The organism is Devosia sp. Root685 (assembly GCF_001427875.1).
In the GTDB taxonomy this organism is placed as follows: domain Bacteria; phylum Pseudomonadota; class Alphaproteobacteria; order Rhizobiales; family Devosiaceae; genus Devosia.
In genome coordinates, this window is sequence record NZ_LMHK01000002.1 from 454678 (window position 1) to 512348 (window position 57671).

At 59.9% G+C, this 57671-nt stretch carries 52 protein-coding genes, 7 pseudogenes and 1 other annotated feature (2 of these 60 only partly in view); of the genes and pseudogenes, 33 read left to right on the top strand and 26 right to left on the bottom strand.

The window, feature by feature from the left end:
- The 11 genes from ASD83_RS10790 to ASD83_RS10840 all read left to right on the top strand — a co-directional run.
- Positions 1 to 357: the end of an ABC transporter substrate-binding protein gene (locus ASD83_RS10790; protein ID WP_056310739.1), read on the top strand. The gene continues 1146 nt to the left of window position 1, outside the view; 357 of the gene's 1503 nt are visible here — the last part of the coding sequence; the start codon falls outside the window, past its left edge; it ends in the stop codon at positions 355 to 357.
- 82 nt (positions 358 to 439) lie between these two features.
- Positions 440 to 1354, top strand: a complete 915-nt coding sequence (locus tag ASD83_RS10795; RefSeq protein ID WP_056310741.1) for an ABC transporter permease — start codon at positions 440 to 442, stop codon at positions 1352 to 1354.
- A gap of 9 nt (positions 1355 to 1363) precedes the next feature.
- Positions 1364 to 2284, top strand: coding sequence for an ABC transporter permease (locus ASD83_RS10800; RefSeq protein ID WP_056312311.1), 921 nt, complete (start codon positions 1364 to 1366; stop codon positions 2282 to 2284).
- A complete protein-coding gene (locus tag ASD83_RS10805; RefSeq protein ID WP_056310743.1) occupies positions 2277 to 3890 on the top strand; it encodes an ABC transporter ATP-binding protein in 1614 nt (537 codons plus the stop codon). Before ASD83_RS10800 ends, ASD83_RS10805 begins: the two co-directional genes overlap by 8 nt.
- A complete protein-coding gene (locus ASD83_RS10810) occupies positions 3883 to 4926 on the top strand; it encodes a four-carbon acid sugar kinase family protein (RefSeq protein ID WP_056312312.1) in 1044 nt (347 codons plus the stop codon). Before ASD83_RS10805 ends, ASD83_RS10810 begins: the two co-directional genes overlap by 8 nt.
- Positions 4916 to 5614, top strand: a complete 699-nt coding sequence (locus ASD83_RS10815; protein WP_056310745.1) for a FadR/GntR family transcriptional regulator — start codon at positions 4916 to 4918, stop codon at positions 5612 to 5614. Before ASD83_RS10810 ends, ASD83_RS10815 begins: the two co-directional genes overlap by 11 nt.
- A 146-nt stretch (positions 5615 to 5760) precedes the next feature.
- Entirely contained in the window at positions 5761 to 8094 is a 2334-nt protein-coding gene (locus tag ASD83_RS10820; protein ID WP_082561114.1) for a TonB-dependent receptor, read from the top strand.
- Positions 8095 to 8145: 51 nt separating this feature from the next.
- Complete coding sequence (locus tag ASD83_RS10825; RefSeq protein ID WP_162249153.1) at positions 8146 to 9921, top strand: ABC transporter ATP-binding protein/permease; 1776 nt, start codon at positions 8146 to 8148, stop codon at positions 9919 to 9921.
- A complete protein-coding gene (locus ASD83_RS10830; RefSeq protein ID WP_056310751.1) occupies positions 9918 to 10604 on the top strand; it encodes a hypothetical protein in 687 nt (228 codons plus the stop codon). The genes ASD83_RS10825 and ASD83_RS10830 overlap by 4 nt, the downstream gene beginning before the upstream one ends.
- Positions 10601 to 11470 (top strand): ChaN family lipoprotein, encoded by an 870-nt coding sequence (locus ASD83_RS10835; RefSeq protein WP_056310754.1) that lies wholly within the window; start codon positions 10601 to 10603, stop codon positions 11468 to 11470. Before ASD83_RS10830 ends, ASD83_RS10835 begins: the two co-directional genes overlap by 4 nt.
- Positions 11463 to 11999: an invasion associated locus B family protein gene (locus ASD83_RS10840; RefSeq protein WP_056310756.1), complete on the top strand. Its 537-nt coding sequence runs from the start codon at positions 11463 to 11465 to the stop codon at positions 11997 to 11999. Before ASD83_RS10835 ends, ASD83_RS10840 begins: the two co-directional genes overlap by 8 nt.
- A 16-nt stretch (positions 12000 to 12015) precedes the next feature.
- Positions 12016 to 12137 (bottom strand) — a sequence feature (AL1L pseudoknot).
- Here the strand turns inward: ASD83_RS10840 and ASD83_RS10845 are convergent.
- Positions 12069 to 12419 (bottom strand): annotated as a pseudogene (locus ASD83_RS10845) (transposase); the annotation flags it as partial. It overlaps the preceding feature by 69 nt.
- Before the next feature lie 86 nt (positions 12420 to 12505).
- A pseudogene (locus ASD83_RS20650) lies at positions 12506 to 12646 on the bottom strand (transposase domain-containing protein); the annotation flags it as partial.
- Positions 12647 to 12957: 311 nt separating this feature from the next.
- Between ASD83_RS20650 and ASD83_RS10850 the strand changes: the two are divergent.
- The 4 genes and pseudogenes from ASD83_RS10850 to ASD83_RS20945 form a co-directional block, all read left to right on the top strand.
- A complete protein-coding gene (locus ASD83_RS10850; RefSeq protein WP_056310758.1) occupies positions 12958 to 13695 on the top strand; it encodes a hypothetical protein in 738 nt (245 codons plus the stop codon).
- A 300-nt stretch (positions 13696 to 13995) separates the two neighbouring features.
- Positions 13996 to 14250, top strand: coding sequence for a type II toxin-antitoxin system Phd/YefM family antitoxin (locus ASD83_RS20655; RefSeq protein WP_082561116.1), 255 nt, complete (start codon positions 13996 to 13998; stop codon positions 14248 to 14250).
- Positions 14250 to 14675, top strand: coding sequence for a type II toxin-antitoxin system VapC family toxin (locus ASD83_RS10855; protein WP_056310760.1), 426 nt, complete (start codon positions 14250 to 14252; stop codon positions 14673 to 14675). The genes ASD83_RS20655 and ASD83_RS10855 overlap by 1 nt, the downstream gene beginning before the upstream one ends.
- 175 nt (positions 14676 to 14850) lie before the next feature.
- Positions 14851 to 15042 (top strand): annotated as a pseudogene (locus ASD83_RS20945) (VapC toxin family PIN domain ribonuclease); the annotation flags it as partial.
- Positions 15043 to 15064: 22 nt separating this feature from the next.
- Here ASD83_RS20945 and tnpC read toward each other — a convergent pair.
- The 7 genes and pseudogenes from tnpC to ASD83_RS10890 form a co-directional block, all read right to left on the bottom strand.
- Positions 15065 to 15951: pseudogene (tnpC, locus tag ASD83_RS21540) on the bottom strand (IS66 family transposase); the annotation flags it as partial.
- Between the two features lie 674 nt (positions 15952 to 16625).
- Positions 16626 to 17438, bottom strand: coding sequence for a hypothetical protein (locus ASD83_RS10865; protein ID WP_056310764.1), 813 nt, complete (start codon positions 17436 to 17438; stop codon positions 16626 to 16628).
- 3 nt (positions 17439 to 17441) lie between these two features.
- Complete coding sequence (locus ASD83_RS10870; protein WP_056310766.1) at positions 17442 to 17777, bottom strand: hypothetical protein; 336 nt, start codon at positions 17775 to 17777, stop codon at positions 17442 to 17444.
- A 773-nt stretch (positions 17778 to 18550) separates the two neighbouring features.
- A complete protein-coding gene (locus ASD83_RS10875; protein WP_056310768.1) occupies positions 18551 to 18934 on the bottom strand; it encodes a type II toxin-antitoxin system VapC family toxin in 384 nt (127 codons plus the stop codon).
- Positions 18931 to 19188 (bottom strand): type II toxin-antitoxin system Phd/YefM family antitoxin, encoded by a 258-nt coding sequence (locus ASD83_RS10880; protein ID WP_056312314.1) that lies wholly within the window; start codon positions 19186 to 19188, stop codon positions 18931 to 18933. Before ASD83_RS10880 ends, ASD83_RS10875 begins: the two co-directional genes overlap by 4 nt.
- A gap of 241 nt (positions 19189 to 19429) precedes the next feature.
- On the bottom strand, positions 19430 to 19876 hold the full coding sequence (locus ASD83_RS10885) for a hypothetical protein (protein ID WP_156385920.1): 447 nt from the start codon (positions 19874 to 19876) through the stop codon (positions 19430 to 19432).
- Between the two features lie 66 nt (positions 19877 to 19942).
- Positions 19943 to 20245 carry a helix-turn-helix transcriptional regulator gene (locus ASD83_RS10890; protein WP_320409103.1) on the bottom strand — a complete coding sequence of 101 codons (303 nt, stop codon included), beginning with the start codon at positions 20243 to 20245 and terminating at the stop codon, positions 19943 to 19945.
- Between the two features lie 90 nt (positions 20246 to 20335).
- Between ASD83_RS10890 and ASD83_RS10895 the strand changes: the two genes are divergently transcribed.
- Positions 20336 to 21112, top strand: a complete 777-nt coding sequence (locus ASD83_RS10895) for a hypothetical protein (RefSeq protein ID WP_056310772.1) — start codon at positions 20336 to 20338, stop codon at positions 21110 to 21112.
- A gap of 1905 nt (positions 21113 to 23017) precedes the next feature.
- Here the strand turns inward: ASD83_RS10895 and ASD83_RS10905 are convergent.
- A pseudogene (locus ASD83_RS10905) lies at positions 23018 to 23831 on the bottom strand (ATP-binding cassette domain-containing protein).
- Positions 23753 to 24373, bottom strand: a pseudogene (locus tag ASD83_RS10910) (ABC transporter permease); the annotation flags it as partial. The pseudogenes ASD83_RS10910 and ASD83_RS10905, both read right to left, overlap by 79 nt.
- 41 nt (positions 24374 to 24414) lie before the next feature.
- On the opposite strand from ASD83_RS10910, the pseudogene ASD83_RS21295 reads away from it, so the two are divergent.
- From ASD83_RS21295 to ASD83_RS10925, 3 genes and pseudogenes are all read left to right on the top strand, one after another.
- A pseudogene (locus ASD83_RS21295) lies at positions 24415 to 24480 on the top strand (hypothetical protein); the annotation flags it as partial.
- Between the two features lie 99 nt (positions 24481 to 24579).
- Positions 24580 to 24981 (top strand): ROK family protein, encoded by a 402-nt coding sequence (locus ASD83_RS10920; protein ID WP_056310778.1) that lies wholly within the window; start codon positions 24580 to 24582, stop codon positions 24979 to 24981.
- Positions 24982 to 25203: 222 nt separating this feature from the next.
- Entirely contained in the window at positions 25204 to 26418 is a 1215-nt protein-coding gene (locus tag ASD83_RS10925; protein WP_056310780.1) for a hypothetical protein, read from the top strand.
- Between the two features lie 854 nt (positions 26419 to 27272).
- Here ASD83_RS10925 and ASD83_RS10930 read toward each other — a convergent pair.
- The 12 genes from ASD83_RS10930 to ASD83_RS10990 form a co-directional block, all read right to left on the bottom strand.
- Complete coding sequence (locus tag ASD83_RS10930; protein ID WP_056310782.1) at positions 27273 to 29159, bottom strand: hypothetical protein; 1887 nt, start codon at positions 29157 to 29159, stop codon at positions 27273 to 27275.
- Positions 29160 to 29161: 2 nt separating this feature from the next.
- Positions 29162 to 29902, bottom strand: coding sequence for a class I SAM-dependent methyltransferase (locus tag ASD83_RS10935; RefSeq protein WP_056310784.1), 741 nt, complete (start codon positions 29900 to 29902; stop codon positions 29162 to 29164).
- Positions 29886 to 30359 (bottom strand): GNAT family N-acetyltransferase, encoded by a 474-nt coding sequence (locus ASD83_RS10940; protein ID WP_056310785.1) that lies wholly within the window; start codon positions 30357 to 30359, stop codon positions 29886 to 29888. Before ASD83_RS10940 ends, ASD83_RS10935 begins: the two co-directional genes overlap by 17 nt.
- Positions 30356 to 31318 carry a hypothetical protein gene (locus ASD83_RS10945; protein WP_056310787.1) on the bottom strand — a complete coding sequence of 321 codons (963 nt, stop codon included), beginning with the start codon at positions 31316 to 31318 and terminating at the stop codon, positions 30356 to 30358. Before ASD83_RS10945 ends, ASD83_RS10940 begins: the two co-directional genes overlap by 4 nt.
- A complete protein-coding gene (locus ASD83_RS10950) occupies positions 31315 to 32277 on the bottom strand; it encodes a hypothetical protein (RefSeq protein ID WP_056310789.1) in 963 nt (320 codons plus the stop codon). Before ASD83_RS10950 ends, ASD83_RS10945 begins: the two co-directional genes overlap by 4 nt.
- A gap of 426 nt (positions 32278 to 32703) precedes the next feature.
- Positions 32704 to 33402, bottom strand: coding sequence for a WbqC family protein (locus tag ASD83_RS10960; RefSeq protein WP_056310793.1), 699 nt, complete (start codon positions 33400 to 33402; stop codon positions 32704 to 32706).
- A complete protein-coding gene (locus tag ASD83_RS10965) occupies positions 33399 to 34559 on the bottom strand; it encodes a DegT/DnrJ/EryC1/StrS family aminotransferase (RefSeq protein ID WP_413813496.1) in 1161 nt (386 codons plus the stop codon). Before ASD83_RS10965 ends, ASD83_RS10960 begins: the two co-directional genes overlap by 4 nt.
- Positions 34520 to 36361, bottom strand: a complete 1842-nt coding sequence (locus ASD83_RS10970) for a hypothetical protein (RefSeq protein WP_056310797.1) — start codon at positions 36359 to 36361, stop codon at positions 34520 to 34522. Before ASD83_RS10970 ends, ASD83_RS10965 begins: the two co-directional genes overlap by 40 nt.
- 4 nt (positions 36362 to 36365) lie before the next feature.
- On the bottom strand, positions 36366 to 37433 hold the full coding sequence (rfbB, locus tag ASD83_RS10975) for a dTDP-glucose 4,6-dehydratase (RefSeq protein WP_056312319.1): 1068 nt from the start codon (positions 37431 to 37433) through the stop codon (positions 36366 to 36368).
- Between the two features lie 30 nt (positions 37434 to 37463).
- Positions 37464 to 38348: a glucose-1-phosphate thymidylyltransferase RfbA gene (gene rfbA, locus ASD83_RS10980; RefSeq protein WP_056312321.1), complete on the bottom strand. Its 885-nt coding sequence runs from the start codon at positions 38346 to 38348 to the stop codon at positions 37464 to 37466.
- An 8-nt stretch (positions 38349 to 38356) separates the two neighbouring features.
- A complete protein-coding gene (locus tag ASD83_RS10985) occupies positions 38357 to 38776 on the bottom strand; it encodes a GtrA family protein (RefSeq protein ID WP_156385921.1) in 420 nt (139 codons plus the stop codon).
- Between the two features lie 11 nt (positions 38777 to 38787).
- Positions 38788 to 39744, bottom strand: a complete 957-nt coding sequence (locus ASD83_RS10990) for a glycosyltransferase family 2 protein (protein ID WP_082561120.1) — start codon at positions 39742 to 39744, stop codon at positions 38788 to 38790.
- 394 nt (positions 39745 to 40138) lie between these two features.
- On the opposite strand from ASD83_RS10990, the gene ASD83_RS10995 reads away from it, so the two are divergent.
- The 7 genes from ASD83_RS10995 (at position 40139) to ASD83_RS21465 (ending at position 49077) form a co-directional block, all read left to right on the top strand.
- On the top strand, positions 40139 to 42007 hold the full coding sequence (locus ASD83_RS10995) for a polysaccharide biosynthesis protein (protein ID WP_056310802.1): 1869 nt from the start codon (positions 40139 to 40141) through the stop codon (positions 42005 to 42007).
- Between the two features lie 91 nt (positions 42008 to 42098).
- Complete coding sequence (locus tag ASD83_RS21300) at positions 42099 to 43313, top strand: hybrid nucleoside-diphosphate sugar epimerase/sugar transferase (protein WP_244489144.1); 1215 nt, start codon at positions 42099 to 42101, stop codon at positions 43311 to 43313.
- 57 nt (positions 43314 to 43370) lie between these two features.
- A complete protein-coding gene (locus ASD83_RS11005; protein ID WP_056310804.1) occupies positions 43371 to 44678 on the top strand; it encodes a nucleotide sugar dehydrogenase in 1308 nt (435 codons plus the stop codon).
- 6 nt (positions 44679 to 44684) lie between these two features.
- Complete coding sequence (locus ASD83_RS11010) at positions 44685 to 45749, top strand: Gfo/Idh/MocA family protein (protein WP_056310806.1); 1065 nt, start codon at positions 44685 to 44687, stop codon at positions 45747 to 45749.
- An 8-nt stretch (positions 45750 to 45757) separates the two neighbouring features.
- On the top strand, positions 45758 to 46858 hold the full coding sequence (locus ASD83_RS11015) for a DegT/DnrJ/EryC1/StrS family aminotransferase (RefSeq protein WP_056310808.1): 1101 nt from the start codon (positions 45758 to 45760) through the stop codon (positions 46856 to 46858).
- A 27-nt stretch (positions 46859 to 46885) separates the two neighbouring features.
- Positions 46886 to 48256 (top strand): lipopolysaccharide biosynthesis protein, encoded by a 1371-nt coding sequence (locus tag ASD83_RS11020; RefSeq protein ID WP_082561121.1) that lies wholly within the window; start codon positions 46886 to 46888, stop codon positions 48254 to 48256.
- A gap of 86 nt (positions 48257 to 48342) precedes the next feature.
- A complete protein-coding gene (locus ASD83_RS21465; protein ID WP_156385922.1) occupies positions 48343 to 49077 on the top strand; it encodes an acyltransferase family protein in 735 nt (244 codons plus the stop codon).
- Positions 49078 to 49120: 43 nt separating this feature from the next.
- On the opposite strand, the gene ASD83_RS11025 is transcribed toward ASD83_RS21465, so the two are convergent.
- Together ASD83_RS11025 and wecB are read right to left on the bottom strand one after the other, a co-directional pair.
- Positions 49121 to 50449 (bottom strand): glycosyltransferase, encoded by a 1329-nt coding sequence (locus ASD83_RS11025; protein WP_056310812.1) that lies wholly within the window; start codon positions 50447 to 50449, stop codon positions 49121 to 49123.
- Complete coding sequence (gene wecB, locus ASD83_RS11030) at positions 50446 to 51663, bottom strand: non-hydrolyzing UDP-N-acetylglucosamine 2-epimerase (RefSeq protein ID WP_244489145.1); 1218 nt, start codon at positions 51661 to 51663, stop codon at positions 50446 to 50448. Before wecB ends, ASD83_RS11025 begins: the two co-directional genes overlap by 4 nt.
- On the opposite strand from wecB, the gene ASD83_RS11035 reads away from it, so the two are divergent.
- Complete coding sequence (locus tag ASD83_RS11035) at positions 51662 to 52957, top strand: hypothetical protein (RefSeq protein ID WP_156385923.1); 1296 nt, start codon at positions 51662 to 51664, stop codon at positions 52955 to 52957. The genes wecB and ASD83_RS11035 overlap by 2 nt on opposite strands.
- A 1-nt stretch (position 52958) precedes the next feature.
- On the opposite strand, the gene ASD83_RS11040 is transcribed toward ASD83_RS11035, so the two are convergent.
- Complete coding sequence (locus tag ASD83_RS11040; RefSeq protein WP_082561122.1) at positions 52959 to 53468, bottom strand: acyltransferase; 510 nt, start codon at positions 53466 to 53468, stop codon at positions 52959 to 52961.
- 41 nt (positions 53469 to 53509) lie between these two features.
- Here ASD83_RS11040 and ASD83_RS20955 point away from each other — a divergent pair, with 41 nt between their 5' ends.
- From ASD83_RS20955 to wbjC, 6 genes are all read left to right on the top strand, one after another.
- Complete coding sequence (locus ASD83_RS20955) at positions 53510 to 53680, top strand: hypothetical protein (protein WP_156385924.1); 171 nt, start codon at positions 53510 to 53512, stop codon at positions 53678 to 53680.
- Entirely contained in the window at positions 53673 to 54827 is a 1155-nt protein-coding gene (locus ASD83_RS11045) for an N-acetyl sugar amidotransferase (protein ID WP_056312326.1), read from the top strand. The genes ASD83_RS20955 and ASD83_RS11045 overlap by 8 nt, the downstream gene beginning before the upstream one ends.
- Positions 54824 to 55438, top strand: a complete 615-nt coding sequence (gene hisH / locus ASD83_RS11050; protein WP_056310816.1) for an imidazole glycerol phosphate synthase subunit HisH — start codon at positions 54824 to 54826, stop codon at positions 55436 to 55438. Before ASD83_RS11045 ends, hisH begins: the two co-directional genes overlap by 4 nt.
- Positions 55439 to 55440: 2 nt before the next feature.
- On the top strand, positions 55441 to 56220 hold the full coding sequence (locus ASD83_RS11055; protein ID WP_056310818.1) for an AglZ/HisF2 family acetamidino modification protein: 780 nt from the start codon (positions 55441 to 55443) through the stop codon (positions 56218 to 56220).
- A gap of 70 nt (positions 56221 to 56290) precedes the next feature.
- Positions 56291 to 57325, top strand: a complete 1035-nt coding sequence (locus ASD83_RS11060) for a polysaccharide biosynthesis protein (RefSeq protein WP_056310820.1) — start codon at positions 56291 to 56293, stop codon at positions 57323 to 57325.
- On the top strand, positions 57325 to 57671 hold the 5' end (the start) of the coding sequence (gene wbjC / locus ASD83_RS11065) for a UDP-2-acetamido-2,6-beta-L-arabino-hexul-4-ose reductase (RefSeq protein ID WP_056310822.1). It continues 763 nt past the right edge of the window; only the first 347 of its 1110 coding nucleotides appear in the window; the start codon lies at positions 57325 to 57327; its stop codon lies off the right edge, out of view. Before ASD83_RS11060 ends, wbjC begins: the two co-directional genes overlap by 1 nt.

Genomic DNA, 57671 nt, shown 5'->3' on the forward strand with positions numbered 1-57671 from the left:
CAGTACTATTCCAAGCCCTACCCGGAGAGCACTGGCACGCGTCTGGTTCTCGCCCAGCATGACAATAGCCGCGGCGACCCGGTGTTCTCGATGTTCTTCAAATATGCGAGCGAAGGCACTCAGTCCGGCGTCAACGATCCCAAGGTCGATGACCTAATCGCCCGCGCTTCGGCTGCAACCGGCGACGAACGCGCCGCCCTCTGGTCCGAACTCTTCGCCTATGTTCACGATGAGATCGTGGCCGACGTCCTGCTGTTCCACATGGTTGGCCTCAGCCGCGTCAGCGAACGTCTCGACTTTACCCCGACCATCGCGACCAATCAGCAACTGCAGCTGAGCGAAATCGGCTTCAAGTAAGACCCGTCCCAGGGTTCACATCTGGAAGTGCCGGGGTTTCTCCGGCACTTCGTCACTTTCCAAGCATTTTCGGGTGACCGGCATGACCAAAATGATCGGACAGCGAGCGATCGCCAGCCTTCTCTCCCTTCTGGGGTTGATGATCCTGGTGTTCTTTCTCTCGCGCTTGACCGGCGACCCGGCAGTTCTTTTCCTGCCCATCGACGCCACCGAGGCAATGAAGCAGCAGTTCCGGACGCTGCACGGGCTCGATCTGCCGCTTATCGAGCAGTTCGCCCGCTATGTCTGGGACCTGTTGCATCTCGATTTCGGCGAGAGCCTGCGCAAGGCGCGGCCGGCTATCGATGTCGTGCTCGAAGCCTATGCCTGGACGCTGCCGCTGGCGCTGATCACCATGGGCCTCGTTGTTACCTCGGCCATTATTCTTGGCTCGCTTGCCGCGTTCAAGGTTGGCGGGTTCTTTGATCGATTGGTCTCGATCATCTCCTTGATCGGGGCTTCAGCCCCCGATTTCTGGATCGCCATTGTCGCGATCGTCGTCTTCTCGATTGGCCTTGGTTGGGTGCCCACCTCGGGCGTCGGCACGCCGCTGCACTGGGTCCTGCCCATCGCCGTGCTCTTTATCCGGCCGTTCGGCCTTGTCGTGCAGGTGGTGCGCGGATCGATGATCTCGGCGCTTGGCGCGCCCTATGTGAAGACCGCGCGCGCCAAAGGGGTGAAGAACCTGCCGCTGATTTTCGTGCACACGCTGCGTAACGGCATGCTGCCGGTGATCACCGTCATCGGCGATCAGGCCGCGGCCTTGCTCAATGGCGCCGTCATCGTCGAGACCATTTTTGGTTTCCCCGGCGTCGGCAAGCTGATGATCGACTCCATCCTGCAGCGCGATTTCAACGTGGTGCTGGCCGCCATCATGGTCACCGCCGTGGCCATTTTCATCATGAACATCCTGATCGACGTGGCCTATGGCCTGCTCGATCCGCGAATTCGTAACTAGGAGGCGATGATGGCAGACCTGTCGCTCGCCAAATCCGCTGCGCCCAATGTGCGCGGCCCCTCGCTACTCTCCATGCTGTGGCGGGACAAACTGGCCTTTACCTCGGCGGTCGTGCTGCTGATCATCGTCCTTTTTGCGCTGCTTGGGCCGACCTTGCTCGGCGAACTCGCGGGCGATCAAAACCTGCGCGGCCGCAATTTCCCGCCTTTCAGCTTTGATCGCGGCTGGGCTTTTGTCCTCGGCGGCGACTCGCTCGGCCGCCCCATGCTGGCGCGCCTCGTCGTCGCGGCGCATTCGACCATGATGATCGCTGCCGGCACGGTGCTCTCCGCCTTGGTGGTTGGGGCCGGGCTTGGCCTCGTCGCCGGCTATATGGGCAAGAACACCTCGCAGGTGATCATGCGGCTTGCCGACGTCATCATGTCCTTCCCCTCGCTGCTGATCGCCGTGGTCGTGCTTTATGTGCTCGGGCCATCCATCCCCAACATGATTCTCGTCCTCGCCATCACCCGCATTCCGATTTATCTGCGCACCACCCGCGCCGAAGTGCTCGAAGTGCGTGAGCGCATGTTCGTGCAGGCGGCGACGGTCATGGGCGCAAGCCATGCACGCATCATCCTAAGGCACATCCTCCCCGTGGTGGCGCCGACGCTGGTGACCATTGCGACGCTCGATTTCGCCTTCGTCATGCTGGCGGAAAGCTCGCTCTCCTTCCTCGGCATCGGCGTGCAGCCGCCCGATATCACCTGGGGCCTGATGGTGGCGCAGGGCCGGCCCTATCTCAACACCGCCTGGTGGCTGGCCTTCTGGCCGGGTCTGATGATCGTCATCACCGCCCTGTCGCTGAACCTCTTGTCCAACTGGATGCGTATTGCGCTCGATCCGGCCCAGCGCTGGCGCCTGGAAGCAAGGAAGACCAAGAATGTCTGAGCCCCTGCTGACTGTTCGCAATCTTTCGGTCGATTTTCACACTGCCCGCGGCACGGTCAACGCGGTCAAAAACGTCAGCTGGTCAGTCGGGCGCGGCGAGACCCTCGCCATTCTCGGTGAAAGCGGCTCGGGCAAGTCTGTCTCGGCCAATGCGGTGATGAACCTGCTCGATATTCCGCCGGCCGAGATCGTCTCGGGCGAAATTTTCTACGAGGGCGAAGACCTGCTTAAGGTCTCCTACGAAAAGCACCGGGCGCTGAACGGCAAGAAGATCGCCATGATCTTCCAGGACCCGCTGGGCCATCTCAACCCGGTCTATACCGTCGGCTGGCAGATCATCGAGATGATGACTGCGCATGGCCGCCCCGCCGACATGGCGCGAGCCCGCGCGATGGAACTGATCATCCGCGTCGGCATCCCCGAGCCTGAACAGGCGATGCATAAATATCCGCATCAGTTTTCCGGCGGCCAGCGGCAGCGCCTGATGATCGCCATGGCGCTGATGCTGAAGCCCGATATTCTAATCGCCGACGAGCCGACCACCGCGCTCGACGTGACCATTCAGGCCGAAGTGCTGGCGCTGCTCAAGGAATTGCAGGCCGAGACAGGCATGGCGCTGGTGCTGATCACCCACGACCTCGGCGTCGTCGCAGAAATCGCCGACCGCGTCGTCGTGATGAACAAAGGCGAGATCGTCGAGGAGGGGTCGGTCCGCGACGTCTACCACAACGCCAAGCACCCCTATACCCGCAAGCTGATCGACGCCGCGCCCGGCAAGGGCGAGATCAGGCTGCTCGATCAGGCTGCGCCACTGCTGCTCGAAGCCAAAAAGCTCTGCAAGACCTACGGCAATTTTGCCGCGCTGCAGGACGTGTCGCTGACGCTGGCGCGCGGGCAAAGCCTCGCCGTCGTTGGGGAAAGCGGCTCCGGCAAATCGACCCTGGCGCGCACCCTGCTCTGCCTCGAAGAGGCCGATAGCGGCGAGGCGCTCTGGAAAGGACGCGACCTGATCAGCATGGGGCGCAGCGAACTGCTTGGCGTGCGCCGGCAAATCCAGATGGTGTTTCAGGACCCGACCCAATCGCTCAATCCGCGCATGTCGGTCTATCAGCTGATTGCCGAGGGCTGGGACATTCACAAGCTCATGCCCGATCGCAGCAAGCGCCGGGCACGGGTGATCGAATTGCTTGAACAGGTCGGCCTTGATGCCGAACATGTCGATCGCTACCCGCACCAGTTTTCGGGCGGCCAGCGCCAGCGCATCGCCATTGCCCGCGCTCTGGCGCTCGAGCCCGAACTGATCATTTGCGACGAAGCGGTTTCCGCGCTCGACGTGTCCATTCAGGCACAGGTGATCGCTCTCCTCGACGACCTGCGGCAGCGGCTTGGGATTTCGTTCCTCTTCATCGCGCACGATCTCGGCGTGGTGCGCGATTTCGCCGATACCGTCATCGTGATGAAATCGGGAGAGATCGTCGAGCGTGGACCGACGGCGCAGATCTTTGACGCGCCGCAGCATCCCTATACGCAGCGGCTACTGGCCGCCAATCTCGACCCCGATCCCGATGTACAAGCGCAAAGGCGGGCAGCGCTCATCCATGCTTGAACGGGCGATCATAGCCGACGACCTGACCGGCGCATTGGACGCAGCGGCGCCCTTTGCCATGCGCGGCATTTCGACTGTCGTGGCGCTCAACCCCGCAGCCCTGCCCCAGGCCATCGCAACCGGCGCCCGCGTCATCGGCGTTTCGACGGACAGTCGGGAAATTTCGCCTAAGGCAGCCACAGAAGCTGTCCGCACAGCATTGGCCGCTCTGCCGGCCGGAACAGCGCTGTTCAAAAAAGTAGACTCCCGGCTCAAGGGTAATATCGAAGCCGAGCTGGAGGCCATCCCGCACCAGAAAAGCCTCGTCGTTCCGGCCATTCCGGCCTTTGGGCGCTGGATGAAGAATGGCCAGATCGGCGGCTTTGGCGTTGCCGAGCCTATCGATATTGCACGACGGCTTGGCCGGCATGCCGCAACCGCCATCGTGCCCGACATCGCCGATCAGGCCGATATCGAAGCTGTGCTGCAACAGGCATTCGACCTGCCGATCGGGGCGCGCGGCCTTGCCGAGGCGATGGCCAGGGCCATGGCACCCAATGCGCCTGAAGCCGACATCTCCTTCCCCGAAGGTCGCGCCTATTGCGTTATCGGCTCGACCGACCCGATCACGCTGACCCAGCTCGACCGGCTGCGCGCGGGCGATGCCGGCATCTGCTACGTCCCCGCGCCCAATGGGCAAGGCGCAATACCGGCTCGCCCAGCAAAACTGACCATCGTCCAGGCCATTCCCGGCCCATCCCCCGCCGACGGCAAAACCGTCGCTACCGCTCTTGGCAGGACCCTCGAAAACCTTTCCCCGCCGCCCGGCTCGCTTCTGGTGCTATCGGGCGGCGCCACGGCGCAGGTCATTCTCGAGCAACTTGGCATGGCCATGCTCGAACTTCTGGGGGAAGCCCTGCCGGGTCTGCCCATCGCGCGCGCCGGAGGCTTGACTGTCGTCACCAAATCGGGCGGTTTTGGCGATCCAGATACCTTGTCCACCCTATTCGCCCCATATCTCAGCGCCGGGAGCCTCGAGCAAAGCCATGTCGGATAGTCTCACGGGGCGGCGCAACCTTGCTGATACGGTTTTCGACCGCATCCAGCGCTCCATCAAATCCGGCGCTTATGCCGTCGACGAACGCCTGCCGACCGAGCACGCGCTCGCCGCCGAATTTCAGGTTTCCCGCCCGGTCGTTCGCGATGCGCTACAGCGCCTGCGCGACCAGGGCATGATCTATTCGCGCCGCGGCGCGGGCAGTTTCGTGCGCGAGCAGGGCATTCGCGAGCCGCTCGGCTTTGGCCAGATGGAAAACCTGTCCGATCTTCAGCACTGCTACGATTTCCGCCTGACCATCGAGCCCGAAGCCGCTGCCATGGCCGCGCAACGCCGTTCGCCCGAAGCCCTGCAGAAGATCAAGACGGCCCTCAACCTCTTGCGCGACGCCACCAATCGCCAGGCGCACCGCGCCGATGCCGATTTCATGTTCCACCTCAGCATCGCCCAGGCTTCGGCCAATCCCTATTTCGTCACCGCCATGCAGGCCCTCGAAGAGCACATCGCCGTCGGCATGCGTCTTCACGGACTATCCCTGCGGCGGACCAATGACGGTCTCGGACACGTGCTGACCGAGCACACAGCCGTCTTCGAAGCCATCAGCTCGGGCGATGCCGCGACTGCGCGAAAACTGATGCTGGACCACCTCGCCGGATCCCGCGACCGCCTGTTCGCTCCCAAGCCGTAGCGGCACGCCCGCGGCTAACCTGCGTTCAGACTCGTTAATTATAGTTGACTCATATTGTCATCTTAATTAGCTATGCCACCGCGTAGCCAGCAGCCAGTCATCACCAGCCAAGCCAGCCCCGCCTTTCCTTTTCCTGGGGGCTTTTGATGAACCGACCACTTTGGCCGGCTGGGCGCGTTCGCGTTCGGCCGACACCGTCCGCTTGCGCCATTCTCTTGGCAACGTCCCTCTTCACAAGTTCGGCGGCCCTGAGCCAGGCCACGGCTCAGACGACGGCTCCCGGACTGTCTTCCACGCAGATCACCTTGCTGGAACGTCTCGTTATTTCGGCAACGCGGCAAGCCAAACGCTTGCTTGAAGTGCCCCAGACCATCACCGTTGTTACCCAGGAAGACATCGAAAAACGCGTTGTCCGTGATATGCAGGACCTCGTGCGCTACGAGCCGGGTGTGTCCGTTGATCGCACGACCTCGATCACCAACCCTTGGGGCCAGCTCAACAGCTTCTCGATCCGCGGCATGGGCGGCAATCGCGTCCTCATGATGGTCGATGGCTCACGCATTCAGGAACGCATCACCGACGGCAGCCGTGATTTCATCGACACATGGAACCTGCAGGCAGTCGAACTCGTGCGCGGCCCCAATTCCGTGCTCTGGGGCGCCGACGCCCTCGGCGGCACGGTCGCCATGCGCACCCGCGATCCGGCTGATCTGCTCGACGGCCAGGACAAGAACTGGGCGCTCGAAGTGCGTACCGCCTTTGACAGTTTTGACAATTCCTGGCGCAAGCAGGTTACCGGCGCCTATGATTTCGGTGCCGTGCAAGTTCTCGGTAGCTTCGGGCATATTTCCTCGGAAGAAGCGAAGCTCACCAAGGGCGATCCCAATGGGGGGATTTGGAACAGTTGCACCCGCCCGGCCTACATTCGTTGCAACGAACTCTTCCCGGCCGATACCAGCGCTTACAACGCCCTCGTCAAGGTTGTGGCAACGCCAAATGACGATCACAAGATCACGCTGACCGGCGAATTTTTTGATCGCAACACGCTCATTCAGCAGATCTGGGATTCGAGCTCCACGCAGGGAGCGCCGACCGCCACGACCTACAACAGTACCGGCTATCCGCGCACGCTCGATATGGAACGATATCGCCTTGCCATCGAGCACGATTGGCAAGTGGGGGCCTCATGGCTCGACAGTGTGAAGTGGAACCTGAGCTATTCGCCACAGCGCCGGATAACAGAGAGCACGTCCTATCGCACTTACTCAAACCGTACCCAGACCGTCTATCAGTTGCGCGACTATGGCGAGAACTTCCTTGAAGCCGATCTGCAACTGGTCTCGTCCTTTACCGCTGGTCCGACGTTCCACACCCTGACCTATGGGTTCGACGGCGACTACACACAGACCAATTATGAAGGCCGCAACGAGACCTGGAGCTCGCTGACCAACGGCACCACCATTGCCCTGAATCAGGGTTTTTCGTTCCCCAAGACGCAGACGGTTCGCGCCGACTTCTATATCCAGGACGAGATCAAGCTGCTTGATGATCGCCTGACCATCACGCCGGGCCTGCGCTGGGCCAACTATCGCATCACCCCGGACGGCACCTATGCCGGCCTTGCCGGTTACACGCCACAGCCGGTCAGCAGCTCGGAGCTGATCAAGAAGCTGTCGCTGCAATACCAGCTCAATGAAGCCTTCTCGATCTACGCAGCTTATGGCGAAGGCTTCAAGATGCCCAACGCGCAGCAGCTGTTCCAGTCGAGCTCGGGTATCGGCAATTTCGGCTTTGTAAACCTGGTTCCCAATCAGAATCTGCAGCCGGAATCGGTTAGGAACTACGAAGTCGGCCTTCGCGGTGAGTTCGAACAGGGCTGGTTCTCGGTGTCCGGCTTCTACTCGAAGTATTCGAATTTCATCCGTGGCCTGCAAATTGCTCCCGGGGCAGTTCTGCTGCCCTCCGGCGACTGGTCGATGTACTGGTCCGATAACGTGGAAGCAGTCGATCTCTACGGCATCGAAGTCGGCGCCGAGTATGAGCTCTACGAGAACATCTTCGCTTCGGCCAACCTGACCTGGCAGCGGGGCACGCAGCAGGTCAGCTCCGGCACAGCGACCACGCCGTTCGATGGTGCCGTCCCGCTCACCGCCGTTCTCGGCCTCCGATACGAGATGCCGGAACATGGGCTCGAATTTGAACTGCTGACCACGCTGGCAGCGGGCCCGACCGAACGCGCATCGGCAAATGCCTTCAAGCCCGATGGCTACGCCCTCCTTGATGGCTACGTCACCTGGAAGCCGACCGAGAATGTGGAAGTCAACTTTGGCGTCCAGAACATCTTCGACACCCGCTACTTCCCGAACACGTTGACTGGTTACGCAAACACCGCAGCGGCCAATGTCGCTGCCCAGAACCCGCTCGAAGGCCAGGTCGGCCCCGGCCGGACCTTCAAGCTCGGCACCACAGTCCGGTTCTAAGGCACGCATACGGGACGCCCATGGGCGTCCCACTTCCTCTCGGAGCAGATGATGTCACAGGTTCTTGCCCAGTTTTGGCGCCTCATGAAGCTTTGCCTTGCCGGGCCTGGCGGAAAATGGAGCATCGCGCTTTTCGCCGTCATCGTCGCGCTCGATCTCGGCGGGGTCTATGCCACCATTCTCATTGTCAGCTGGACCGGCGCCTTCTATGGCGCCCTCGAAGCCATGGATGGCGCAGAAGCGGTTCGGCAGGTCGGCATTTTCGGATTGATCGTCGCTGCCAATTCCGCACGGCACCTCACGGGCCAATTGCTGCGCAAACGCCTCGAAATGCTCTGGCGCGGCCGCCTCACCTCCGGTGCGCTCGACATCTGGCTTTCCAACAAGGCCTATTGGCATATGGCCAATGCCACCTTTCCGCATTGGGGCGACGTAACCGGTGGGCCGCGGGGCTATGCCATCGACAATCCCGACCAGCGCATTGCCGACGACTGCCGGATTTTCATCACGTCGCTGCTGGGCGAAGCTCTCGACATGATCAGCCGTATCGTCGGGCTTTTTTCCTACCTTGCGCTCCTCTGGAGCCTCACCAATTTCCCGCTCTCGCTCGCCCCGATCGGGATCGATATCGAAATCCCCAATTACATGATCTGGGCCGCCTTCATCTATGTGGCGCTGGCGAGCCTGCTCACCCATGCCCTTGGCCATCCGCTGAAGGGCCTTCTGGTTGAGCAACAGCGCCGGGAGGCCAATTTCCGTTTTGCGCTGGCACGGCTGCGCGGCAGCTATGACGAGATCGCCATGAGTGCCGGCGAACGCGCCGAACGCCGCATTTTCGACAGCCGTTTCGCCGCTGTGGTCAGCAACTGGAAAAAGCTCGTCAATCGCGAGCTGATCCTGGGCTGCTTCACCTATCCCTTCAATCACTCGGTGCTGCGCATCCCGCTTTTCGTCGCCCTGCCCGGCTATCTCGCCGGCCATGTCGCCTTTGGCGGCCTGATGCAGTTGAGCACCGCCTTTTCCAGCGTGGTCACCAGCCTCTCGTGGTTCATCTTCTCCTATCGTGACCTCGCCGATCTCGTGGCCGCTTCATCGCGTCTCGACAATTTCCTTGAGGCCGCCAAGGCGGCGGGCGCCACCGGCCGCGACATCGTGCACGACACCGCCCCCGGCCCGGTCCTGTCTCTCAGCGGGGTCCGCGTCACCACGCCCGAGGGCCGTCGCCTGCTCGACGTACCGGAAATGGAAATCCGGCAGGGCGAGGCCGTCTGGCTCCGGGGCGCCTCGGGTCTGGGAAAAACGACCGTCATGAAGGCGCTGGCTGGGCTCTGGCCGCATGGCGTAGGCACCATTTCCTCGCCCGATGCCAGCATGACCTTCCTGCCGCAACGACCCTACTTCCCCATCGGCACGGTGCGTGATGCGCTTGCCTATCCGCGCGCGGTTGGCGATTTTTCGGTGGACGCGCTCGACGCCGCGCTCGAAAAGGTCGGCCTCAGCCACATTGCCGGCGTGGAGTTCGGCCGCTCGGATACGCGCACCGGCCACGGCCTTTCCGGCGGCGAACAGCAAAGGCTGGCGCTTGCCCGTCTCCTGCTGCTGCAGCCGCAATGGGCGCTACTCGATGAGCCCGCCTCGGCGCTGGACCAGACCGCGGAAGCCGCGCTCTTCGCCATGCTGCGCCGCGACCTACCTCAAACCACCTTCATCATTGTCGCCCACCGCCAGCCCCAGGGCCTTGGCGATGTGCGCACTATTGATCTCGCGCCCGGCGCTCTTTCCGCACCCTCCTCCTCTTCTCAATTGCCTGACGGTGTCCCCGCATGACCACCAATCGCCGTGAAATCCTTCCCGTCCCGCCCGCTTCCGTGATCCGCAAGCTGCCCGCCATGGGCGATCTGATGATCACCGCCAAGCAGAACGGCGCCACCCATGAACGCATCGGCACCATCGAGGCCGTCACCATCGAAGACGGCTGGCTCGTTTGCGGCGGCACCGCGCATGACAGCCGCATTGATCCCACCGCAATCACCACCATGATCGTCGACCGCACCTCGGTGATGCAGGAAAAGGTCTATCCTCGCATCGACTTCCGTCGCGGCGATGAAGTCCTCTTTAGCGTGGTCGGTTTCGCCGGCATCGAGCCGTTTGATGCCGCACTGGCCGAATTCGGCCCAGGCGCGCCCCTGCCGGAAGAGCCCAAGGAGCCCCGCGCCAAGCGCGTCGAAGCGAGTTTGGAAGATGCGGGCGCCCTTCCGTTGCGGGCGGCGCTCGATGCCGGCACCAAAATCTCCATCGGCTTCAAGCGCACCGGCTTTGAGCAGAACTGGACCGGCGTCATCGAGAGCGTCAAGCCGGCCATGGGCTTTATCAATGTCATGCGCCCAGACTTTCACCTGCATCTCCTCGGCAACTCGGTCTCGACCTGGAAAGACGGCGCGGCGCTCGACGCCGATGGCACCCCGACCGGACTGTCGCTGACGCTCCACAACGCGGCGGTTCCGGCATGACCACGCTGCATAGACCCGGAACCTGGATCGACGGCGCCACCGGGGCGCCCCTCACCCATGGCGAGGTTCTTGCGCGCATGGTGCATCGCCGCGTCGTGCTGCTGGGGGAAACCCACGACCGCTTCGACATTCATCGCTGGCAATTGCATGTCTGTGCCGGGCTCCTCGCCCAGCGCAGCGACATCGCCTTGGGTTTTGAAATGTTCCCGCGCCGTTGCCAGCCTGTGCTCGACCGCTGGGTGGCTGGGGATTTGACCGTTTCAGACTTTCTGGAACAAGCCGAATGGGAAACTGTTTGGCGCTTCGACCCCGAGCTTTACCTGCCGCTCTTCCACTTCTGCCGCCAGTTCCGCCTGCCCATGCTGGCGCTCAACTGCGAGCGTCCCCTCGTCACCCGTGTCGGTAAGGAAGGCTGGGACGCCATTCCTGAAGACGAACGCGATGGACTAACGCCCGCAGTGCCGGCCAGCCTCGCACACCGCCGATATCTCTTCGACACCACCGGCGGTAGCCGTTCCGATCGCCCCATTGCCGATGCTGCCGATCCCGGCTTTGACCGCTTCGTCCGCGCCCAGCAGACCTGGGATCGCGCTTTTGCCTGCAACATCGCCAGGGCGCTCGAAGCCGGTATCGCCGGCCAGATCGTCGGCATCATCGGCCGCGGCCACATGGAATATGGCCATGGCACACCTTTCCAGCTCGCCCAGCTCGGCGTGAACGATACAGCGATCCTCCTGCCATCCGACGAGGCCGGCTTCGCCGAAGATCGCCAAAATCTCGGCAACGCCCTCTTCCGACTTCCCGGGCCACCGGACCGCGCTGCGCCCAGAAAACTCCTCCCACTCGAAAAGACCATCAATGCGTAACCGCCTCTTTCCCACCCTCCTTGCACTCGGCCTTTTGTCCGCCCCCGCCACCGCCCAGGACGCTGCGCCGGCTCCCGGTCTCCCCGGCGGCGCCCAATCGCTCAACGAGGAACATGGCGACTGGACCGTCTCATGCCGCATCCAGGACACAGCCAAACTCTGCGTCATGTCGCAAACGCTGGCCGATAGCCAAAGCGGACAGCCGGTATTGTCCATCGAACTCGCGACGCCGGCCGTCGATAGGGCTGAAGGCATGCTGCTCCTGCCCTTTGGTCTGCGTCTCGCAGAGGGCGCAACGCTGAAAGTGGATGGCACGGTTCTCGGCACCAACTGGCCGTTCGTCACCTGCATCGCCACGGGCTGCCTCGTACCCATCACTTTTGACGCCAGCCAGATCAGCGCCCTGCGCGCCGGCACCGAACTCGTCATAGGCGCCCTCGGCGCCGGAGCAGGCGAGCCGATCGATCTCAAGATGTCCTTGGCCGGCTTCGCCCGCGCCGCCAACCGCTCAGTCGAGCTCAGCCTCTAGCGATACCCGCCTCGTCATGGGCGGCCGGCTTGCCAGATGCTTTGCCGGTTGCAGATCGGCTCGGCCATCCTGGTACTCATCAATAAAGACGATCATCGCTTGAACGGGCGGTCGATCTCTGCCGGGGCGAAATATGCGAAAGCTTTGTGCAGGATCTCGTTGGCCTGCCGCAGCTCCTGGTTCTCCCGTTCCAAAGCCTTCAAGCGCTCGGCCGTATCCGTGGTCACGCCGGCGCGCTGGCCGCTGTCGACCGCAGCCTTCCTGAGCCACTTATTGAGGGTGGGCCGAGCAGCCAATCTTGCCGGCAACCGAAACCACGGCTGCCCAGCGGGATGGATACTCCCCGCCATGCTCCTGCACCATCTGCACCGCACGGGCGCGCACCTCAACTGAAAACTTGTTCGTCGTCTTGCTTGTCATGCTCCTCCTTCCTCAAGAGTTGGAGCCTCCGGCAAACGCGGTGCGGTTCAGATAGCTGTGGCCCGCGGCAATGTAACCTCGGGTTGCGCCAGCCAGGCGTAGGGATCGACGTGGTTGATTTTGCAGGTTTCGATCAGCGAGGCGATGATGGCCTAGTTTTTGGCTCCAGCATCATGACCGGCAAAGAGCGCGGTATTCCGATTGAGTGCCATCGGACGGATGGTGCGTTAACGGGCATTATCGATCATCCCCTCGCGCGCCCGACATCCCTGGGGTCACGACGGGATAAGTGTCACCATCAGGCGCCCGCGCGCCGAGGCGGTATTTGGATTTTCTAGGCAGGGAGGAACTGGGCGCTTCCGTCTCGACCTGGCTGGCCTTGGCCCACACCCTACGGCTGCCCCACTGATGACCGAGTGCGCGGGTAGGCGACACGATCACCGATCCGGTCGGCATCGGACGGTGCCCCTTGGAGAAACCCGGGGATCCCCAGACTTGGGCCCTTGGCTCCGTTGATCGGTCGCGCCAGGCTCTCTGCATGCCCTCCTCATCCCATCTCAAACGCGCCGATTCCGTCATCAACATCCATCTCCGTGCGGCATGGAACCGCGCGGAGGTGGAAAAGCTCGATCAACAGAGTTCTGTCAGGATCGAGCAGAACATGCTGGACTTGATTCTAACATGTGACCCGACCCCAACCGGCCGTTATGCTTGCTGGTTGGCGCGCTGGCGAAGGCGCATGTGGCCGATAATGGGTCTAAGGGGCATGAGCTCGATCGAGGAGCTCGAAACGCTCACCTCCGCCTTGAAACGGTTCGACTCCATCCGCTCCCAACTCCTGCCGACCCACCGCGATATCAATCTTTACGCCAACATTGAAGAATTGTTGGCGGTAAAGACGGGCCAGAGGTCGCAGCATGTGCGCGAGGCGCAGGCTTCCGAGCGCGCAAGGGCTCTTGCTGGCAGCGCCACTCTTTTTTGCGAAGCAAAGTGGCGCCTCGTCAGACTGGACACAGCCGAAGCTGCCATTTGGTGGGGACGCGGAACGCGATGGTGCACGTCTTCCCGCAATGGCGAGGCTTTCGCAGCCTATCATGCGAAGGGCCAACTGCTGGTACTTCTGACGCCGACGGGCCGCTACCAGCTCGCAACGGACAGCGAAGAATTTCGGGACGCGGCCGACCGGCCCGCAAGATTGACCGGGGTTTTGGCAAGGGCACCTGCACCCTTGCGACAGATGCTGTTGCCCTCATCCGAACGCGACAGCATCCCCTGACTCGTTCGCAGAAAACAGCACCGTGGTGGAGGACTGCGGGCAGAAGGCCCAGATTGGCGGCGCACAAGCGCCGTGAGCCGGGACCCTAGTGCGCATCGCCCGGCACGCCTGTGATTGGGCGATCGATACTGGTGATTTCTGTCTGTTGCCATTAGGTCGCGGATTCTTCGCCAATGGCAACGCTCAGTCACTTAAATAGCTGCGTCGGCACGCGGCGGCCAGCGGCGTAGCTGGGTGCGACGATTGTCATTCGATCACAAATGTTCTAATGTATCAACATTCTGCGAATGGAGCAGCCAAGTGACGATCACCACATTGTCGAGTCGAGAATTTCAACAGAATGCCAACCAGGCGCAAAGGGCCACGCGCAGCGGCCCCGTCTTCATTACCAACCGTGGCAAGCCCACCCAAGTTCTATTGAGCATCGAGGAGTATCAGCGGATCACAAGCCAGCGCCGGAGCATCGTTGCAGCGCTTTCAATGCCGGGACTATCAGAGATTGAGCTTGAAACCCCTCGGTCGCGTGACTTTCCGCGTCCAGCAGATTTCTCCTAATGTTCTTGCTCGATACCAATGTGATTTCTGAGCTGCGCAAAGCAGGCGATGGTAAGGCGGACATCAACGTCGTCTCGTGGATCAACAGCGTTGACGCCACAAAGTTCTACGTATCAGTGGTAACGCTGATGGAATTGGAACTTGGGATCCTTCTGGTGGAGCGCCGTGACCCGGAGCAAGGCGTCAGGTTGCGCTTATGGATGGATCGCCATGTCGTTCCTGAATTTGCCGATCGGACATTGCCGGTCAATAAGGCGGTCGCCCTCCGCTGTGCCCAACTCCATGTACCTAACCCCTGCGCCGAACGGGACGGCCTGATTGCCGCCACTGCGTTGGTCCATGGTATGACGGTGGTCACGCGTAATCTGGCCGATTTCAAGCAAACCGGGGTCACCATCTTTAATCCCTGGGATCATCTCTCCTGACACGGCGCGGCGGAACGGCTGACTTTCCCAAAGGGATATGGCGTTCAAAATAGCAAAATGCTTGTCAGGAGGAAGAGCGTCAAAAATGATGGCGGGCTGGCGGATTGAGCGCCGCGGAAGTAAAGCACTTCGACCAAATCCGCGATAAAGCCCCGGCCGAGCCTATGAGGTTTGAGTGATCCTCATCCACGCCAGTGTCATTTCCGAACCGTGGAAACCGACGCCGGACTCGCGCGTATTGGCGTGGATCGACGATCAGTCCATCGACACGCTCTACTTATCAGCCGTCACCGTGACCGAACTTCGTTTCGGCATCGCCACGATGCCGGACGGCAAGCGCCGAGAAACGCTCCGTCGTCGTTTGGAACGTAAGCGGTTAGCCGAGGCCGTTACGGGCTAAAATTCCATGGCATGAGGTCTTCGATCTGGCTGTTTGGCCAACCGCGGGCGATACGCTTCAGGGTCTGTGCCAGCCAGGCATGGGGTGGCGATCGTCGCCCAGGCCCTGCCACCACCATCGGAGCCGGCGAACAGTGCATTCTTCCGCGTAACTGTCTGCGGGCGGATCGCGCGTTCGACGATGTTGGAGTCGATCTCGATACGACCATCGGCAGGGAAGCGCTCGAAGGCCGCCCTGCGGCTCAGGGTGTAGCGGATGATCTCAGCCAGTTTGGATTTGCCCGACAGGCGCGGCAGCTCCCGCTCCAGCATGGCGAACAGCTCAGCCACAATGGGGCGGGAACGTTCTGCACGGATGCTGGCGCGCAGTTCGGCACCATGCCCGCGGATGTCCTCCTCGATGGCCCAGAGCGGCGCCATGGCCTTGACCACGGCACTGGCAAAAGGCGAGCCATCGCTGGCCTGCAGGTCGAAGAACTTGCGCCGTGCATGGGCCCAACACCCGGCCAGGGTCATGGCATCATTGGCGCCGCGATCCTTGCCCAGCCGATTTTATAGGCGGCATAGCCGTCGACCTGCAGGATGCCGCGATAACCATCCAGATGCCGAGCGACGCAATCGCCGGACCGAGAGTCCTCGAACCGATAGGCCACCATGGTGGTCCTGATCCACCGAACGGTCGATCATCCCGGGCATAGGTCCATAGCCAGGCCGTTTTCACCTTTCCTGACCCCGGCGCCAGGGTCGGTAACCGGGTCTCGTCGGCAAAGACGCGCTCGCCCTGTTTGATGGTGTGCAGCACATACTGGGCCAGCGGCTCGAGCTCGAAGCCGAGCCGGCCCATCCACTGTGCCATCAGCGAGCGGTCCAGCTCCACGCCGACAAAGGTCGACCACGACATCGCCAGTGGCTTCCGATCCCGTGACCACATCAAGTTCGTTCAACCGCCCCAAGACAGACCGCCTAGGTCCTGTCGATTGGTAAGCGAGACTAAGATGTGGGGAGACGGACCCCACGACCGATTAGTCCAGGAAATCAAATATAGCCCTTCTTGGGTCTCGCACGAGCCATACTGCCGGTGTTCAATACGTCGAACACCGTGGCGAGTCTATTCTAGCGGCAAGGACAACCGACAAGCGTGCAGCCCTCCCCGGCCCAAGGCGGTAACGACGAAGCATGAAGGTTTTTCGTCCAAAGACATCTTCGACGCATTCTCCGAGAACTATGACGATTTCGCAGACTTAGCTGCAGATCGACGAGTTTCCAGCATCTTTGGACAGCAAGTTCCTCGCTTCTTCGAGGTGCATACCGACGTGATCAAAAACGCGCTGCTGACCATTATCGATCACCCCGCCGTCCACGGCTCGTGACACGTCATTGCGCGCCTTGCCTGGCTTGATGATCCCATTTCCGTTTTGGTGGGACCGACGATGGCTGAGAGCCGCGCGAGATTCATGCCTCCAACAGGGGTTGAATAGCCTCCGTCGTCATGGCCATGGAACAAAGACTGCGTTGCTTGCACGCAAATCGTGCGGGGGTCGCATCAGGCCTCTAGCCGCGTTCGAAACCGGACGGTTCGTCCCGTAGGGTCGGAACCGCTTGGACTTCATCGGTCGCCCGACGAATAGTAAACTTGCTGCTGTGATCGCCGAGCGCCGCCACAGGCTTCCCCGCCTCGTCGACGCTCAGCGCGCCCACCAAGCTCAGATCTGCGGTTTGGATATAGGCCTCGGCACGGTCAAGTGCTGAAGTCAATCGGTCACGCAGGTTCGCCGCGGTCACGCCCGCGGGCAGCCCACGGACCGAAAGATAGTCTTCGTCCGGCACCGAATGCGAACGGCGACGAATCTCTTCGATGATCTTCTGAGGCGAAAAGTTGGGAGGTTTTCCCGACGCTGCCAGCACGAGCGGTCCGAGGGGAGAAAATCGCTCCTCGATGGTGACGAGGTCAACGTAGTCGCGGGCTTTGGTACGCGTTGAGGCTGCACCGACCTTATTGACCGCCAAGTCCGCAGTATTGAGGCGAACGCCCCATTCTGCGTCCCGAACCAGCGGAAAATAGCGATATCGGGTCTCGCTCATCCATTGCAGAATGGTGGCGTCGCCGCCTCTCGAAACCGTACATTCCACCACGCCATAGATCAGTACGTCAGTGTTCACCTTGAACCCGGCATCAGTCAGGGATGCCATGTCCTTTTGGGCAGTCGCGACAATTTCCTCATCAGTATCGTGGAATATATCCAGGTCATCCGACAGGCGAAACCAGTCCTCATTCAGGACTGCACCGCCCGCCATATAGCTGGTGTCCGAGCGGTTCGCGGCGATGACCGCCATCACGTCTTTCTGCAGCGAAGTGAGCGCCATGATCTAGGCCGCGCATTGTTCAAGGAGCTTGCGACCGGCAATGAAGGCCTTGGCATCGCCGCGAGCCATCAGTGCCTTGGCCAGGACGCGCGCCTTTTCCTCGACATTCCCAAGACGTGACAGGTCGATATTGTCGAGCACCCTGACGCCATAGCGGATCACTGCCTCGTCGATGTTTTGCTGAATAAGGTCACGACGATGCCGGTGGCTGCTGCGCATGGCAGCCGCATAAGACAAAATCTCTTCTCGTCCGCTGGCGGGTACGAGCACTTCAACACGAACGAGGTCCGCCGCGCCGCCAGCCGATCGATATCGCTTGATCCTGTCCTGAATACTCATGGACTTCTCCTTCGCGACCAAAATAGGCGTATCCGGGATACGCTTCAAGATCAAATGCACCTGCCATGCCTTTCCACCAGCGTCCGCTCGACCCCTGCGCAACGCAGAGAAAGCATCTGGATCGTCAACAAGGTGCACCAGCAGATGCGCAAGGCTCCAATCCGGCGCCCGACCTACGCGCCAATGCCAATGTGGCGGAGACCAAGTCGAGAGAGCTGAAAGGAAGTTAACACATCGGCTCGTCTGGGGAGCAGTTGCAGCCAATTCTGCTTACGGCACCCAAATGCAGACCGAACTTGTTTTTAAATGTAGACGCGGCTCCATTCGCCCATCGTTATGCTGGCTCGATCGAGCGCGCCCTGCAACTGCCTGCATGCAGCTCGTATTGGATCAGTGCATATCCATGCGGCCCAGCATCGTTGCGGCCCGGCAGAGTGGCCGTTCTGCGTCCAATACAGACGTTGTCGCGCATCCCCCGGCATAAAAGCCATTATGCGACCGACCAAGGGGGCCGGGGTCTACGGGATTATCGATTATGTCCCCTGCCTCGCCCGTTCCAGCCGCAATTTCGGCCCCAATCGTGGCTGCCAGGGCCCTCCGATACGCTTGCATGGCAAGCCGGCCATGGCCGAAATATCAACCCTGGCCAACCGCCTTTCCGGCAGAAGGCTTGGTCTCCCGCACGGGCATCAGTGGAGCCGAGATGGAGGCCGGCACTGCGGCCGATGGCTGTGCATTCGAGCATGCCGGCGTCAACCGCACTGTTTTGCGCCCTATATCGCGGCTTTCACATCAGTCTGCGCAAAGTCTTCACCGACATAGAGAAGCGCGCAGCCGTGGTCGATGGCGACGTCATAGGCGAAACAGTCGCCGTAGTTGAGAGAAGCCGGATGAACACCCTTGCCCCATCGCCCATAGGCCTCGGCAATCCTTCGCGCAGAAGCCGCACTGACTGCGACAATCTCGAGCGGCAGCCCCCAAATCATCTGGTCCATTTCCGCACTGATATTGCGCCGTCCAGCAACGATCAGAGCTTCGGCCACGGTTCCCGCCGAGATGATAATTCGATCCGCCGTCTCTATCGCGCTCATACATGCTTCAGATTCTGGCTCGTTCAAGACGATCGCCACAAGGGCCGACGTGTCGACGGCGATCATAAGGGCAAGCCGTTATCATCATAAAGAAAATCCTGACTGCGTGCAGCAGCCGGTCCCCGTACGGCTTTTTCGGCGGCCGAGAGCCTGATCTCTTCCATCAGTGCGCGCCGCTCCTTGCCCCCCGATACCGCGATCACTGGCACGAGGCGGACCACTTCATGACCACGCCTTGTCAGGACGACCTCGTCACCGGCTTCAGCGCGCTTCACCAGATCGGTGAGCTGAGCTTTCGCATCGCTTACAGATATCCGCATCTGTGCCATCTCATCTTGCATTGACCTATCGCAGAGATAGATGGTCCACCAGATGGTCCAAGTCAAGTCATCGATTGGATGAGGTGGCGTTGACTTCCGGCAAGCTCCAGCATTTCGAGGACCAATTCCACCTGGACGGCCAGCACGGCCGGGATACACGATGAGGCCATGTATCGTTTCACCACCGCGATCACTTCACGTCGTTATGGAACACGAAGCGCCCGGTCTTGGCCGCCCATTCCTAGACTGTGGTTGGAACGAGGCGTTTCCACGGCGTCGGACACTCGTAAAATCCAAGCGGGATATCGCCGGTTCCTTCGACGATGCGCTTGAGATTGCCGCTCCACTGCGCCTCGGCATCGCTGGGCGATCCGAGATGATTGGCGAGGATGTACGCGGCGTCGGTGCCCATATCTGCAATCTGCTTGATCGAAGCGATCTCCTTGTCGGGCGACGGGCCAAACGTGCCCGTGGCGATGACGGCGGCGCGGCCATTCGCGCGCTTGGCCGAGTCACCGTGTTTCAGATTGACGCCTCGCGCACGAAAACGGCTATCGGAACTGGATACCGGGAAATGGATCGGGAAACCCCGCCCTGAGGATGGGCCGAAAATTTGCTGGTCACCTTCCGGTGCCAATTTGAGTGCGGAGATTCTCACCAATATTTGGAGTCTCTCGATACTCCCCAATACTACCGTCTTCCGAGGCCACCGTCGGCGAGCGCACTAGAGGATAAGATTTATCTAGAGACGAGGTCACCCCTTGGGATCATTCGGCGCCCCGCCGGGGTGCGCCCCAGCCGCGGATGGGTCCAAGACCTCGGACTCCTTAAGGAGCGACCAGGCTGGCACGGCAAGTGCCTTAGCAAGCCTTGAGACATTATCGAGCGATATATTTCGGATGCCGCGCTCGACATCACTGACATAACTACGATTGATGCCGGACTCGAAAGCCAGCATTTCCTGGCTCATGCTTCTGCTCGCCCTCAGCAATCGGACATTGCGGGCAAGGGTCTCGCGAAGTTGGTCTGGATGGGTGCGTTTCACGTCGCACATCATTGCTATTGTCGCATTTAAGGCGACCTGATTTAAGTTACATTAGTTTGTCGCCTTTAAGATGCACTCCAGCTCACTCACCTGGAGACTTCGATGAAACGCAACCCCATTTTCGCCACTTGCCTGTTTGTGCTTTTTGCATCCACGACCTTTGCTCAGGACGTCGTCCCTGAAATTCTGATGGGTGCCGCTCAATCCAGCGTCCCCGGAAGGCAAATTGACATTCGCGGCCTCGTTCCAGGCATGTCGGCCGATGAAGCAAGAGCCGCCCTAGCGAGCATTTCTGGCACAGCTGCGAAAGAAACTACGACCAGCGCAACGATTTCGAGCAACGGCATCATGGTCCGCAGTGTCCCCTATACGCGCGCGCTGTGGGTGGACCATGATGGCGAACGCCTATCCACAAGTCTGTCAGGCCTATCAAGCGGCAATCAGACCGTGTTCGTTCAGCGTGAAGCCGACTACAGAAATACCGATCGGCAGGCACCATTGTACGAGCCGTTTCTGGCATCACTCTTGGAGAAATATGGCACGCCTAGTTTTCGCAAGGACGGTAGATCAGTCACTTATCTAATCTGGAGCTACAAGGATGGTCAGCCTGCCCCTTGCGATCCGTCCGGAACTCCGCAGTGCCTTGAACCGGAAGTTGCCTTTCAATACCTCCCCCAGCAAGCGGAGGCCTACGATGTGATCGTCTATGCTGCGATCGGTCGCCAAACGGGCAGCGATAGGGTTGCGATATTCAAGCTTTCCTCCACAGACCTACGCATCAAATGGACAGCTGACGAGGCAGACGCCGCCGGGCTTCGTCCTGCACTTGACGCCGCTCTTGCCGAAGCGAGAGCCAAAGCTCCAAAACTCGCCCTTTGAGCGCGAATGGGAAACGGGACCACGGTGCTGTCACGGCACCATTGGAGGCAGGGTTTAGTGGCAGGACTAACGATGGGACGGCACGTGAAGGGACATCGGCCGACCTGGGCGGACATCGCGCAGACACGACGGGGATGTCAAATGAGCGCACGAGGTCGAGAAGACGGGGACAAGTCACCGTGAAAAAATACAGCTGGATACAAAGGCTCGATTACCTCCCGCTCACACCGAGAAAGCCAAACATTTTGCCACTTCTGCCCGGGATGGATGGCCAGCAGCCCGTCGCTTCCGTGGCCTTCTGCGAGGCGAAGTTCGAATTAACCACGCGATCGACAAAGGAGAACACAGCCACAGACTAGCCTTGTAAGGCCAGAACGGATCCTCATTTTCGACAGTGCCGTGCCCCGGGCGGTCAGAAGTGGTCCACGCAACGACCGCCGCCCTCCTCATTCCTCTGCCAACAAGAGCTTGATATGACCGAAATCGTACCAACGCCCGCGAAAATGGGCCGGCCGACGCCAATCGAGGGCGCAACATCCTCCCCCCACCTCCCCAGCGCATCCTCAGTGTCTTGGCCATTCCAACGTCCAAGACCCAGATTCCAGATTGCATGAGCGGAGCCTGATCTTGACTGAACTTCATATCTCTCGCCAAAGGTCGCAAAGGCCTTCCGCGGCCCTCCGTCAGCGCATCCGTCGCCATCGACAGGCTTTTCTCAGTTATGATCGCCTGGTCCCCCTGGGAGATCCCCTTGACCACCGGTACTCTCCCGACGCGGCGGCCGAACTCGACCGCTGGCAAAGCCTCGAGGCGCGTCGTCGACGTGATCTGCTAGCACTGCCGGTAAGGTCGTTGAGCGACATGTTGATGAAAGCGGGGTACTTGCTGAACTATCCCGGAAGCGATTTTCTTCTTAGCGAGGCCGAGGATATCGCTGTCTTCCTTAATTCAATGAAGTTGCGATACGAGGACAACACGTTCGCCAGCACTGAGCGACGCCGTATGCGAGGGCCCCGGCGCTACTTTTGAACCCCGCAGGCGGCCGCGTCCGTTTTCTCACCGGGCTGCTCGGAGCAGTCCGCCCGCCGCTCTGCTAGACATCATCGCCACTGCGAATGGATTTGAAGATGGCCTGGTGTTTGGCGACGCCGTCGGCCTGCGTCAGGACGCTTCCGGACCCCGTCCCTCTGGTGCCACGACAAGCAGCCACTCGCTTCGGCAGTTTCTTAGCGTTCCGGTTCAATCTTGCCCCTATTTTCTCAAAAAAACCTGCAGATGACCTGCGCGAGGATCGCGATAGGGTCATGAATAGATCATTGGCAGGTCATGAGATTTTGTCACAAAGTTCTATTTTAGCGTTATCAAATGCCGCTCTGGCGTTGTCGGAAACGCGAACGGTGTTTTTCTTTTCGATATTAGCGTTATTGGCTGTGGAAATTCGGTTCCAGATAGGTGGGGACCATATTTATCGGCGACGATGAAAATGCCCCTATTGGGATGGGGGCCCTTTGATTCCCGCCTTTGCCCGCGATTTGGTCTCAGTGCCCAAGAGGCAAAAACTGCTGAAAGGCAGAAAAATTTGCAGCCTTGCACCCCAATTTCCCTCTCAAAAACCTAGACGCAGCGCTGCTTCTTTCCGTGGACTAACAACACAAGCCGACGTTCGGCGGTGCAAGCGATCCCGCTTCTCAATCGCAACGCGCTGCTATTTCCACGTGTCCCCCCGCGTTCGCTATCGTCTTTCCACTCAAATCCCGCTTGGTTGAGTTGCACCAAGTTCCCATGGTTACCTTGTGATTCCCGTGGGTAAGTGGGCAATATTCGTGGACTAACAACAAAGGTAACCAAAGTCGGACTTTAAGCCGCGGTATCTCGGACGATCAATCCGGCGGCACTCCGTTCGCGTTATGCGTCAACCTGAAGGGGGGCTGCCTTGGCTCCCGTCATAAAGGCGACGGCATCCGACATCGTATAGTCCTTGGGGTCGATGACGCAGAGCCGGCGCCCAAGCCGGTGCACATGGATGCGATCCGCCACTTCAAAAACATGCGGCATGTTGTGACTGATCAGGATGATCGGAATGCCGCGCGCCCGCACGTCCTGGATCAGTTCCAGCACGCGGCGGGATTCCTTGACGCCCAAAGCTGCCGTCGGCTCGTCGAGAATGATCACCTTGGAGCCGAACGCCGCCGCCCGCGCCACGGCGACACCCTGCCGCTGCCCACCGGACAGGGTCTCGACGGCCTGATTGATGTTCTGGATCGTCATCAGGCCGAGGTCGGAGAGTTTTTCCCGCGCAATTCGCTCCATCGCGGGCCGGTCGAGCTGGCGCATCACCTTGCCCATGAAGCCGGGCTTCCTCAGTTCGCGCCCCATGAACATATTGTCGGCGATGGAGAGCGCCGGCGAGACGGGCGGCGATCGGCGAAAGAAAGCTGACCTGGCGCCCCTCGAGGAAGACCTCACCGCTATCGGGTTGGATAGCGCCGGAGAGCACCTTGATCAGCGAGGATTTTCCCGCGCCATTGTCCCCGATCACGGCAAGGATTTCGCCGGGCATGAGATCGAAATCGCAATTGTCGAGCGCGGTGACCTTGCCATAGCGCTTGTTGAGGCCACGGGCATAAAGAACCGGTTGGGTCATGCCGACACCTTTCTGATCCACTGGTCGACCGCGACGGCGGCAATGATGAGAACGCCGATGAGAAGGTACGTCCATTGCGCATCGGCCCCGAGGAGGCGCAGGCCGAGCGAGAACACGCCCACGATCAGCGCGCCGAACAGCATGCCCATGATCGAGCCCCGGCCACCGAACAGCGAAATGCCACCGATCACCACGGCCGTAATGCTTTCAATATTCGCCGTCTGGCCCGAGGTTGGCGACACCGAACCGATGCGGCCAATGAGAACCCATCCGGCAAAGGCGCAAATGAGGCCCGACAGCATATAGACCGAGATCAGCACCGAACGCGTGTTGACGCCGGCAAGCTTGGCCGCTTCCGCATCGTCACCCACCGCATAGACGTGCCGGCCCCAGGCGGTGTGGCGCAGCACATAGGCGAGCACCAGCACAATGGCGATGAAAGCCAGCACGCCATAGGTGAAGACCGCGCCACCCACCGAGAACGACTGCCCAAAAAACTGTAATAACGGCGCCTGCGTTTCGATCTCCTGCGCCCGGATCGTCTCATTGCCCGAATACAAAAAATTGCTCGCCAGCGCGATCTGCCAGACGCCGAGCGTCACGATGAAGGGCGGTAAGCCTCGTCAACGACGCCACGGCCGGCTGCCAGGCCGAGCACATCTATGGGCGCGGCAAGGAGTTTCGCGATTACGCCTATTTCTTCGTCGGCGCCTTCATTGGCGGCGGCATTGTCCTCAACAACTCGGTCTATCCCGGCCGTCGCGGCAATGCAGGAGCCCTGGGCTCCCTCCGCAGTTTTGGTCCGCAGGGCGAAAGCCAGCAATTGATCGACGTCGCCTCGATCCACCTGCTGGAAACCCGTCTGATCGAGAACGGCCATGACCCCGCCGAACTCTGGTCGCTTCCGCAGGACTGGAGCCGCTTCCCCCGCTTCGTCGACCCCTGGATCGGCCGTACCGCCCAGGAGCTTGCGCGCGCCACCCTCTCGGTCTGCGCCGTTATCGACTTCGAGGCCATCCTGATCGATGGGGCCTTCCCGGCCTCGGTCAAACACGAACTCGTAGAAAGAACCCGTCGCTACCTCGTCAACCAGGACATGCGCGGCCTCATCGCCCCGCGCGTCGAGGCCGCCACAGTCGGTTTCAACGCTCGCGCCATCGGCGCAGCCGCCAGCCCCCTCTTCGACCGCTACTTCATGAACGGCAATGTGCGCCTGTCGGCGTGAAGCGTTAGAGTTGCGACGCAAGCTCCAGCCCCCTCAGAACGACCTGTCGTCCCCCTCCGCGTCAACGGAGCAAAAAGTTAGCCTTAGCCCTTTATGAGCTTTCACGCTGGCGAGGTTGGCGTCAGCCACGAAGCAACTTCTGCTGCTAATTGTTTTTCCTTTGCGTCGCGGCAAAGATCATAGTCGTATCAAACGCCACTACGGACTGACGTCAAAAACGCCATGCCAGCAAAACCATCAAATCCTGGCAGAGCCGGTAAGAGCGAAGGTCAGTATCAGCGCGAAGCGATACGCCTCCTCAACCGGGCCAAGAAGCTCTTCCCTGACCTGCCCCCTGTCGAAGCTCTGATTGTTGAAGCGAGCTCGTCTCCAACCATCAAGTGGTCGACGCTGCGGCGCTATAAGCCAAGCTATCACAGGGCACTAATTGCTGCGGGCTCGTTCAGTCCTGAAGCCGATTTCGCGCGCTTGTGTCGCGGACTAACTGAGCGGGGCGGCCAGCCCCTGGAGCCTCAGACATCAAGCAACAAAGTGACCGATGCCACGCGTGACGAGGCTGCGGCAACCTTCCAGTATCTCAAACGCCTCGTTCTCAAGCGCAAGGGAAGAAGCGCCATGGCGGCAGGTCTATATGTGCTTGTTGCACCCAGGATCGGTATGCGACCCGTCGAACTACTCGATGCCGTCGTGACCGAAGAAATGGTGCATATAAAAACCGCAAAGCGTCGCAATGGAAAGTTTTACAGGAGTTTGCGGCTAACCCGCTTCTCCCCGACATTCATAGAGGCACTGAAATGGCTCTGCGTCCTCGCCCAGGACGAAACCACTGCCGCGCCTAGCGCCGCCCCCGAAGAGCGCTTCGAATCCTGGCGCAATGCCGTAGCCGAGGCGCTCGCTCGGGCGAGCAAAGCCGCTGCCAGCCGGCGATTGAGCCTCTACTCCTTTCGACATGTATCGCTGGCGACCTGGAAGGCCAACGGCTTCTCTGCCGCCGACATCGCCCTCATGGCAGGGCACCTGGATCTAAGGGGCGCCGGCCATTACGCCTCAGGTCGCCATGGATGGCGAGATGAGACAGCGCTTGTCAGTCCTCTCATGCCCTCGCCATCCGAAGAGCGTGCAGCCCCCCTATTTCCGTCCATTCGTCAGACGAGGTCGGATCTTGCTTCACCCTCCGCCGGGGAGGACGTCAGCAGGACCCTGGCTGACGCGACCGAGCCTGCCGCTCAATCGGGAGTCGGCGTTGCGCAAATTGACTTTGTCTATGAAGATTTCCCAACGCCTGGAGCAAAGCCGGCCGTCGTACCAAGCGGCATTGATGCGCGGGCTATATTTGAGGCTCGAGCAGACGAGATTGAAGCCAACGTGGATCGCTTGGTACGAAATCAGAGACATAGGAACAAGGAAAGTCGATCCGGCTTACCCCGCAAACGATAATGCAGTCCTTCCGTGGAGCTGACGGGAACACCTGTCAACCGTTGACCTCGCCCTGCAATCTCCCTCTTGGGATGCGTTGCGAAATCCACCAGCAGGTCATCGGCAGGTCATCGGCAGGTCGTGGTGAATTGTCACTAAATTATCTTACAGCGTTGTCCGTTGAGCCCGATGCGTTATCAGTTTCGAGAAAAGTGTTATTGCTCTGTGGCAGAACTTTTTTCGGGTCCGTCCCAACTAACCTCAATGAGCTCATTTCATTCATGTCGTCCCCGGCCAAAACCCAAGCCCTGCGTGAAGCTGAGATCTTCGGGCAGGATGGCCGCATCTTCGGCGGGAACAGCAAGGCAACCGAAAGATAACGGTCGTCAGATCCAGCCGGGACTCTTCGGTGACTTTGCACACGTGTCATGTCAGTGCTGGGTCTAATAACCGCTGGCATTGGATGGCGCGTTCAAGATCGGCTTTTCGACAATACCAATATCGAGGATAGAGCGAGGCCTTAAATTGACCGGGATGGAGGCACGTTCCCGGGCGGTTTTCGTTCAGCCACAGCAGCATCGATAAACACGTGGAGCAAGCCCTTTGAACACCGCTCCGAACGCGTTTCGAGGCTTTGTCGCACATCCCCCCGGCGAAGTAGCCGTTGTGCGATCGAGATGAGCCATATCGCACATTCCCCGGCATAGGGGCCGTTGTGCGATCGATATGAGACGCTATCGATCATATTCAATGCCTGATGGGTTGAGTCAGAGAAATCCGCCTCGGGTTTGCCCTAGCATTCATTTCAAGAGGAGCGCATCCGTTTTCGACAACCAAACAGCGGGTAGCGCTGGCAGCAAATTGCAGAACTGGCGCTACTGGATGCTTGTTGAGCTTGGCGACGCGATTGTGGGCTTTGCTGCCTCTCCGGTGCGCGCAGTGGACATAATAGAGGGCCTATACAGGCGAAATTGCCTGCTCAAGCCTACACTCGTAGTCACCAGCTCATATTCCTCAGGGAACTGGAGCCCCGCCCCTCGAAGCAAATTCTCCACATCCGGCTCGGGAGGAACATCCAGCAAAATGTAGGCGTGCTTCAATCGCTCCCTGTCTGCGAACCTGAGCACAGCGGCGCCGTATGCATTCTCGGCTGGTCTACAGCATGGGAAAACCGGATGCCCGGGCGACTTACCACCCAGGGCGTAAACGAGACCCGCTATTTGGTTGAAGCCGATGATATCGTCGCCTGGCTGAAAGCCGCTTTCTGTCGCCGCGGCGCGAAGGTCCTCAACTAGCCGGCTCGTATCGACATCCAGCAACACCGAGACTGGAGGGTAGCCGACCATAGTCGGCTGGTCCTGAGAGGCCATGCTACGAGGCTTGATCTGAGCAGGTTGAGTCCAACTGCCCTGAATCACCTGGCTTGTCGTATAAGCACAGACCAAAAGACACGTGAACTGCACCAGCCGATAAGACACAAACCGGTCCCGCCATAGCAGCCACAGCAAAGCCAAAATCAGCGCAAACCAAGGCCCCGCATAAAACTGGATGACGTTGTAGATCGGATTGGACGTGCCAAGAGATCCGGCGAGCGGCGCACCCAGAAGAAACAGCAGGACGATCCATCTGCTCCAACCCAGTCGCAGGATATCGCTGCGGTAGGCGACGAACACCAAGCCAGCCAGCAGTAGCACCCAAGCCAACTGCGCGGCGATGTAGAAGCGAGTCATGCCGAGATACGGCGTTGTTACTAGCCGGTCTGCCACATCGACCAAAATACCGCTGGGTAGGCTCATGATCGCAGCCAGCCCGATCGCCAGAGCGGCGAGCGCAGGCCACCTGCCAAGCTCCTTCAACGGCCCTCGCGATAGCAGATCGGCCCCGGCAGCACCGAGCAGGAGAAAGCTGGGCAGGAACCAGACCGCGCTGGTCAGCAGCAGGACCCCGACCTCAGTTGGATAGGCAATCAACTTGTCGGCCGGATTGTGATAGCCCAGCGACTGGTAGATACTCCAGCCATCCATGAAATCGCGCAGCGCCTGTGCTGGCGACCGCTCTGTGGTGAACGTCAGCAGTAGCCAGGCTGAGAAGCCGGCAAGAACACAGGCCGCAAAGGCAAGGGAACGCTGGGGCCGAGCGCATATCGCGACGGTCACCGATGTCATTGCTAGCATAGGCAAAGCGGTTGGAAACTTTGCAAACAGGACGATGCCGAAGAAGAAGCCGTAGAGCAGGCCCCATCCCATATAGCGTCGATTATTGCCGCCAAGGCTGACGACGCTGAGAAGCGTCAACCCGGTCAGTGTGTTCACCGCCATCGCTGTAAGCGTGTAGTAGCTCGGCGTCAGGTAGGACCACTGATAGTGCAGCAGGCTGCCCACGATGAGGAACAGCGGCACCTGCAGACGCTGCCAATGTGTCAGCTCCTGTTGCCCTGCAAACCACGGACGAATGGCGGCAACACCCGCAGCTAGGACCAGCGCGGAGACAACCACGAGCCCAACGCAGGCAAGCCGGAAGTAGATAGGATTGTGGCCGACCAGACCAAAAACGTATCCGCTAAAGCGAAAAATGGTGGAGACGTTCTGCGTCACCTCATCGGGATAGCGTGGCCCCATGAGATAGATGCCCTCGTCGCCAAAGCCCAAGGCTCTCCCCGCCTCGACGGCGAGGAGAATGAGCATGGCAATTGCCATGGTGCCAAGAAGCAGGGCACTCGTCCTGCCGGCGTGCGAACCTGACCCAGGGATGTCTTGCGACATACCTAGCCCTTCTCACACACTAGATAGATGCTCGAGCAAAGGTCGGGATAGATCTGGCCAAGCGCAAAACATCCTTCCAAATACTCCTTGGAAATGATGTCGGTCTGGAGCAGACGATCCCACTGGAAGTTCGCAAGCGCCTTGAAGAAGATACCAGAGCGGTGAACGACGCGCAGGCCACCGCCTGCAACTTCGCGCTCAAGCGTATCAAGCGTGTAGGTGTTGCGATGACCGTGCGCCGCCTCGGCAGGCGTGATTGCCGAATTATGACTGATCAAACCCATCTTCACCGCTATCTGACGCGACGGAGCATTTGCATTGGGGCATACAAGGAACAGTCGCCCATTGTCCGAGAGCCACTCATCGTTGATCCGACGCAGCACGCCGACCGGATCATCCAGGTGCTCGAGCACATGGGTTAGGATGATATTGTCATAGCGCCCAGGAAGTTGCACCGTTTCAAACAGACCGTGAACATACCGGACTCGATCGCCTAGGACCTTGCGTGCATCGGCTATCGCCATGTCCGATGCTTCCACGCAGGTTATGTCTTCTAAATGATTGAGCAGGCGCTTGGTGAATTCACCCCGGAAACTGCCCAGTTCGAGCGTGGAACCCTGGTTGAACAGCGGCTCGAACGATCGAAGCATGAAGGGATGCATGACGTCGAGGTCGAAATTGTAGGCGTATTTGTGCCCATCGGCGTCGCTCAGCTCCAGGTTGTAGTCACGCTGACTTGTCATTCGTCTTCCTGCTCAAATAAATTACCATCCGTTCGATGGAGCCGCCGCTATCCTGCCCCTGAAAGCCGAGCTTGCTATAGAGTCGGCGTGCCGGCGTCTGGCTCCATGAAACCTCAAGGCAGACGCGCAGCATTCCCGCCTCCTGAGCTAGGGCCAGGAACCGGCCGACCAATTGTTCACCAATGCCCTGCCTCAGGCAACGCTTTAGCACACTTGCGCTGGTGATAAACCCGGTCCTGCCCTCCCTGTCGTTGCAATAGCCGGCCACGAGACCGACCAGCGCTCCATCGCTCCACGCCTCGCACAACAGGGCATGGCGCTTGAGCTTTGTCGCATAGTCCAGGATGCTAGTCCGACTGCTCAGCGTCGGGACGAAGTCGGCATCGGCCTCGCGAAGATGGCTGACTACATCTTCAAGCGACGCCGTGTCCGTCGCGTAGGCTATGGCGGCGCTCACCGTTCGAGCACCGCGAGCCCGAAGCCGAACCTGCCGAACTCGTTGCCGTTGTAGAGCAGATAGTGCCGGCCTTCGTGGCTGAAGGCGTGGGGATAGCATTGCATGTCGGAATCCCACTCGCCCGCTGTGCCTTCCAGTCCGGGGTTGTCGTCGTCGCGCGTCCAATGGCGCAGGTCGGTCGAAAAGGCGTGGCCAATCCGGTAGCCGCGGGCCGCATTGCTGCGAAAGTCCGAGGACTGGCGGTAGCAGAAGAACATGTGGTGCACGCCGTCGATCTCGATGACCGTGGGCAGCGCCTGACTTTCCTCGGCTCCAAGGCGATCTGCAATAATGGCCTGCGCTTCCTGCTTGACCCAGTTGATCCCATCCGGCGACGTGGCGTGGCCGATCTTGTAGGTTCGGTCGGGGGCGGCATCGCTATAGCGCCGCCAGCCCGTGCCGAAAATATACCACATATGGAAGACATCGCCGACCACCCTGACGAACCCGTCACCCACGAGGCACGGTTCATGCAGCGACGGCCCCATGATAGGGCCAGCACCGAGGCGCTGGAAGGTGAGCCCGTCGTCCCTGCTCACGGCCAGCCCGATGGCGGTATCCACCGAGACTGAAACACGGCGATTCCAGCCGCAGGTGTAGCCATAGACCGCGTCGCCGTGACGCAGCACATTCATTGGGAATATGCCATGCTCGTCGAAAGCGCCAAGTTCCCCCAGCGGCATGACAGTACCAGAGGACAGGCCTCTGACGGTGCACAGGTCCTTTTCCACGTCCACGAAAGCGATATGGCTAAGATACTTGCCGCTTTCCACATCCAGCGACCGAGTGGAAAAGTAGATGCGCAAGAAATCCTTGAACACCAATGTCTGCGGGGACTGCGCGAAGCCAACACGGCCCTCGGGCAAGCCGTGTTTGCGGGTATCGAATATCTGGCCGAGCTTCTTCCACCTCATGGTCATGCCAGCTCGCCATCCAGAACCGCTAGCCCAAAACCGTGCCTACCGACGCCATTGCCGAGGTAGGCCATATATGTTCTGCCGTCGGCGGCGAAGACATGCGGGTAACTGATCATTTCTTCATCCCAGCCTTGCGGCGACACGTCGATGCCGGCCTTGCGGTCGTCGCGAAACCAGGTGCGCAGATCCGGGCTCGAGGCATAGCCGATGCGGTAACCATTCGCCTTGCCCCGGAAGTCGGCGCTGTACCGATAGCAAAAAAACATGTGATAGCGACCGTTGGCGAAAAACACGTCCGGGCTGGCCTGAGCTTCGTCCGGCTCGATGCGGCTCTCTATCAGGTCGACGTCCGATTTTTCCCACACTAGGCCGTCATTCGAGCGGGCATGACGAATCTTGTAGACCGGCTCGGGCCGACCGTTTACCAGTTTCCAGCGCCGCCCGGCAATGTAGAACAGATGCCAGCCATCCTCGAACCAGCGGATCTTGGGGCCGCTTAGCACGAAGGGCTCGTTGAGTGAATAGGGCAGAACCGGTCCGTTGCCGAGCCGCTGAAAGGTTACCGCGTCGTCACTCTCGGCGATGCCGATGCCGACATTGAACGGCACGGACTCGCAACGGGTCCATCCTGCATAGTAGGCGCGGTAGCGGCTTCCGTGCCGGATGACCGAAACCGGATAAGTGCCGAATTCATCGAAGGTTCCGAGCGCGCCCAGCGGCAGGATGGGCTGGTCGCTAACCCTCAGGACTTTCGTCGGGTCGGACCGGTCGAGGTCGACGAAGGCCGAATAGCTGACATAGTTGCCGTTTGGCTCCGCCGGAGGCCTGCAGGAAAAGTATATACGAATGAAATCATCGAATAGGAGCGACGAGGGTGCCTGGGCAAAGCCAGCCAGCCATGGCCGTCCAGACGAATGCATCGCCGGATCAAATATGCGGCCGAGTTTATTCCAAGTAAACACTAGATCAGCTCAATTGTGGGAATGATATCGTTCCAGTATTTCGGCCGAATTGAACACATGAACATCGTGCCGCGCGGCGCCAAACGTTCGTCAGTCTCGAACTGCTCGAAATAGGTCTCGACGATCTCGGCCCCGCAATCCGGGTGATTGGCCCGAAAGGCGGCAATGACGGCAGCGAGCCGTCGAGCACCACGTGACGCTCGAAGTGGGTAAGAATATCGTCGTCGTAAAGCCGTGTCCCAGCCCAAGTTCAAGGAGCGCCCTGGTCCCTTCGACCTGCTCCATCACGCGCTTGGGGTACCACGACAAGATGACCTGACTGTCGAAGTCGTAAATGTTGTCGCCGGCATAGAAGCTGTCTGGACCAGCCTCCTCCTTGTTGCTAGCAGCAATCATCGCACCATCCCGCGTACATATGCATCGCACCTAGACAAATTCGTAACCTGTTGCGAGCTGTTTTTGAATGGTCTCCAACGGGCAGAACATCATCACGTCCAAAATCGACAACCACGGCACGAAGTTTGCGCCGAACTGCTGATAGGGCATGGACTGCGACTTCAGGAACTTGAGTTCGATACCGCGGTTGGCGAAATTATCCCGGTTGTAGAGTTCGGTTCCGCCGATCGCATTGAGATAGGTGTCGGCTCCGCGCGCCTCGCACACTGCCAGAACCTTGCTTTCGGACTTCAGGGAATGGTCGATCGGAACGTTCGACGAGATGACGATGGGCGTCTTGACTTCGAGATAGGCGCAGACCTTGACGAGCGAGTGGTGAACGAAGCCGAAGAGATTTCGGTCCGCATGGTTTATGATGTCCACGATCAACGGCATCACTGCATCATAGTGGGGCGCCTTAGCGTAGGCGCCCTTAATCTGGTTGAGCAGCGCCGAGGCGGAGAAATCTGCGGCCAGCTCCCGTACCCCGATATCGAGATGGTCGGGCGCCGACTTCAGCGGCAAGGAGAAGGTCACAGCTTCGCCGTTGCGCAGCAAGCGGTTGCGGTTAATCCAGCCCTTCTTAGTATACTTTAAGTTGTCGTAGACGATGAATTCGTCGACCGCCGCAATGAGCTGGAAGTATCCGATATAGGGCAGAAAGTACGGCTGATTTATCGCCAGAATCATGGCGATGCTGCGCCTTTGACGGCCGCGATGATCCTCTCGACATCCTCGCTCGCAAGATCTGGGTAGATCGGGAGGCACAGCACGCGTTCAGAAGCGTTTCGTGCGATCGGCATCTCCCCTGCCGAAGAGGGTAGGCTGGCATAGGGCGCGAAATCGCTCAGCAGAGGATGGAAATAGCGCCGCGTATAGATGCCGACGTCGGCCAAACGCGCCTGCAACTGGTCCCGGCTGAGGGGAAAGGCCTCATGTACCAGTATCGGGAAGTAGCTGTAGTTCATGCGCGCCGCCGCCCATGCAATGCACTCGATACCCTCTATCTGCGCGAACTCGGACCGGTAACGTTGATCCACCGCCTGGCGCGCGACGATGGCATGGTCGACATGACTGAGCTGCAACAGACCCATCGCGGCACTGAACTCGTTCATCTTGCCGTTGAGGCCCGGCGACCGCACTTCGACTTCGGAAACGAGACCGAAGTTCCGCAACTGCTCAATGCGCGCCTTGGCCTCCGCGCTCCCACATATAATGGCGCCACCCTCGAAGGTGTTGAACACCTTGGTGGCGTGGAAGCTGAGGACGGAAAGGTCACCGTGTCGCAACACGCTACCGCCGGCATCCCGTACGCCAAAGGCGTGTGCTGCGTCGTAGAGAACCTTGAGCCCATGCTTGGCAGCAATGGCCTCGATCCTGTCGACCGCGCAGGGATTTCCATAGCAATGGACAGGAAGCACAGCGGTAGTCCGCGGAGTGATGGCGGCTTCGATCTGGGCCGGATCGATGTTGAGTGTTCCTGGTTCCACGTCGACAAAGACCGGCGTCAGCCCGTTCCAGACGATGGCGTTGGAAGTAGCTACGAAGGAATAGGGTGTGGTGATCACTTCACCGCTGAGCTCAAGCGATTGCACCGCCGTCACCAGCGCCGCCATGCCGCTCGAGAACAGGCAGATATGCTCTACCCCGAGATAGGCCGCCAGACGGGCCTCGAATTCGCGGTGAAGCGGTCCCTGATTGGTCAGGATGCCGCGGTCCCAAATGCCTTCAAGGTATGGAATGAGCTCTTCAAGCGGCGGCAGGGCCGGCTTGGTTACATAGATGTCCGACAACTTATCGCTCAAATTCAATTTCTCGCAGGAGACGTCGACCGGCTCGCGGAACACTCCGCAACCGCCGCGTCCGGGGGTTTCGTGGGACGCAGCAGTTCCTGGACCCGGGCTTCACTATATCCGCCAGCACCCACCGCGGTAGTCCACTGCGCAACGATGTTGAAATCCTCGTCCACATCCGCACCGAACACGGAAAGCACGCTGCTGTCCACCATGCGCGGTCCAGTTCTCTCCAAAAGGACCCATGAGTGAGCTAGATCCCTACAGTCCACGCGTTCCAATGCCGCTTTGACGATCTCCGTACTCCCCGGATACCCGCCAGAGAGCCAAGGATAGCCAACATTGCGAGCGCCCAAGGCATAGAGAAGGCCGGGCGACTGGCCCGACAGATCGATCATAGGCATTCCGGGCCGAAAGCCGGCCGCCTTCGCACCGCTTTGGGCCTCTTCTATATAGGCCGCAAAATCGGACGACAGAGTCAGCGAATGACTCGGATTGCCTAGGGCCACTTGTCGGTTGTTCGTCCACAGTGGCTCAGGTTGCCGGTAGGGTTTCGCCAGACCATGCTGCAGGAAGAACAGGGCAAGCACCGGCGCGAGAAGCGTATAAGGAATCAAGTCTCGGTCGCGAAGAACGGCCCCAGACCGCGTCGCAAACAGCATTGCGGCGAGAACCCAGAATATGCATGCGTCGCCCGCGAGCTTCCAATAATTGTTGTTCGAGCCGAATGCATAGATCAGCGGCAAGGCCATGAACCCGAGACCGAGCGCGTAGTTGCGTAGAACGATGGTTCCGGTCTCACCAACTTCAGGCGCCCGCGCGAGGCGGAACAGGGTCGGAAATGCGAGAAGAATCGAGGTCGCAGGGAATGCAAGCAGGATGGCGCGGGCGCTCAGTCCGATATCCCAGCTCGATGGTACGACCCGTAGCAGGATCAGAGCTGCTATCAAACAGCAGAACAATGCCATTGCCAGACCCAGACCGGCAACCGGCGCCGAAGGGCGGCGGAACAAGGCACCAGCCAGCAACAGCACAGCTCCCGTAGCGATGGCAATGATCCAGTCGGGGGCGGTCATATCTATGCCGTCCAGCCGCAGGATCTCTGCCAAAGAGTATCCGGCGCCGACCATTCCTGAGATTTCCACCGCCAGGCGAATGCGATCCAGGAACGAGGTCAACGAGCCGTCGATGGCGTAGGCACTAATCACCAGCAGCAGCGCCGAGGTGATGGTGGATATGGCCAGCCCTCGCAGGCTCCATCGTCCCGACAGCAACACGACCAGGACAACGAGCGGCCCTAGGGCTGCCGCGGTGGAAACCTTTGCCATGAAGGTCAACCATCCGCCAACCCCGATCAGGATCCAGCCTACCACGCTCGCCCGGCTCATATCTTTGCCAGCGCGAACCAACCCAATGCCTGTCAGCATCAACGCCTGCAACGAAAGAGTATTGTAGCTGGGTGAAAGTGGAAGCCAGAACAGAAAGGCGACGCTGAGGGTCGAAATCGCCGTCGCCTGCGCGAGGCCCAGAAAGGTGAAGTGCTGCCGGCCGTCGAGTTCTCGCAGCGTCACGTAGGACAGGATCAATCCCGTTCCATAGGTCAGGACGATGTTGGCGACACGCATAAGATGCGGGTCTTGGCCCAGAAAATGAAAAAGCGGAAAGTACACGAAACCGAACTGGGTATTCGAATAGTCGTAGTAGAACGGATCCTTGATCCAGATGATGTAATAGGCTTCATCGGTGAAGTCGAAGCCATACCCCATAAAGATCAGGGCATAGGTCATGACTATAAGGGACAGGGCGCACAGGACGACCGACGCAAAGCCGAGACCCCACGACTGCGTTTGACGCATTCCGTTACTCACTCGTGCCGACATGCAAGCCGAGGCGTTCGCCTTTGTAGCGGCCATCGCGAACCCGGGTCCACCAGGCCTCATTGTCCAGGTACCACTGCACGGTCTTGCGCAGGCCCGTCGCCAGGCTCTCCCTTGGCGCCCAGCCAAGCTCGCTGCGCAGCTTTGATGCATCGATCGCATAGCGCCGGTCATGCCCGGGGCGATCGGTGACGTAGGTGATCAGATCATGGTAGCGGCCCTGCGGCAGCGGGCGCAGTTCTTCGAGCAGATCGCAGATCATCCGGACGATGTCGATGTTCCGGAATTCGGCTCCGCCACCGATATTATACACTTCGCCGACGGACCCAGTCTCGAACACTAGGGTGATGGCCCTGGCGTGATCCTCGACATAAAGCCAGTCTCGGACCTGGAGGCCATCGCCATAGACCGGCAGCGACTTTGCCTCAAGCGCGTTAAGAATCATCAACGGAATCAGCTTTTCAGGAAAGTGGAAAGGCCCGTAATTGTTCGAGCAATTGGTCATCAGAACGGGCAGGCCGTAGGTGTGGTGCCACGCCCGTGCGAGGTGATCCGAGGCGGCCTTCGAGGCGGAATAGGGGGAATTGGGTCTATAAGGCGATTCTTCTGTGAACAACCCCTGGCTTCCGAGCGACCCGTATACCTCGTCGGTTGACACGTGATGGAAGCGAAATTCCGCACGGCGCTCGCTGGGCAAGGCAACCCAGTAGCTGCGTGCCGACTCCAGCAGGGTAAAGGTCCCGATGATGTTTGTATTGAGGAACGCGGCCGGACCATCGATCGAGCGGTCAACATGGCTTTCTGCGGCAAGATGGATGATGCCATCCGGCTGGTAGCGTGCAAACAACTCGGCGATCCCGGCGGCGTCACAGATATCCACCTTTTCGAAGCGATGCCGCTCCGATCCCGCTACGGATGCGAGGGAGTCGAGGTTGCCGGCATAGGTGAGCTTGTCGATGGTCACCACCGTGTGCTTGGTCTCATCGATCAGCTGGCGCACTAGCGTAGAGCCGATGAAACCGGCACCGCCAGTCACGAAGATAGTCTTCAAGCTATTTGGATTTTTTTCCATCGGCAGCGGTTAGCCTGGTTGGTCCGTACCGGACAATTCCCTGGCGACGCCCGCCAGATAGTCCCGGTACTCGCAGGCTGGCATGGTTTCCAGCAGTGCCTGGAAACGCTCGGCGCTGAGAAAGCCGCGGATAAAAGCCGCTTCTTCCGGACAACCAATCTTGATCCCCTGCCTTGTCTCTATGTTTTCGACATAGACGGACGCCTCGTGTAGGGCCGAACTCGTCCCCGCGTCGAGCCATGCAAAGCCACGGCTCAGTCGTCGTACCTGGAGTTCACCGCGCCTCATGTATTCGAGGTTGACTTCGGTTATTTCGAGCTCCCCCCGGGCCGAGGGCCGGATTGAGCCGGCGATGTCAACCGCCCCGCTATCGTAGATATAAACGCCAGGAACCGCATATGGACTCTTCGGACGTGCCGGCTTTTCCTCGATGGAGAGTGCATTTCCGGACTTGTCGAATTCGACTACGCCGTAGCGGCTCGGGTCCTTGACGTGATAGGCGAAGATGGACGCGCCCTTCTCGAAGGCTCCCACCGCACGGGAGAAGTCATCGCCCCCCGAAAATATATTATCGCCTAGCATCAGGACGAAATTGCTATCGCCGATGAATTCCCGGCCAATCAGAAGAGCCTCGGCAATACCATTGGGTCTGGCCTGCTCAAGAAACGAGAACGATACGCCCCATTGAGAGCCGTCCCTAAGGAGTTGCTGAAAGCGCGGTAGGTCGTGCGGCGTACTGATGATGAGGATTTCCCGGATGCCCGCCGCGATCAGGACCGTGATCGGATAATAGATCATCGGCTTGTCGTAGACCGGCTGCAATTGCTTGCTGGCCACCTGGGTCAAAGGAAAAAGGCGGGATCCGGATCCGCCAGCCAGAAGAATGGCCTTCATATTCAAGCTCACTCAGATTCCCCCTCTCGACGGCGCAAGGACCAGAATTTTGCCGTTACGAAATTAAGGGCAACCAAGAACGGCACAAGGATGAGTTGAGCAAAAAATGCAGAAAGCTCGGTGGTTACGAGCAATACCCGCAGGAGTATCATATTGGCCACAATAGAAAATCCGTTTGCGGTCGCATAGCGTATCAGGTTCTTGCGAAAATCGAGTTTATCGCCGGGCAGGAAAACCCATGTGTGGTTCAGGTAGTAGGTGAACAACAATCCGATCAGTGACACCGCGGCGATCGAGAAGACGGGGTCCAGATGCCAGATCGACACAAAGACATAAAAGAGCACCAGCGTGAGCATGAAATTTCCGCCCCCTACGAAGAGGAATTTCACCAACTCCACCAGGTTCGTGCGTCCAATAGGCAGCGACACTGCGGAAGATCCTAGAATTTCTCGCGAACGATGTAGTTCGGCTTTTTGCGAACTTCCTCGTTGATGCGCCAAACATATTCACCGATGACGCCCAGCATGACCATGATGAGGCCAGACAGACAGAGATTGACGATCATCAGGGGCGCCCAGCCGTCAAAGGGCGTGTGTCCCATGGCCCAACTGGCCACGATGGTCACTGCATAGATGATCCCTGCAACCGACACTGCCAAGCCGCAAAGGGAGATGAAGCGGATCGGCAGGTAGGACGCGTCGAGAATGGCGTCCATAAAATTCTTGAGGCGCTTGGCGAAATTATACTGTGACCGGCCAATCGTCCGCTTCTGGCGAACATAGGGGATTAGCTGCATGCGATACCCCGTCCAGAGCAGGTCGCCCTGAAAAAACCGGTGGCGGACGTCCACAGCATTGAACGCGTCCATGACCTTCCGGTCCATCAACACGAAATCGAAGCCACCGGCCGGCATTTGCGGAAGCGACAGCCGGATGATTTCGTAAGCGATCCTAGACGTCATCTTTGCCGCAAAGCCATCGGCTCGATCCGTTCGGTAGCAAGCGACGATTTCTGCGCCCTCGCTCCACTTCGTCACCATTTGGGGAATCAGATCGACGGGATCCTGCAAGTCGGCAGAAATGTTGATGACGGCGTCTCCACTGGCCTCAGCAAAGCCAGCGAGCATAGCTGCCATCTGCCCGAAGTTACGCGTGAAGGTGATACCGACGACCGAACTGTCATTCGCCTTGATGCCTCTTATCTCTTCTAGAGACCGATCGCGAGACCCATCGTCAACAAAAACTATCTCATAGGCAAAATCGTGCAGAGCACCATTCTCTGCAAATAGAGACTTTATCTTCTTGTATGTTTCGGTCAGCGCGAGCTCGTTCTGGTATACCGCGACGACGAAAGATATTCTGCGAACCATGTGTTTCGAACTTTTCCTCGACATCATCGACGTCAACCACTGACTATCTCGAGCGACTTTGAGACATTTCGCTTCTGCTGCCCGCCTAACCGTTCACTAGAGGCTTATAGTCGCAGATCGCTGAGTATTCCTCAGAACCGTCTCGATACCCCACTCCAACCATTGTACCCGTGCTAGTCGGTATAGAGCGTCATTACAAGATACCGCGTTATTTCGACCAAAGACGCATCCGGACAACGCCGACCCGGGAGCAGCTTCGCCATTTCCGCCCGACATTGGTATGAGCACCGAACGAGCGGTGAAAGACGCGCCCGGCCTGATGACATAGTAGGGTCCGCTATGATAAACCGCCACCGGCTTTGCCTAGAGTTTGCTTCGCCGTTCGGACCATCTGTATTTCGTATTCACCCATGAGACTTTGATGATCGATCGTTTTCGGACCTGGGTCCTGGGTCTGCCGCGACGCGTAAAGCAAGCGATACTGCTTACCTTCGACTTTGTTGCCCTTTCATGTGCGCTATGGGCCAGTTTTTGCCTTCGCTATGACGCGTGGTACCTGCCCAACTCTTTGGATCAATGGATCGTCATTGTCCTCGCACCGGTGGTGACGATCCCTGTTTTCATTCGGATGGGGCTTTATCGGGCAATCGTCAGATATCTGCCCGAGCGGGCGATGTGGACTATCCTGCGGGCAATGGTTGTCGCCACTGTGGCATGGGTTGTACTCGTCTTTCTGTCTCAACTGGCAGGGCGCCTCGTTGTGCCCCGGTCCGTACCACTGATTTATCTTGGCCTTGGAACCTTCATCATTGCCGGCAGTCGCTTTGCGGCAAAATGGACATTCCTGCCGCAATTTGACCGAACACTAGCATCGCAAACAGCCGCGATCATCTATGGCGCGGGCGACGCGGGCATACAGCTTGCTCAGTCGCTGCGCAGCACGCATATGGTGGTGGCCTTCGTAGACGATAATCCCGCCTTGCACCGCCGTGAACTGGCAGGCGTCAGGGTGCATAGTCCTGGTGCCCTAGAGGAACTTATAGCAGAGCACGGGGTCAAGGACGTCATCCTGTCGATCCCCTCACTCACTTCCCAACGCCGCAAGGAAATTGTTGCCTCCGTCAGCAAGCATGGCGTCAAGATCCGCGCGCTTCCATCCATCGTCGATCTCGTTACCGGCAAATACCTTGTCAGCCAGATCAAGGAAATCGACATCGTCGAACTACTTGGCCGTTCATCGGTGCCGCCAGATGCCGAACTGATCAAGCACATGGTCGTCGGTCGCTCAATCATGGTGACGGGGGCCGGCGGCTCCATCGGCTCGGAGCTCTGTCGCAAGATAGCTAGTTGGAGCCCTCGCTGCCTGGTGCTGTTCGAAGCCAATGAGTTCGCGTTGTACCAGATCGAGCAAGAGCTTTCCGAGTTGCAGGATCTGGTCGTCATACCCGTCCTCGGCTCGGTCATTGATCGGGAACGCGTGAACATGGTGCTGGCGCAGCATGACATCAAGGTTGTGTTTCACGCTGCAGCTCACAAACATGTCCCTCTTGTTGAAGCCAATGCCTTGGAGGGCATCAAGAATAACGTTTTTGGTACGGCAGCCGTGGCCGAGGCGGCCTACGCTCAGGGTGTTGAGAATTTTGTCCTGATCTCAACGGATAAGGCAGTCCGACCAACAAATGTGATGGGCGCGACCAAGCGGTGGGCCGAGCTCATCGTAGGCAACATAGCCATGCGAGCCAAGAGCGAGGAGACTGGACAGCGCTTTTGCGCCGTACGCTTCGGCAACGTCTTGGGCTCTAACGGGTCCGTAGTTCCGCTCTTTAAACAGCAGATCGCCGCCGGCGGCCCATTGACCCTCACCGACGCCGCCATGACCCGCTACTTCATGTCGATCCAGGAGGCCGCCGAGCTGATCGTGCAGGCCGGCGCGCTTTCCAAGGGTGGCGATGTATTCCTGCTCGACATGGGCGAGCCCATGCTGATCTCTGAGCTAGCCGAGAACATGATCCGGCTGGCGGGCCTGTCGGTGAGAAATGAAGCCAATCCCCATGGCGACATTGAAATCGTCGTCACCGGCAAGCGTCCCGGCGAGAAGCTTTACGAAGAGCTGTTCTACAATTCTTCGGACGCCGAGATCACCAAGCATGCCAAGATTATGCGTGCTCCCTCGCGCGCGCGGTCCGTCTCCATTGCGGACCTGCTGGTCGATCTCCAGTCGATCATCGAGCGTCACGACGAACATGCGGCCCGTCAACTGCTGTTCGAAGCCGTCGAAAAAAGCGGCTAGGTTGGATCTCAACTTCAACATGATTGCCGCGACATGCGAAGGGGGTGGGACTTTCAGCAGCACGACCCACACCACACCGAAAGAGAGAGCGATGAGCGTCCGGAGCTTTGTAATCGTCGGGGCGAGCGGCATTGTGGGCCGGCAGCTGGTTCCGGCGCTGGTTGATGCCGGCTGTCGCGTCGTTCTGATCGGGCGCGACACCGAGAAGCTGAAGGGGATTTATCCCGGCGCCGATATCGGCGGCTACGGGGATATCGGCAAGACCGGTGGCGCCGGCCGCACGCTCCTTTACCTCGCGACCATCAACAATGACCAGGACGCGGACTACGAGACGTTCAGGGCCGTTAATGTCGACCTGGCGCTAGCCACTCGCGACCAGGCGGCCGCCTCCGGGATGGACCGCCTCGTTTATTTTTCGTCCACGCACGCCCTGGACGAGGCCAACCAGTCCGCCTATGCGCGCTCGAAAAGGGCTGCCGTCGAACTTCTGGGGCAGAATGCGCCGATCGACACCCGCATCCTCTACCTGCCTGCCGTCACCGGCGATGCCCTGTCCGGACGGTTGGCGGCGCTGAACAGATTGCCTGGATTCGTGTCGCGCCCGTTGCTCTCAGTGCTCAAGGCGCTCAAGCCCACCGTGACCATCCCGGACATCGTGGCGGCGCTCCTCACCCTCGATGACACGCGGGAGGACGCGCTGGTCGTCTCGACGGACCAGGAGCGCAACCCCTTCTTCGTGGGCCTCAAGTGGCTGATGGATTTTGTCAGCGCGCTGGCGATCCTGCTGCTGCTCTGGTGGCTGATGATTGCCGTTTGGGTGGTGATCAAGGCGCAGTCGCCGGGACCGGGCATTTTCTGCCAGACGCGTATTGGCCGCCACGGCAAGCCGTTCACCTGTTACAAGTTCCGCACCATGTATACGTCCGCCCCCAATGTCGCGACGCACCAAGTCCCGATCTCTGCGGTGACGCCCTTGGGCGGTTTCCTACGCAAATCCAAGATCGACGAATTGCCGCAGGTCTTCAACATTCTAGCCAACCAGATGAGCCTTGTTGGACCGCGCCCCTGCCTCCCCTCACAAACGGAACTGATTGCCGAGCGTCAGGCGCGCAACGTGCTGAGCATAAAGCCTGGCATCACCGGGCTTGCGCAGGTAAACGACATTGACATGAGCGACCCGGTGCGATTGGCCAACTGGGACGAGCGCTACCTCAAGTTGCGTTCGCTGCTGTTCGACATAAAGCTGATCATTCAAACCGGCCTGGGTCGAGGCCGGGGCGACAAGGTCCGCCTCGACCAAGCCTAGCCAAGACGCCTCGCTTTCGCTGCCTACCCTTGTTATCGAAATTCAGAGTAGCCCCCCATGCTGACCGACCTCCTGCAAAAAATCGACGATCGCACCGCAACGATCGGTATTGTCGGACTTGGCTATGTCGGCCTGCCCTTGGCGCTGCGCTTCGCCGAAGTCGGCTACAAGATCATCGGTTTCGACATCGACCCCGACAAGGTCGGACAGTTGATGGCGGGCCAGAGCTATATCGAGCATATCTCCCCCCCGAGCATCGAGCGGTTGCTGGCAAGCGGCTTCGAGGCCACGACAGATTATGCCCGCGCCACCGACGCCGACGCGCTTATCCTGTGCGTCCCGACGCCCCTCGACAAACACCGAGAACCCGACCTGAGCTATGTGCTCAACACCACCGACGCACTGGTGCCCTACCTACGGCCGGGGCAATTGCTGTCCTTGGAAAGCACCACCTATCCTGGCACCACCGACGAAGCGCTGCTGCCCCGCGTCCAGTCGCGCGGGCTCGAGGTCGGCAAGGACTTTTTCCTGGTCTATTCGCCCGAGCGCGAAGACCCGGGCAATACCAAATTCACCACCCAGACCATTCCAAAAGTCTGCGGCGGAGTGACCCCCAGCTGCCTCAAGGTCGGCGTCGCTCTTTATTCCGGCGTCATCGACCGCGTGGTGCCGGTGAGTTCGACGCGCGCCGCGGAACTGACCAAGCTGCTCGAGAACATCCACCGCGCCGTCAATATCGGTCTCGTGAACGAGATGAAGATCGTCGCCGATAAGATGGATATCGACATCTACGAGGTTATCCGCGCCGCCGCGACCAAGCCGTTCGGCTTCGTGCCCTATTACCCGGGCCCGGGCCTCGGTGGCCATTGCATCCCCATCGACCCCTTCTACCTGACCTGGAAGGCGAGGGAATATGGCGTCAACACGCGCTTCATCGAACTGGCCGGCGAGGTCAATTCCGCCATGCCCGACTTCGTGATCGGCAAGGTCGTGGGTGCGCTCAACAACCGCCGCAAGTCTCTTAACGGCAGCCGCATCCTGGTCCTGGGTCTTGCCTACAAGAAGAATGTCGACGACATGCGCGAGTCCCCCTCGGTTGTGTTGATGGAGCGCATGGAAAACCTTGGCGCGACGATCGCCTACAGCGATCCGCATATCCCGGTTTTTCCGCAGCTACGCGACCATCGCCATTTCGACCTCACAAGCGTTGAGCTGACGCCCGAAAACATTGCCGGCTTCGATTGCGTGCTGATCGCCACCGACCATGACCGGTTCAACTACGATCTCATCAAGCAGCACGCGCAACTGATCGTCGACAGCCGGGGCCGTTATCTCGATCCGGCCGACCACATCGTTAGGTCCTGAGAACTCATGCACACTTTCGCTCCCCCGGTGACCGACCGCCCGATCCGCTTTGCCCTTGTTGGCTGTGGCCGCATCGCGCAGAACCACATTGCCGCAATCGCCAAGCACCACAACCGCGCCCAGCTCGTCGATGTCTGCGACATCGTTCCCAGCGCGGTTGAAGCTGCCGCAGAACAGGCCCGAGCCCGACCACATGCGAGCCTCGGCGCCATGCTCGAAAAGACCGACGCGGACATCGTCGTCCTGACCACGCCGAGCGGCCTACATCCGGAGCAGGCGATCGAGATCGCGCGCTCTGGCCGCCATGTCATGACGGAAAAGCCGATGGCCACGCGCTGGGCCGACGCGCAGCGCATGGTCAAGGCGTGCGATACGGCGGGCGTCCGGCTTTTCGTGGTCAAGCAGAACCGTCGCAACGCCACCCTGCAATTGCTCAAGCGCGCCATCACGCAGGGGCGCTTCGGCCGTATCTACATGGTCAACATCAACGTGTTCTGGACACGGCCGCAGGAATATTATGACGCCGCAGATTGGCGCGGCACCTGGGAATTCGACGGCGGTGCCTTCATGAATCAGGCCAGCCACTATGTCGACCTGCTCGATTGGCTGATCGGCCCGATCGAAAGCCTCCAAGCATATACCGGCACGCTGGCCCGCAATATCGAGGCGGAAGACAGTGGTGTCGTCAGTCTGCGCTGGCGCTCGGGCGCCATGGGCTCGATGAATGTCACCATGTTGACCTACCCCAAGAATCTCGAGGGGAGCATTACCATCCTCGGCGAGAAGGGGACCGTCCGCGTCGGCGGCCTGGCCGTCAACCAGATCCAGCACTGGGAATTCGCCGAGCCGCATCCCGACGATGCCGAGCTGGAGAGCGCGAGCTACGAGACCAGCTCGGTCTACGGGTTCGGTCACCCGCTCTACTACGACAATGTCATCAACGTCCTGCGCGGCCAGGCTGCTCCCGAGACCGATGGCCGCGAGGGTCTGAAATCGCTCGAAGTACTCACCGCCATCTACCGCGCGGCGCGTGACGGGCAACGCGTCCACCTGCCGCTCGACCCCCTATAGGATTGCCAATGGCCAGCGCCGTCGACTTCATCGATCTCAAGTCCCAGTATGCGGCTCTCAAGCCCGCCGTGGACGCCCGCATCCAGGCCGTGCTGGACCATGGCCAGTATATCATGGGTCCCGAAGTCGGGGAGATGGAGGCCAAGCTGTCCGCCTATGTCGGCGGTGCGGAATGCATCAGCGTATCCTCGGGCACCGAGGCGCTGCTGATCGCGCTGATGGCGCTGGGCATCGGCCCCGGTGACGAGGTGATTACCTCTCCCTTCACCTTCGCCGCGACCGCCGAGGTCATCGCGCTGGTGGGAGCAACTCCAGTCTTCGTCGATATTGAGCCCGATACCTGCAATATCAATGTCAGCCTGGTCGAAGCCGCGATCACGAGCCGGACACGGGCCATCATGCCTGTTTCTCTCTATGGCCAGACCGCAGACATGCAGGAGCTCAACGACATTACCGACCGGCACGGTCTTGCAGTCATCGAGGACGCCGCGCAGAGTTTCGGCGCAACCTATCGTGATGCCAAGAGCTGCAATGTCAGTCGTATCGGCTGCACCAGCTTTTTCCCAAGCAAGCCACTCGGATGCTATGGCGATGGGGGAGCCATCTTCACCTCCGATCCCGAACTGGCAACCGTCATGCGCCAGATCCGCGTGCACGGCCAAGGCAAGCGCTATCACCATGTCCGCGTCGGCGTCGGCGGCCGCATGGACACGATCCAGGCGGCTGTGATCCTGGCCAAGCTCGAACAGTTCGAGTGGGAGGTCGAGCGTCGTCTCGCGATCGGCCAGCGCTACCTGGATCGCCTTGCCGGTATTAATTCCATCCAGTTGCCAGTCGTCCGGCCGGACCGGAGCTGCGTCTGGGCGCAGTTCACTATCCAGGTGGCCGATCGAGATGCCGTTGTCGCAGCCCTCAAGGAACAGGGTATCCCCACTGCCATCCACTACCCCATTCCGCTGCACTTGCAGCCGGCCTATGGTCCGATCTCGCGCATTTCCGGCACCTTGAGCAATGCCGAGGCAGTCTCGGAGCGCGTGCTGAGCCTTCCCATGCACCCCTATCTGTCGGAAGAGACGCAGGACAGGATCATCGCGGCCCTGCCGCTATGATCGCGGCCAGCCGCTGTGGGTCCGCCCATGAGCCTCACTGACAGAGTGAAGCAAGCGCTGGGTGGCCCATTCATGCGGGCCGTAGGCATTCTCGTCGGCGGCACAGTCGTGGCCCAGGCCATTCTGGCCGCCACGCTGCCGGTGGCCACAAGGCTCTACACGCCCGCTGATTTCAGCACCCTCGCGGTCTTCACCGGTATCATCGCCATTCTCTCCGTCGGCACCTGCCTGCGCTTCGACATCGCTGTGCCGCTTCCCTTGAAGGATGAGGACGGCGTGGCGGTCGTGCTGCTCTCCCTGGGCATAGCCGCGGCGCTCAATCTGGTGCTGTTCGTCGCGGTCGCGCTATTCTCCACGACCCTTGCCGGATGGCTGGGTCACCCGGAGCTGGCGCCTTACCTCTGGCTGGCGCCGGTGGCGACATTTCTGGCCGGCGCCTACAGCACACTGCAATTCTGGTTCGTCCGGCGCAAGCAGTTCGGTCAGCTCGCCCGCAATCGGGTCATGCAGGCTGCTGGCAGTTCAGCGACGCAGATCACGCTGGGCGTGGCCGGCATCGCACCACTCGGGCTGCTGCTCGGCCAACTCGCAAACAGCGGCGTGGGCTCCATTCGCCTCGGTTGGCGCTTGTGGCGCGACGAACAGGCAACGATCGGACGGGTCGGACGGCACGACATCGCCCGCATGGCGCGGCAATACGACCGCTTCCCCAAGTTCTCGACGCTGGAGGCCATGTGTAACAGCGCGGCAGTCTATCTGCCGATCATCCTGCTCAGTGCCTGGGCGGTGGGCCCGGAGGCGGGCTATCTGAGCCTGGGCATGTATGCGATGCAGGTGCCGATGAGCCTGATCGGCAATGCAGTGTCTCAGGTTTATATGTCGCGCGGCCCCGAAGAAGCACGCGCCGGCACGATCGGCCGCTTCACCACCGAGGTACTCTCGGGCCTGCTCAAGACCGGCGTCGGTCCGATAATCTGCATCGGCGTCGTGGCGCCTGAATTGTTCCGCATCGTCTTCGGCAGTGAATGGACCCGGGCCGGCGTACTCGTGACATGGATGGCCCCCTGGTTCATCATGCAGTTCCTAGCATCCCCGATCTCGCTCGCCCTTCATATCCAGAACCGTCTGGTCGAGGCATTCGCGCTGCAGGTTTTCGGCCTCGGTCTCCGAGCCGGCGCCGTGGTCCTGGCGGCCGCCCTGCCCGGCGCTCCCCTCTCGGAGTTCTATGCCTTGTCCGGCGCGGTCTTCTATCTCGTCTACCTGATCCTCATCCTCAATATCGTCGAGACCGATTGGAAGACCACCGGGCTCGTCGCCCTGCGCAGCCTGCCCTTCATAGCCAGCTGGCTCGTGCTGGGCGTGGCGGCCAGTTTTGTCCTAGCCCGCATCACGTTCTGAGATGCCTCCGCGATAGGAAGACCGGCACAAAACTGCATTTGTTTCGCTGGCAAGCCATACTAACCACCGACAGAATTGCAGGGGGCATGGGCGTGCACGGCGGTCTGGGCAAACATCTGGTGAAGGCGACTTCGAGCTATAGACCCGATATCGACGGCCTGCGTGCCTTTGCCGTCCTCTCGGTGATCGCCTTTCACGCCGTTCCCATGCGGCTGCTCGGCGGCTTTGTTGGTGTAGACGTGTTTTTCGTCCTCTCCGGCTACCTGATTGCCGGCACATTTTCAACTCGCTCGAACAGGGGCGGTTTCGCTCCTCCGCTTCTACGACAAGCGCATCCGTCGCATCTTTCTCACGTTGGCGACCGTGCTCGCCGCCTCCCTCGTCGTCGGCTGGTTCGCCTGCTGGTCGACGAATACATGATGCTCGGCCTTCATACCGCGCGTGGGGCGGGTTTTGCATCCAACCTCATTCTGTGGACCGAAAGCGGTCATTTCGACACTCCGCAATCACCAAGCCATTGCTGCATCTCTGATCCCTGGGATCCCGGGCATCAAGGAGCAACTCTACACGGTCTTGCCCTCGTGGCCCATGCCCTCTGGGCCAACAGGACACCTTCTGGCCGCTCGCCGACGCCGTCCATATGTCAAATCCTAGTGCGATCTTCTACGACCAGAACGAGCCTTTCTGCTCCGACGAAGCATGCTTCTTCGTCCGCGCCGACACTGGTCACTATTCCGAAGGCGAGCGCGCAATCAGCTAAGCTGTACGTGGACTGGGCTAGGCAAAACGGCTCCGGACGTGCTGACACAATATTCGACTGAAGATAGCGCTGGCGCCCTGGAGGGTACCGCGCCCCTCCAGGGCCTACGCTTTGGACTTGGCGACCACGCCATCCAGCAGGGCCAAATAGGTCTGTGCCTGAGCGGCGCGTGACAAGGAATCCACAAAGTCGGATCGCGCCACTGCTTGCGGCTTCCTGAAGCTGTCGGACAGCAGGTAGTCCTCGAAGGCATTGGTATCGTCAGACACGAAATGCTGGTCGCTCGCTCTCACGGCAAAGGAACCAGCCAGAGTTTGGGGGCCGATATCGGCCAGGATCGGCCGGCCGGACGCCAAATATTCGAAGAGCTTGGTCGTTAATATGCCGCTCGCACTAGCAATTTCTCCGGTCTTTGGCGGAATCGAGTTCTCGCAGAAAAGCAGATGATCCGACGTCACCACCAGTTCCAGCGACTTCGAATAGGATACACGCGGCAGGAACTTGAAGAATTCGCTAAGGTCGGGATGATGCTCCTGAAGATAGTTGAGCATCACGCGCCCTTCGCCATAATACTCGAACTGCATCATGGAAGGGTCGACGCGAGCTGTCGCCTTCAGACGGGACAGTGCTCCGAGTAGCGCCCTCGGTATCCGGCCCTCGCTGACCAGCCCCATATATCGGATGATCAGGGGGCGATCGCGAGAGTCGACCGGTTCGATGCGGGACAGGACCGCCTCCAGCGGCTCCGGATCGTAGCCATTGAGGATGGTGTGGGTGTCAGGATGAAAGTTCTGATAGTAAGCTGACATCGGTTCGGAGATCGTCACGAGCGCGTCGGCCTGTGCCGCAAGCGAACGGTCGATCGGCAGTTCCAGCGCCTTAGCGAACCGCCCTCCGGGCATCTCGTGGCAGAGGCTGAACTGGTCACGGTAGTCGAGCACGACCGGCTTGTGGAAACGCCGCTTCAAGGCGATTGCCGCCAGGAGCGGCGGCCAAGGAGGCGTCGTCGCAACGATCACGTCCGCCTCTCGGACGGCACGCTCAACCTCGGGGGCAAGCCTCGGCTTGAGGAAGCTCATCGCGAAAGGCAGACGCGGATCCGGCAGTTGGCCGAACATATGCATCACCGCGTCCTTGGCGATCCTCGTCAATGACCGGCCGGACTGGACGGGCTGCTCTGCAGGCTTGGGGACCTGATGCCGGTTCGCTTCAAATGGTCGAACGCCTCCCCGCCAGTCCAATTCGAGCACCGTCACGCCGGGCGGCATCATTTCCGTAAACTCGCCATCTGCCTCGCCCTTGACCGTAGTCAAGACCGTCACGTTTCGGCCGGACCGGGAGAAGTACTTGGACATGGCCTCCATTCTCTTTGCGCCGGAACTGTTCACCGGCGGAAAATAGTGGACGATCAAGACGATATTCCGGGCGGTCATGAGAGATAGTCCAGGAGACCGGCCACGATCTGCTTGGAGGAGGCCCCGTCGCCGTAAAGGTCGAGCTTGGCGACGGGCTGCGCATTGCTCGCGTTGGTGAAAGCCTCGGCGATTGCCGTCTTGTCGGAACCCACGAGCACATTGGCCCCGATATCGAGCAGCTCCACCCACTCGGTCTCATCGCGCAGGGTGATGCAGGGCACGCCATGGAAATAGGCTTCCTTCTGGACGCCACCGCTGTCGGTCGCGATGACCGCGGCGGATGACTCCAAGGCCATCATGTCCAGGTAGCCGACCGGATCAATGAGCGTGAAATGCGCCGGAAGCGTCAATCCATGATCGGCGATGCGCTTGCGCGTGCGCGGGTGCAGCGGCAGCACGATGGGGAGAGAGGTCTGTGAGAGAGCTTCGATGAAGGCGGACAGTCGCGCGGGGTCATCGGTGTTTTCCTTGCGATGGATGGTGACCAGGGCATAGCTCTTGGGCACCAGCGCCAAATCGGCGAGAATTGAGGATTCCCGCCTTGCCACCTCCGTGAAGGTCTTCACGGCATCGAACATCACGTCTCCAACCAGCTTTATCTTTTCTGGCGCGACGCCTTCATTGTGCAGGTTGGCTATCGCCGTTTGGGACGGAGCAAACAGCACGTCTGACGCATGATCGGTCAGGATGCGATTTATCTCTTCGGGCATGCGGCGATTGAACGACCGCAAGCCGGCTTCGACATGCGCCAGCGGAATGTTCAGCTTGGACGTCGCAATGGCCCCGGCCAGCGTGGAATCGGTATCGCCATAGACGAGTACCGCAGCCGGCCGCTCGGCAAGGATAACGCCCTCCAGCGATTCGATCATCCGACCGGTATTCTGGCCGTGACTCCCGCCGCCGATCGCGAGATGATGCCTGGGATGGGGGATGCCCATCTGCTCGAAGAAAACCTTCGACATATTGTCATCGAAGTGTTGTCCTGTGTGGACGATGACCTCCTCGAGGGCGGCCTGATCCGCCAAAGCCCTACTGACGACCGCAGCCTTGATGAATTGCGGACGAGCACCGACGACGACGATGACCTTCTTGCGCACAAAAGTCTCCAACCCGAGTGACACACCGCTTTTACGGATGATTGGTCGAATATCAAGCCAAATGGGGCGTCGACGCTTGCCTTCCACCACAAAACCTGCCATCTCCGAACCAATCAAATCGGCGGTATTGGCCATGAAAACACTATTGGCACCTGCAAATTCCTGGTTGCTTGTTAGTCTGGCTATATTTAGCCTCTACGTTGCACTCCCCGCCTTCATCTATTTTTATATTGATCATAATCAATATATGCTGCTGCTCGCAGGGGTCAGTGGCGTCGGGTTGGCGGCTATCATTGCCGGATACCATCTTCCCCTCATCGACCGGCTGATCTATCGGCAGCGCTACCGACGTCCTATCAACGCCAGGATCGTGCATGTCACCATCTGGATGGCGTTCACCATTTTCGTGGCTGTAACGCTGCTGACTGCGGACAGTGTTCCTGTGCTGTCCGCCCTTGGGTCCTCTACCGCGGATCAACTCAGTCAGGAGCGTGCCGGTTTCCTGAAGCTACGGACTGGATGGGAAGCCGCCCTCCCCTATTTCAGCACCGTTTTCGTGGGCGTCCTGCTGCCCTATTCGACTACACGCCTGTTCGCCGAAAGAAGTGCTTTTCGGTTCCTCGCACTTGCCGTCTTCATCGCCTACACGCTTCTCTCGCTCGAAAAGATCCTCTTCATCCTAGCAGTAGCGCCACTGACCGTCTTCGTGACCCAGTACTACAGGGACGCCCGACGTATCTTCGCGGCACTTGCCGCCATCGCCGTCCTGTCAGCCGGGGTACTCTATCTCAATACGGTCCTCGCATCAGGGACGGATTATTTCGTCCAGGAAGATCATGAGGCCACCGAGTTGGGTGAGCTGGGCGATGAAGAGGGCGAGACCGCTCGCCACACGGGTGCCGCGTCCTACTTCGACATCCGGCACAGACCGGATTCGGCGGTCAAGCTGATTCTCTGGCGTTCGATCGCCGTGCCTGTCATCACCGCCGCAGACGGGCTCCGCGTCTTTGAAGAGCAGTTTGAAGGCCGGCATCTACTTGGCGCCACCAGTTCGTTGGTAGCCCGGGTCACCGGACAGCAGCGCGTCAATTTCGACGCCGTCGTCTTCGGAGATCAGTTTGGATCCGCCGCCACCGGCCGGGCCAATGCCGTCTTCTTCATAGAGGCATTCATCAATTTCGGCTGGGTCGGCGTCATCATTTTCTCGCTAATCGTCGGACAGGCCCTCCGCCTCTTCGCGCGATCCGACGACCTGGCGTTTCAGTGCATGTGGGTGGTCTTCTGCTGGTTCATATTCACGGGTGGCCTTTTCGGGACGATGTTTAGCAATGGCTTCCTGCTCATGTTCATAGCCATGCTGACCATCAATGCGCTGCCCCGGGTGGAGAGCGAAGCCGCAACCGAAAGCGCAACTCCTAGCGCCGCCTGACTTACTCGTCCGACGGTCTTTCGGCTACCGTGTCTCCGGTCTTGTTTACCCATCCGACTTGGCGTGCCGGCACGCCAAGCATCAGGGCGTAGTCAGGAACGTCGCGCGTCACCACAGCGCCAGCGCCAATCAGGGCATAACGCCCGATGGTGACGCCGCAGACGATTGTGGCATTGGCGCCGATGCTGGCGCCGCTCCTGACCAGCGTGGTCCTGAACTCTTCCTTCTTCTCGAGGAAAGCGCGCGGATTGACGACATTGGTGAAGACGCAGGAGGGACCGCAGAACACGCCGTCTTCGAGCTCGACACCCTTGTAGAGCGAGACATTGTTCTGGATCTTGCAATTGTCGCCGACCGACACGCCCGGTCCGACCATGACGTTCTGGCCAAGCACGCAGTTGCGCCCAATGCTTGCGCCGCCCATGATATGGCTGAAATGCCAAACACGGCTTCCCTCGCCAATGATGGCTCCCTCGTCCACATAGGCACTTTCGTGAATCGTCGCTGGCATGAGGCTCTCTTGCACCGATAGAGGGTTTCGGCTTCATTAGCATGACCGGCATCACGCTTGGCAAGCCCGGCAAGACGCCCGCGGCGGTTATGAGGGAGGAACTGAACAACCCTTCCAAAGCACCGGCGCTGATGGTATCAGCCCCCAGATTGTCAAAACACCTAGTCGCCCCGCATGGCGGCCAGCAGCAGTTCAGGGATGCAGATGGCTAACGAGACGGCAGGCAAACGCCCATATCAGATCTGCACGAACTGCATCATGGACACTTCCGACTCCAAGATCGTCTTCGACGACCGCGGCTGGTGTGAGTATTGCAACAACTACCACAAGAACATCGTGCCGCACTGGCACCCCAACGAGCAGGGCATGCGCGAACTCGAGCCCATGCTCGAGCAGATCCGCCGCGACGGCAACGGTAAGGATCACGACTGCATCATCGGCATCAGCGGCGGCGTGGATTCGTCCTATGTCGTCTATCTGGCCAAGGAAAAGTTCGGCCTGCGCCCCCTACTCTTTCACGTGGATGCCGGATGGAATTCGCAACAGGCCGTCAACAATATCGAAAAGCTCGTCGACGGGCTGGGCCTCGATCTCCATACCGAAGTGATCAACTGGCAGGAAATGAAGGATCTGCAGCTCGCCTTCTTCAAGGCGCAGGTGCCCCATCTCGACACGCCGCAGGACCACGCCTTCTTCGCCGGCCTCTACAACTACGCGGCCAAGAACGGCGTGAAGTACATCCTGACCGGCGCTAACTATTCCACCGAATGCGTGCGCGAGCCCCTCGAATGGCACTATCACGCTTCCGACCTGCGCCAGCTCAAGGACATCCACAAGCGCTTCGGCACGCGCCCACTCAAAACCTTCCCGCTGGCGGACATCTTCACCTTCAAGCTCTATTATCGTTTCGTGAAGAACGTGCGCGTGGTCAAGCCGCTCAACCATATCCCCTTCTTCAAGGAAGCGGCGATGCAGGAACTGTCCGACAAGTTCGGATGGCAGCGCTATGCGCACAAGCATTACGAGTCGCGCTTCACGCGCTTCTACGAGGGCTACTGGCTGCCGACGAAATTCGGCTATGACAAGCGCCGCGCGCACTTCTCGAGTCTCATCCTGACCGGCCAGATGAGCCGGGAAGAGGCCCTCGAGAAAATCGCCAAGCCCGCCTATAATCCTGAAGACGTGAACCAGGATTTCGAATACATCGCCACTAAGCTTGGTCTCACCGTCGAAGAATTGCGCGCGCTCCATGCCGGTCCGAACAAGACCTACAAGGACTACAAGAACGCGATGACCTTTATCGACTTGGGCACCAGGGTCCTACGAGCACTAGGCATTCAGAAGGCTGTGATGCGATGATCACCATCGTCGACTACGGGCTGGGGAACATCAGTGCGTTCTCCAACATGTACAAGCGGCTCAACATCGCGAGCCGCTTGGCCCGTTCGTCCGACGAATTGCTCGGCGCCACCAAGCTCATCCTGCCTGGCGTAGGCCATTTCGACCACGCCATGGACCTGCTCGATGCCTCTGGCATGCGTGGCACGCTCGACGATCTCGTGCTGCGCCAGCAGGTCCCAGTCGTAGGCATCTGCGTAGGGATGCAGATCCTCGCCAACAGCAGCGACGAAGGCACACGGACCGGCCTGGGCTGGATTCCTGGTCACGTCCAGTCGCTGCGCAAGCTGCCGATCGGCAATGACATGCCCCTACCCCATATGGGCTGGAATGACGTGTTGGCGACCCAGTCCTTCGGTCTTTTCTCGGGGCTCGAAACCGACGCCCGCTTCTATTTCCTTCATTCGTTCTATTTTGCCGCCGCCAACCAGAACGATGTCGCCGCCATTGCGAATTACGGCCAGGATTTCCCCTGTGTCGTGCATGCAGGCAATGTCACCGGCGTGCAGTTCCACCCCGAGAAAAGTCACCACTGGGGTGCGCGGCTCCTCAAGAACTTCGCCGAGTTCTGACCGTGCTGCGACCCAGAATCATTCCGTGCCTGCTGGTCAGCGATGGTGGCCTCGTCAAGACGCAGCGCTTCAAGGATCCCAAGTATGTCGGCGATCCGATCAATGCTGTGAAGATCTTCAACGAGAAAGAGGCCGACGAACTCGTCGTCCTCGATATCGACGCCACCGCACAGCGTCGCGAGCCCGACTTCACCATGATCGGCCATCTGGCGGTCGAGTGCCGCATGCCGCTCTGCTACGGTGGCGGCGTCACGACGCGCGAACAGGCCAAGCGTATCATCGGACTCGGCGTCGAAAAGGTCGCCATTAGCGCTGCGGCCATCAACAATCCGGCGCTGGTCTCGCAGATCGCCGATGAAGTCGGCAGCCAGAGCGTGGTCGTCGTGCTCGACGTCAAGAAACCCATGTTTGGCAAGGACTTTGACGTCTATACCCACAATGGCAGCAAGAAGGTCCGTGAGGGCCTGGCCGCGCTCGTCGCCGAGTTCGAAAGCCGCGGTGCCGGGGAGCTGGTCATCAACTCCATCGACCGTGACGGCATGATGAAGGGCTATGACCTCGATCTGGCCGAGCGCATCCGCTCGACCACCAAGCTGCCGGTCACGGTTCTAGGTGGCGCCGGTTCGCTTGACGATATCGGTGCGCTGATTGGCCGATGCGGCATTATCGGCGCGGCCGCCGGTAGCCTCTTCGTGTTCAAGGGCAACTACCGGGCGGTCCTGATCAATTATCCCAACCCGGCGCAAAAGGACGAGATCGTCCTGAAGAACCTGCCGCGCTGAGGCGCGTCGCCAGCAAATGCACCAGCACGGGCGCGTATCGCCAGTGCTCGACGAGAATGGACAGACAGGAATGTTCGACGGCAAGACGCTCTTGATTACCGGCGGGACCGGCTCCTTCGGCAATACCGTGCTCAAGCGGTTTCTGGACACCGGCATTCGTGAAATCCGCGTGTTCAGCCGCGACGAGAAGAAGCAGGACGACCAGCGCAAGCGGTTTCAGAGCGACAAGCTCAAGTTCTATATCGGCGACGTGCGGGACCCGGGCAGTGTCCTTTCGGCCACGCGAGGCGTGGACTTCATCTTCCACGCCGCCGCACTTAAGCAGGTTCCCTCTTGCGAATTCCACCCGATGGAAGCGGTCAAGACCAACGTGCTGGGCACGGAAAACGTGCTCGAGGCGGCCATCCACAATGGCGTCAGCCGCGTCGTGTGCCTTTCGACCGACAAGGCCGTCTACCCCATCAACGCCATGGGTATCTCAAAGGCCCTGATGGAAAAGGTCATGGTCGCCAAGTCGCGCGAACTGGTCAATTCGCAGACGGTGATCTGCGGCACCCGCTACGGCAATGTCATGGCCTCGCGCGGTTCGGTGATCCCGCTCTTTGCCCAGCAGATCGCCGATGGTCGAGCCATCACCATCACCGATCCCCACATGACGCGCTTCATGATGACGCTGTCCGATGCAGTGGACCTCGTGCTCTACGCGTTCACGCATGGCAACAACGGCGACATCTTTGTGCAGAAGGCGCCTGCCGCCACGATCGGCGTTCTGGCCGACGCGATGCGCCAGCGCCTCGGCGTTGCGGAGCACCCCATCGACGTCATCGGCACCCGTCACGGAGAAAAGCTCTATGAGACTCTGCTCAGCCGGGAAGAAATGGCCGGTGCGGTCGACATGGGCGACTACTATCGCATTCCGCCCGACCTCCGCGACCTCAACTACGCCAAATATGTCGAACAGGGCGAAACGACGATCACTGGCGCCGAGGACTACAATTCACACAACACCACACGCCTTGACGTCGACAGCATGAGCGAACTGCTGATGAAGCTCGATTTCTTCCGCGACCTCGTGGCCGGACGCACGCCGACGCTGGAGGATTGATGGCAACGATCGCAGTTACCGGAGCCAACGGTTTCATCGGCAAGAATCTCGTCGTGCGGCTGAACGAGGTCGAACACCAGGTCGTCGAGATAGGGCATGACCTGGACGTCGAAGCCATCGCCGAAAAGCTCGGCGGCGTGGACTTCGTCGTGCACCTGGCCGGCGTCAACCGACCCGAAACCGAGGCCGAATTCGAAGCGGGCAACCTCGGCATGAGCGAAAAGCTCGCCACCGCGCTGGGACAACTCGAAAAGCCGCTGCCGCTCGTTTATTCCTCGTCCATTCAGGCCGAGTACGACAATCCCTACGGGCGCTCCAAGCGCGCCGCGGAGGATGTTCTCACCGC

Excerpts from the sequence above, each read along its gene's own strand:
- ASD83_RS10795 (WP_056310741.1), top strand. The coding sequence starts at position 440 with ATGACCAAAATGATCGGACAGCGAGCGATCGCCAGCCTTCTCTCCCTT.
- ASD83_RS10800 (WP_056312311.1), top strand. The coding sequence starts at position 1,364 with ATGGCAGACCTGTCGCTCGCCAAATCCGCTGCGCCCAATGTGCGCGGC.
- ASD83_RS10805 (WP_056310743.1), top strand. The coding sequence starts at position 2,277 with ATGTCTGAGCCCCTGCTGACTGTTCGCAATCTTTCGGTCGATTTTCAC.
- ASD83_RS10810 (WP_056312312.1), top strand. The coding sequence starts at position 3,883 with ATGCTTGAACGGGCGATCATAGCCGACGACCTGACCGGCGCATTGGAC.
- ASD83_RS10815 (WP_056310745.1), top strand. The coding sequence starts at position 4,916 with ATGTCGGATAGTCTCACGGGGCGGCGCAACCTTGCTGATACGGTTTTC.
- ASD83_RS10820 (WP_082561114.1), top strand. The coding sequence starts at position 5,761 with ATGAACCGACCACTTTGGCCGGCTGGGCGCGTTCGCGTTCGGCCGACA.
- ASD83_RS10825 (WP_162249153.1), top strand. The coding sequence starts at position 8,146 with ATGTCACAGGTTCTTGCCCAGTTTTGGCGCCTCATGAAGCTTTGCCTT.
- ASD83_RS10830 (WP_056310751.1), top strand. The coding sequence starts at position 9,918 with ATGACCACCAATCGCCGTGAAATCCTTCCCGTCCCGCCCGCTTCCGTG.
- ASD83_RS10835 (WP_056310754.1), top strand. The coding sequence starts at position 10,601 with ATGACCACGCTGCATAGACCCGGAACCTGGATCGACGGCGCCACCGGG.
- ASD83_RS10840 (WP_056310756.1), top strand. The coding sequence starts at position 11,463 with ATGCGTAACCGCCTCTTTCCCACCCTCCTTGCACTCGGCCTTTTGTCC.
- ASD83_RS10850 (WP_056310758.1), top strand. The coding sequence starts at position 12,958 with ATGCCCTCCTCATCCCATCTCAAACGCGCCGATTCCGTCATCAACATC.
- ASD83_RS10855 (WP_056310760.1), top strand. The coding sequence starts at position 14,250 with ATGTTCTTGCTCGATACCAATGTGATTTCTGAGCTGCGCAAAGCAGGC.
- ASD83_RS10865 (WP_056310764.1), bottom strand. The coding sequence starts at position 17,438 with ATGGCGCTCACTTCGCTGCAGAAAGACGTGATGGCGGTCATCGCCGCG.
- ASD83_RS10870 (WP_056310766.1), bottom strand. The coding sequence starts at position 17,777 with ATGAGTATTCAGGACAGGATCAAGCGATATCGATCGGCTGGCGGCGCG.
- ASD83_RS10875 (WP_056310768.1), bottom strand. The coding sequence starts at position 18,934 with ATGATCGCCGTCGACACGTCGGCCCTTGTGGCGATCGTCTTGAACGAG.
- ASD83_RS10880 (WP_056312314.1), bottom strand. The coding sequence starts at position 19,188 with ATGCGGATATCTGTAAGCGATGCGAAAGCTCAGCTCACCGATCTGGTG.
- ASD83_RS10890 (WP_320409103.1), bottom strand. The coding sequence starts at position 20,245 with ATGATGTGCGACGTGAAACGCACCCATCCAGACCAACTTCGCGAGACC.
- ASD83_RS10895 (WP_056310772.1), top strand. The coding sequence starts at position 20,336 with ATGAAACGCAACCCCATTTTCGCCACTTGCCTGTTTGTGCTTTTTGCA.
- ASD83_RS10925 (WP_056310780.1), top strand. The coding sequence starts at position 25,204 with ATGCCAGCAAAACCATCAAATCCTGGCAGAGCCGGTAAGAGCGAAGGT.
- ASD83_RS10930 (WP_056310782.1), bottom strand. The coding sequence starts at position 29,159 with ATGTCGCAAGACATCCCTGGGTCAGGTTCGCACGCCGGCAGGACGAGT.
- ASD83_RS10935 (WP_056310784.1), bottom strand. The coding sequence starts at position 29,902 with ATGACAAGTCAGCGTGACTACAACCTGGAGCTGAGCGACGCCGATGGG.
- ASD83_RS10945 (WP_056310787.1), bottom strand. The coding sequence starts at position 31,318 with ATGACCATGAGGTGGAAGAAGCTCGGCCAGATATTCGATACCCGCAAA.
- ASD83_RS10960 (WP_056310793.1), bottom strand. The coding sequence starts at position 33,402 with ATGATTCTGGCGATAAATCAGCCGTACTTTCTGCCCTATATCGGATAC.
- ASD83_RS10970 (WP_056310797.1), bottom strand. The coding sequence starts at position 36,361 with ATGCGTCAAACGCAGTCGTGGGGTCTCGGCTTTGCGTCGGTCGTCCTG.
- rfbA (WP_056312321.1), bottom strand. The coding sequence starts at position 38,348 with ATGAAGGCCATTCTTCTGGCTGGCGGATCCGGATCCCGCCTTTTTCCT.
- ASD83_RS10990 (WP_082561120.1), bottom strand. The coding sequence starts at position 39,744 with ATGATGTCGAGGAAAAGTTCGAAACACATGGTTCGCAGAATATCTTTC.
- ASD83_RS10995 (WP_056310802.1), top strand. The coding sequence starts at position 40,139 with ATGATCGATCGTTTTCGGACCTGGGTCCTGGGTCTGCCGCGACGCGTA.
- ASD83_RS21300 (WP_244489144.1), top strand. The coding sequence starts at position 42,099 with ATGAGCGTCCGGAGCTTTGTAATCGTCGGGGCGAGCGGCATTGTGGGC.
- ASD83_RS11005 (WP_056310804.1), top strand. The coding sequence starts at position 43,371 with ATGCTGACCGACCTCCTGCAAAAAATCGACGATCGCACCGCAACGATC.
- ASD83_RS11010 (WP_056310806.1), top strand. The coding sequence starts at position 44,685 with ATGCACACTTTCGCTCCCCCGGTGACCGACCGCCCGATCCGCTTTGCC.
- ASD83_RS11015 (WP_056310808.1), top strand. The coding sequence starts at position 45,758 with ATGGCCAGCGCCGTCGACTTCATCGATCTCAAGTCCCAGTATGCGGCT.
- ASD83_RS11020 (WP_082561121.1), top strand. The coding sequence starts at position 46,886 with ATGAGCCTCACTGACAGAGTGAAGCAAGCGCTGGGTGGCCCATTCATG.
- ASD83_RS21465 (WP_156385922.1), top strand. The coding sequence starts at position 48,343 with ATGGGCGTGCACGGCGGTCTGGGCAAACATCTGGTGAAGGCGACTTCG.
- ASD83_RS11025 (WP_056310812.1), bottom strand. The coding sequence starts at position 50,449 with ATGACCGCCCGGAATATCGTCTTGATCGTCCACTATTTTCCGCCGGTG.
- ASD83_RS11035 (WP_156385923.1), top strand. The coding sequence starts at position 51,662 with ATGAAAACACTATTGGCACCTGCAAATTCCTGGTTGCTTGTTAGTCTG.
- wecB (WP_244489145.1), bottom strand. The coding sequence starts at position 51,663 with ATGGCCAATACCGCCGATTTGATTGGTTCGGAGATGGCAGGTTTTGTG.
- ASD83_RS11040 (WP_082561122.1), bottom strand. The coding sequence starts at position 53,468 with ATGCCAGCGACGATTCACGAAAGTGCCTATGTGGACGAGGGAGCCATC.
- ASD83_RS20955 (WP_156385924.1), top strand. The coding sequence starts at position 53,510 with ATGACCGGCATCACGCTTGGCAAGCCCGGCAAGACGCCCGCGGCGGTT.
- ASD83_RS11045 (WP_056312326.1), top strand. The coding sequence starts at position 53,673 with ATGGCTAACGAGACGGCAGGCAAACGCCCATATCAGATCTGCACGAAC.
- hisH (WP_056310816.1), top strand. The coding sequence starts at position 54,824 with ATGATCACCATCGTCGACTACGGGCTGGGGAACATCAGTGCGTTCTCC.
- ASD83_RS11060 (WP_056310820.1), top strand. The coding sequence starts at position 56,291 with ATGTTCGACGGCAAGACGCTCTTGATTACCGGCGGGACCGGCTCCTTC.